At 61.3% G+C, this 57671-nt stretch carries 47 protein-coding genes and 1 pseudogene (2 of these 48 cut by a window edge); 38 read left to right on the top strand and 10 right to left on the bottom strand.

All coding sequences use genetic code 11. The features are described 5' to 3' along the window. The 6 genes from ACQ4MM_RS04755 to ACQ4MM_RS04730 form a co-directional block, all read right to left on the bottom strand. A protein-coding gene (locus tag ACQ4MM_RS04755) for a catalase (protein WP_431476311.1) crosses the window boundary here: on the bottom strand, positions 1–754 show its 5' portion. The gene continues 692 nt to the left of window position 1, outside the view; 754 of the gene's 1446 nt are visible here — the first part of the coding sequence; it begins with the start codon at positions 752–754; the stop codon falls past the left edge of the window. 3 nt (positions 755–757) lie between these two features. After that, entirely contained in the window at positions 758–1723 is a 966-nt protein-coding gene (locus tag ACQ4MM_RS04750; protein ID WP_431476310.1) for an alpha/beta fold hydrolase, read from the bottom strand. A gap of 124 nt (positions 1724–1847) precedes the next feature. Continuing rightward, complete coding sequence (locus ACQ4MM_RS04745; protein WP_431476309.1) at positions 1848–4787, bottom strand: sensor histidine kinase; 2940 nt, start codon at positions 4785–4787, stop codon at positions 1848–1850. Between the two features lie 83 nt (positions 4788–4870). Beyond that, positions 4871–6649 carry a tetratricopeptide repeat protein gene (locus ACQ4MM_RS04740; protein WP_431476308.1) on the bottom strand — a complete coding sequence of 593 codons (1779 nt, stop codon included), beginning with the start codon at positions 6647–6649 and terminating at the stop codon, positions 4871–4873. 14 nt (positions 6650–6663) lie between these two features. Beyond that, positions 6664–7095, bottom strand: a complete 432-nt coding sequence (locus ACQ4MM_RS04735; protein ID WP_431476307.1) for a nuclear transport factor 2 family protein — start codon at positions 7093–7095, stop codon at positions 6664–6666. Between the two features lie 86 nt (positions 7096–7181). Then, positions 7182–8030: a CAP domain-containing protein gene (locus tag ACQ4MM_RS04730; RefSeq protein WP_431476306.1), complete on the bottom strand. Its 849-nt coding sequence runs from the start codon at positions 8028–8030 to the stop codon at positions 7182–7184. A gap of 52 nt (positions 8031–8082) precedes the next feature. Here ACQ4MM_RS04730 and ACQ4MM_RS04725 point away from each other — a divergent pair, with 52 nt between their 5' ends. After that, positions 8083–8622 carry a DUF2058 domain-containing protein gene (locus ACQ4MM_RS04725; protein ID WP_431476305.1) on the top strand — a complete coding sequence of 180 codons (540 nt, stop codon included), beginning with the start codon at positions 8083–8085 and terminating at the stop codon, positions 8620–8622. On the opposite strand, the gene ACQ4MM_RS04720 is transcribed toward ACQ4MM_RS04725, so the two are convergent. Beyond that, positions 8612–9592, bottom strand: a complete 981-nt coding sequence (locus tag ACQ4MM_RS04720; protein ID WP_431476304.1) for a cyanophycinase — start codon at positions 9590–9592, stop codon at positions 8612–8614. The two genes, ACQ4MM_RS04725 and ACQ4MM_RS04720, sit on opposite strands and share 11 nt — an antisense overlap. Before the next feature lie 62 nt (positions 9593–9654). Further along, complete coding sequence (locus tag ACQ4MM_RS04715; RefSeq protein WP_431476303.1) at positions 9655–10359, bottom strand: glutathione S-transferase N-terminal domain-containing protein; 705 nt, start codon at positions 10357–10359, stop codon at positions 9655–9657. A gap of 151 nt (positions 10360–10510) precedes the next feature. Between ACQ4MM_RS04715 and ACQ4MM_RS04710 the strand changes: the two genes are divergently transcribed. Together ACQ4MM_RS04710 and ACQ4MM_RS04705 are read left to right on the top strand one after the other, a co-directional pair. Further along, complete coding sequence (locus tag ACQ4MM_RS04710; RefSeq protein ID WP_431476302.1) at positions 10511–12919, top strand: penicillin acylase family protein; 2409 nt, start codon at positions 10511–10513, stop codon at positions 12917–12919. 68 nt (positions 12920–12987) lie between these two features. Next, positions 12988–14187 carry a diguanylate cyclase domain-containing protein gene (locus ACQ4MM_RS04705; protein WP_431476301.1) on the top strand — a complete coding sequence of 400 codons (1200 nt, stop codon included), beginning with the start codon at positions 12988–12990 and terminating at the stop codon, positions 14185–14187. 16 nt (positions 14188–14203) lie between these two features. On the opposite strand, the gene rnk is transcribed toward ACQ4MM_RS04705, so the two are convergent. Next, positions 14204–14587, bottom strand: a complete 384-nt coding sequence (rnk, locus tag ACQ4MM_RS04700) for a nucleoside diphosphate kinase regulator (protein WP_431476300.1) — start codon at positions 14585–14587, stop codon at positions 14204–14206. A gap of 350 nt (positions 14588–14937) precedes the next feature. Between rnk and ACQ4MM_RS04695 the strand changes: the two genes are divergently transcribed. The 27 genes and pseudogenes from ACQ4MM_RS04695 (at position 14938) to ACQ4MM_RS04565 (ending at position 47459) form a co-directional block, all read left to right on the top strand. After that, the gene (locus ACQ4MM_RS04695; RefSeq protein WP_431476299.1) at positions 14938–15966 is read left to right on the top strand and encodes a polysaccharide biosynthesis protein; all 1029 of its coding nucleotides are present in this window, start codon (positions 14938–14940) and stop codon (positions 15964–15966) included. Between the two features lie 3 nt (positions 15967–15969). After that, positions 15970–17085: a UDP-2-acetamido-2,6-beta-L-arabino-hexul-4-ose reductase gene (gene wbjC, locus ACQ4MM_RS04690; RefSeq protein ID WP_431476298.1), complete on the top strand. Its 1116-nt coding sequence runs from the start codon at positions 15970–15972 to the stop codon at positions 17083–17085. A gap of 10 nt (positions 17086–17095) precedes the next feature. After that, the gene (gene wecB, locus ACQ4MM_RS04685) at positions 17096–18232 is read left to right on the top strand and encodes a non-hydrolyzing UDP-N-acetylglucosamine 2-epimerase (protein ID WP_431476297.1); all 1137 of its coding nucleotides are present in this window, start codon (positions 17096–17098) and stop codon (positions 18230–18232) included. Then, positions 18232–19443, top strand: coding sequence for a glycosyltransferase family 4 protein (locus ACQ4MM_RS04680; RefSeq protein ID WP_431476296.1), 1212 nt, complete (start codon positions 18232–18234; stop codon positions 19441–19443). The genes wecB and ACQ4MM_RS04680 overlap by 1 nt, the downstream gene beginning before the upstream one ends. Then, the gene (locus ACQ4MM_RS04675; RefSeq protein ID WP_431476295.1) at positions 19440–20186 is read left to right on the top strand and encodes a glycosyltransferase; all 747 of its coding nucleotides are present in this window, start codon (positions 19440–19442) and stop codon (positions 20184–20186) included. The genes ACQ4MM_RS04680 and ACQ4MM_RS04675 overlap by 4 nt, the downstream gene beginning before the upstream one ends. Before the next feature lie 71 nt (positions 20187–20257). Continuing rightward, entirely contained in the window at positions 20258–21163 is a 906-nt protein-coding gene (locus ACQ4MM_RS04670) for a glycosyltransferase family 2 protein (RefSeq protein WP_431476294.1), read from the top strand. A gap of 13 nt (positions 21164–21176) precedes the next feature. Next, on the top strand, positions 21177–22184 hold the full coding sequence (gene galE / locus ACQ4MM_RS04665) for a UDP-glucose 4-epimerase GalE (protein WP_431476293.1): 1008 nt from the start codon (positions 21177–21179) through the stop codon (positions 22182–22184). Between the two features lie 131 nt (positions 22185–22315). Next, positions 22316–23374, top strand: a complete 1059-nt coding sequence (gene rfbB / locus ACQ4MM_RS04660) for a dTDP-glucose 4,6-dehydratase (RefSeq protein WP_431476292.1) — start codon at positions 22316–22318, stop codon at positions 23372–23374. Then, positions 23371–24249: a dTDP-4-dehydrorhamnose reductase gene (gene rfbD / locus ACQ4MM_RS04655; protein ID WP_431476291.1), complete on the top strand. Its 879-nt coding sequence runs from the start codon at positions 23371–23373 to the stop codon at positions 24247–24249. The genes rfbB and rfbD overlap by 4 nt, the downstream gene beginning before the upstream one ends. A gap of 12 nt (positions 24250–24261) precedes the next feature. Beyond that, a complete protein-coding gene (gene rfbA, locus ACQ4MM_RS04650) occupies positions 24262–25143 on the top strand; it encodes a glucose-1-phosphate thymidylyltransferase RfbA (protein WP_431476290.1) in 882 nt (293 codons plus the stop codon). After that, positions 25143–25689, top strand: a pseudogene (rfbC, locus tag ACQ4MM_RS04645) (dTDP-4-dehydrorhamnose 3,5-epimerase). Before rfbA ends, rfbC begins: the two are co-directional and overlap by 1 nt. After that, positions 25689–26507: an ABC transporter permease gene (locus tag ACQ4MM_RS04640; RefSeq protein WP_431476289.1), complete on the top strand. Its 819-nt coding sequence runs from the start codon at positions 25689–25691 to the stop codon at positions 26505–26507. Before rfbC ends, ACQ4MM_RS04640 begins: the two are co-directional and overlap by 1 nt. Beyond that, positions 26497–27861, top strand: a complete 1365-nt coding sequence (locus tag ACQ4MM_RS04635; protein ID WP_431476288.1) for an ABC transporter ATP-binding protein — start codon at positions 26497–26499, stop codon at positions 27859–27861. The genes ACQ4MM_RS04640 and ACQ4MM_RS04635 overlap by 11 nt, the downstream gene beginning before the upstream one ends. Then, positions 27854–28753 (top strand): class I SAM-dependent methyltransferase, encoded by a 900-nt coding sequence (locus ACQ4MM_RS04630; RefSeq protein WP_431476287.1) that lies wholly within the window; start codon positions 27854–27856, stop codon positions 28751–28753. Before ACQ4MM_RS04635 ends, ACQ4MM_RS04630 begins: the two co-directional genes overlap by 8 nt. Before the next feature lie 66 nt (positions 28754–28819). Continuing rightward, a complete protein-coding gene (locus ACQ4MM_RS04625) occupies positions 28820–31540 on the top strand; it encodes a glycoside hydrolase family 99-like domain-containing protein (RefSeq protein WP_431476286.1) in 2721 nt (906 codons plus the stop codon). Between the two features lie 9 nt (positions 31541–31549). Beyond that, positions 31550–32683 carry a glycosyltransferase family 4 protein gene (locus ACQ4MM_RS04620; protein WP_431476285.1) on the top strand — a complete coding sequence of 378 codons (1134 nt, stop codon included), beginning with the start codon at positions 31550–31552 and terminating at the stop codon, positions 32681–32683. After that, a complete protein-coding gene (locus ACQ4MM_RS04615; protein WP_431476284.1) occupies positions 32680–34905 on the top strand; it encodes a glycosyltransferase family 39 protein in 2226 nt (741 codons plus the stop codon). The genes ACQ4MM_RS04620 and ACQ4MM_RS04615 overlap by 4 nt, the downstream gene beginning before the upstream one ends. Positions 34906–34924: 19 nt before the next feature. Further along, positions 34925–35926, top strand: a complete 1002-nt coding sequence (locus tag ACQ4MM_RS04610; RefSeq protein WP_431476283.1) for a glycosyltransferase family 2 protein — start codon at positions 34925–34927, stop codon at positions 35924–35926. An 8-nt stretch (positions 35927–35934) separates the two neighbouring features. Beyond that, positions 35935–36303 carry a GtrA family protein gene (locus ACQ4MM_RS04605; RefSeq protein WP_431476282.1) on the top strand — a complete coding sequence of 123 codons (369 nt, stop codon included), beginning with the start codon at positions 35935–35937 and terminating at the stop codon, positions 36301–36303. Beyond that, positions 36300–37154, top strand: coding sequence for a GNAT family N-acetyltransferase (locus tag ACQ4MM_RS04600; RefSeq protein WP_431476281.1), 855 nt, complete (start codon positions 36300–36302; stop codon positions 37152–37154). Before ACQ4MM_RS04605 ends, ACQ4MM_RS04600 begins: the two co-directional genes overlap by 4 nt. Next, on the top strand, positions 37144–37920 hold the full coding sequence (locus ACQ4MM_RS04595; RefSeq protein WP_431476280.1) for a PIG-L deacetylase family protein: 777 nt from the start codon (positions 37144–37146) through the stop codon (positions 37918–37920). Before ACQ4MM_RS04600 ends, ACQ4MM_RS04595 begins: the two co-directional genes overlap by 11 nt. Before the next feature lie 60 nt (positions 37921–37980). Beyond that, positions 37981–38514 (top strand): hypothetical protein, encoded by a 534-nt coding sequence (locus ACQ4MM_RS04590; protein ID WP_431476279.1) that lies wholly within the window; start codon positions 37981–37983, stop codon positions 38512–38514. A gap of 88 nt (positions 38515–38602) precedes the next feature. Beyond that, the gene (locus ACQ4MM_RS04585; protein WP_431476278.1) at positions 38603–40612 is read left to right on the top strand and encodes an acyltransferase family protein; all 2010 of its coding nucleotides are present in this window, start codon (positions 38603–38605) and stop codon (positions 40610–40612) included. A 52-nt stretch (positions 40613–40664) separates the two neighbouring features. Next, positions 40665–41711 carry a GDP-mannose 4,6-dehydratase gene (gene gmd, locus ACQ4MM_RS04580; protein ID WP_431476277.1) on the top strand — a complete coding sequence of 349 codons (1047 nt, stop codon included), beginning with the start codon at positions 40665–40667 and terminating at the stop codon, positions 41709–41711. Between the two features lie 10 nt (positions 41712–41721). Continuing rightward, positions 41722–42612 (top strand): GDP-mannose 4,6-dehydratase, encoded by an 891-nt coding sequence (locus ACQ4MM_RS04575; protein WP_431476276.1) that lies wholly within the window; start codon positions 41722–41724, stop codon positions 42610–42612. 150 nt (positions 42613–42762) lie between these two features. Continuing rightward, positions 42763–44709 carry an acyltransferase family protein gene (locus tag ACQ4MM_RS04570; RefSeq protein ID WP_431476275.1) on the top strand — a complete coding sequence of 649 codons (1947 nt, stop codon included), beginning with the start codon at positions 42763–42765 and terminating at the stop codon, positions 44707–44709. Between the two features lie 404 nt (positions 44710–45113). After that, a complete protein-coding gene (locus tag ACQ4MM_RS04565) occupies positions 45114–47459 on the top strand; it encodes a hypothetical protein (RefSeq protein ID WP_431476274.1) in 2346 nt (781 codons plus the stop codon). 69 nt (positions 47460–47528) lie between these two features. Here ACQ4MM_RS04565 and ACQ4MM_RS04560 read toward each other — a convergent pair whose 3' ends face one another. Beyond that, positions 47529–48944: a mannose-1-phosphate guanylyltransferase/mannose-6-phosphate isomerase gene (locus ACQ4MM_RS04560; RefSeq protein WP_431476273.1), complete on the bottom strand. Its 1416-nt coding sequence runs from the start codon at positions 48942–48944 to the stop codon at positions 47529–47531. Between the two features lie 327 nt (positions 48945–49271). Between ACQ4MM_RS04560 and ACQ4MM_RS04555 the strand changes: the two genes are divergently transcribed. The 8 genes in view from ACQ4MM_RS04555 to ACQ4MM_RS04520 are tightly spaced (at most 3 nt apart) and all read left to right on the top strand, a layout consistent with a single transcriptional unit that may run on beyond the window. Beyond that, positions 49272–50705 carry a UbiA family prenyltransferase gene (locus ACQ4MM_RS04555; RefSeq protein ID WP_431476272.1) on the top strand — a complete coding sequence of 478 codons (1434 nt, stop codon included), beginning with the start codon at positions 49272–49274 and terminating at the stop codon, positions 50703–50705. Then, positions 50699–51994, top strand: a complete 1296-nt coding sequence (locus ACQ4MM_RS04550; RefSeq protein ID WP_431476271.1) for an FAD-binding oxidoreductase — start codon at positions 50699–50701, stop codon at positions 51992–51994. Before ACQ4MM_RS04555 ends, ACQ4MM_RS04550 begins: the two co-directional genes overlap by 7 nt. Then, entirely contained in the window at positions 51995–52744 is a 750-nt protein-coding gene (locus tag ACQ4MM_RS04545; RefSeq protein ID WP_431476270.1) for an SDR family NAD(P)-dependent oxidoreductase, read from the top strand. Next, positions 52741–54483, top strand: coding sequence for a hypothetical protein (locus ACQ4MM_RS04540; protein ID WP_431476269.1), 1743 nt, complete (start codon positions 52741–52743; stop codon positions 54481–54483). Before ACQ4MM_RS04545 ends, ACQ4MM_RS04540 begins: the two co-directional genes overlap by 4 nt. Next, positions 54480–55415, top strand: a complete 936-nt coding sequence (locus ACQ4MM_RS04535) for an NAD-dependent epimerase/dehydratase family protein (protein ID WP_431476268.1) — start codon at positions 54480–54482, stop codon at positions 55413–55415. Before ACQ4MM_RS04540 ends, ACQ4MM_RS04535 begins: the two co-directional genes overlap by 4 nt. A gap of 3 nt (positions 55416–55418) precedes the next feature. Further along, the gene (locus ACQ4MM_RS04530; protein WP_431476267.1) at positions 55419–56717 is read left to right on the top strand and encodes an NAD(P)/FAD-dependent oxidoreductase; all 1299 of its coding nucleotides are present in this window, start codon (positions 55419–55421) and stop codon (positions 56715–56717) included. Continuing rightward, the gene (locus ACQ4MM_RS04525) at positions 56707–57096 is read left to right on the top strand and encodes a GtrA family protein (protein WP_431476266.1); all 390 of its coding nucleotides are present in this window, start codon (positions 56707–56709) and stop codon (positions 57094–57096) included. The genes ACQ4MM_RS04530 and ACQ4MM_RS04525 overlap by 11 nt, the downstream gene beginning before the upstream one ends. Continuing rightward, on the top strand, positions 57093–57671 hold the 5' portion of the coding sequence (locus ACQ4MM_RS04520) for a lysylphosphatidylglycerol synthase transmembrane domain-containing protein (protein ID WP_431476265.1). The gene runs 399 nt beyond the window's last position; only the first 579 of its 978 coding nucleotides appear in the window; it begins with the start codon at positions 57093–57095; the stop codon falls past the right edge of the window. The genes ACQ4MM_RS04525 and ACQ4MM_RS04520 overlap by 4 nt, the downstream gene beginning before the upstream one ends.

Here is a 57671-nt window from a genome sequence, read left to right as displayed (position 1 = left end):
ATTCGCCGCGTTCGATCGCTTCGAACAGGTCGCGCTGCGACGATTCGCGGTCCTTGGCGATCAGCGCCGCCGCTTCTTCGTCGCTCAGGTTGACGATGCCCTGCTGGCTCACGAAGTGGAACTTGACCCAATGCCGTTCGCCCGCGGCGTTGATCAAGCTGAAGGTGTGGCTGCCGAAGCCGTGCATGTGGCGATACGAGGCCGGGATGCCGCGCTCGCTCATCACGATGGTCACCTGGTGCAGCGCTTCCGGCAGCAGGGTCCAGTAGTCCCAGTTGTTTTCCGCGCTGCGCAGGTTGCTGCGCGGGTCGCGCTTGACGGCGTGGTTCAGGTCCGGGAACTTGAGCGGATCGCGCATGAAGAACACCGGCGTATTGTTGCCCACCACGTCCCAGTTGCCTTGCTCGGTGTAGAACTTGACGGCGAAGCCGCGGATATCGCGCTCCGCATCCGCCGCACCGCGCTCGCCGGCCACGGTGGAGAAGCGTGCGAACACCTCGGTCTTCTTGCCGACGGCGCCGAACAGCGCGGCCTTGCTGTAGCGCGTGACGTCGTGCGTCACGGTGAAGCTGCCGAAGGCGCCGGAGCCCTTGGCGTGCATGCGCCGCTCAGGGATCACTTCGCGGTGGAAGTGGGCCAGTTTTTCCAGGTGCCATACGTCCTGCAGCAGCATGGGACCGCGCGGCCCCGCCGTTTCCACGTTCTGGTTATCCGCGACCGGCGCGCCGGCCGCGGTAGTCAGTTTGCGATCCATCGCTTAGCCCTTGATGAAGGCCAACAGGTCGGCGTTCAGCTGGTCCTTATGGGTATCGGTCAGGCCGTGCGGCGCGCCCGGGTACACCACCAGCTTAGCATTTTTCAGCAATTTTGCTGCTGCCTTGGCCGCTGCGTCGATCGGCACGATCTGGTCGTCGTCGCCGTGCAGCACCAGCATCGGGATCTCGATCTTTTTCAGGTCGGCGGTGAAGTCGGTTTCCGAGAAAGCCTTGATGCAGTCGTAAGTATTCTTGTGGCCGGCCATCATGCCCTGCATCCACCAGGCGTTGATCATGCCTTGCGATGGCTTGGCGCCCGGGCGGTTGAAGTTGAAGAATGGACCGGAGGCGATGTCCAGGTAGAGCTGCGAGCGGTCCTTCAGGGAGCCGGCGCGGATGCCGTCGAACACTTCCAGCGGCAGGCCGCCAGGGTTGGCGGCGGTCTTCAGCATCAGCGGCGGCACGGCGGAAATCAGGCCGGCCTTGGCGATGCGCTTGCTGCCGTGGCGGGCCAGGTAGCGCGCCACTTCGCCGCCGCCGGTGGAGAAGCCGAACAGCGCCGCATTTTTCACGTTCAGCAGGTCCAGCAGCTGCGCCAGGTCGTCGGCGTAGTGGTTCATGTCGTTGCCGTCCCACGGCTGGCTGGAACGGCCATGGCCGCGGCGGTCGTGGGCGATGGTGCGGTAGCCGTGTTCGGCCAGGAACAGCATCTGCGATTCCCAGCTATCTGAGTTGAGCGGCCAGCCGTGGCTGAATACCACCACCGGTCCGTTGCGCGGGCCCCAGTCCTTGAAATAGATCTGCACGCCGTCGCGGGTGGTGAAAGTGCCGGAGGTGCGGCCGGCGGCTGCACTGCCTTTGGCGGCTGCGGGCGCGGCGGAAGCGGAGAAGGAAGCGCCGGCGGCGGCGACGGCGGTGGCGGCGCCCAGTAGGACGTTGCGGCGGCGGTTGCTGATAGGGGATGGCATGGTCTGTTTTTCTTTCTTAATGTGGTTAAAACGCACTTGAAAGAATAGCCAGGCCACGCCGCGGCCGAATCGCCCATCCGGGGGCGTATGCACTACCTCTTTTGGGGGATGCGGCGCCGGTGCTTCAGGCGTAGGCCTGCTGCGCCGGGATCACCAGGCGCACCGCCACGCCGCCCTTCGGCCCGGGCCCGATCTCGATTTGCCCGCCCAGGCGCACCATGCGTTCGCGCATGCCGGTGATGCCCCAATGTCCGCTCTTGCCGTGCTGCGCGACGATGGCATCGAGGCCGATGCCATCGTCGCGGGCTTCGGCCAGCAGGGCTTCGTCGCGGAAGCTCAGGCGCACCTCGATGTGCGCCGCCCCGGAGTGGGCCACGCTGTTCAGCACGGCCTCGCGCAGCACGCTGGCCAGTTCGGCGCAAGTGTCGATGCGCAGGTGGCGCGGCTGGCCCACGACAGTGAAGCTCAGGCGCTGTTCGGCTCCCGGCGCCGCTTGCGCGGCGGCGTGGCGCAGCGCCGCGAACATTTCATCGGCGTCTTGCGCGCGGCGCAGTTCCATCACTTCGTCGCGGGTGGTGACGACCAGCGATTCCGCGTAGTCGAGCGCACTGCTGACCATTTTCTGCAACTCCGGCTGCTGCCCCAGCTTTTGCTCCACCAGGTGGAAGCGCAGCAGCAAGGCCTGCACTGCCTGCAGCAGGTTATCGTGCAGCGAGCGCGCAATCCGGCTGCGCTCCTGCAGCGTCGCATCCAGGCGTAGCGCTACATGCTGCTCCGCGCGGCGCTGGATGATCGCCACGCGCCAGCGGTACAGCAGCACGCCTGCCACCAGCAGCGCCAGGGCGCAGGCCAGGCGGAACCAGCTGGTCTGCCAGAAAGCCGGTTCGATCTCGAAGCGGAACTGGGCGCCTTCGTGATTCCATACCCCATCCTCATTGGCGGCGATGACGTGGAAGCGGTAGCCGCCGGGCGCCAGGTTGGTGTACTGGACCCGCCGCTCCAGGCCGGCTTCGCGCCAGCCGGTGTCGACGCCATCGAGCCGGAACTTCAGGCGCACCCGTTCCGGAATCGACAGGGCGGTGGCAGTGAAAGCCAGCTCGATGGCCGTGGTCCGTTGTGGCAGCAGCAGCTGGTCGGCGGGTTGGTACTCGCGTTCAGCCGTGCGCAGCGATTGCAGCAACACCGTCGGCGCGCGCGTATTGCGCGGGATGGTGGCGGGGTCGATCCAACCGCTCTCCGTCATCGTCGCGTAGTACAGCCGGCCGTCGTGCGCCAGCGCCAGCGATGGCAGTGGCCGCGATTGCGCGGCCATGCCGTTGATGCCGTCCTCGAAGTTGAACAGTTCGGACTCCAGCGCCTGTGCCGGCGCGGCCCAGAAGCGTGCCAGCTCTTGCTGCCTGACGCGATGCAGGCCGCTGTTGCTGTGCATCCAAAGGCTGCCTTGCCGGTCCAGCACCATGCCGGTGATGCGCTGCAAGCCGCCGGGTTGCTGCAAGCGCAGCGGGTGCGCCGTGCCGCCTTCGACCCAGGCGACCCCCAGGTCGCCGCCCACCAGCAGCTTGCCGCCGGCGTCCAGCAGGGAAAGCACATTGCCGACCTGCAGCCCGGCGCTGGCGGGCAGCAGCCTGGCCGCGCCAGGCGTCAGCTCGGCCAGCCGGCTATTGGTCAAGCCGAGCCAGGTCCTGCCCTGGCCATCGCTCAGCATGCAGGTTGGCATCGGCTCCTCGATGCCGTGCAGGCGCTGATCCTGGCGCCACTGCCCCTGCTCGAATGTCCACAGGCCGTTGCGCGAAATGGCCACCAGCAGGCGGCCGCCAGCTTCTGCCGCCAGCGCCTGGACTTCGTAGCCGCGCCCCAGGTCCGGCGGCAAGGCCCAGCGCTGCTGGGCCTTGCCGTGGAATTCCCACAGTGCGTCCGCGGAGCCGACCCACACATGGTCGGGCGCCTGGCGCAGCAGGGCGCTCGGGCTCTCGACTTCGGTCGGCACGCGGCTGCCGTCGGCCGCCAGCCTGGCCAGCGGGGCCCTGCTGGCGCCCAGCCACAGCTCCTCGCCGAAGCCGCGCTGCGCCAGCCAGAAGAAGGCATTGGAAGGCGCCTCCAGCCGGTGGAAGCGATGGCGCCGCAAACGCTCGATCCCGCCCGGCGTGACCAGCCACAGGTTGTCTTCGCGATCGATGCTGATTTTGTCGAATTGCGCTTCGCGCCCCATCGCGCTGGCGAACAGTTCGGCCGCCCGCAGGACGCCATCGCCGCCGCGCGCCAGCCGCACCAGTCCGTCCGCACGCGTGGCCCACAGCGTGCCGTGCGGCCCGGGCACCGGTGGCCCCTGGTACAACTGCGGCTGATCGTAGCGCTCCTGGCGCTGCGTAGGCTGCGCGTCCAGCACCTGGACTTGTTTTCCCGGCGCCAGCACATACAGGCCATCCATGCGCCAGGTGACCCGGGCCTTGGGCGGCACCGGCACCGGCACGAAGGCTTGGCTGCCGAGCGGGCGGACATAGTATTCGGCGCCTACTCTGGCCCACAGCCGGCCGGACTGGTCGTGCTTGACCAGGTTCACCGAACCTTTGGGCAGCGAGTCCTGCCCCACCGGGAGCCACTGGCTGTCCTGCCGCATCACCAGGCCACTGCTGGTGGCCACATACATGCGACCGTCGCTGTCGGTGCTGATGCCGAGTACCGAGCCGCGTGGGAAACCCTGGCCGGCCACATAATGCGTGGCGTGTCCGGGTGTGAAGATGCTCAGGCCGCCGAAGTAATAGCCGACTGCCAGGCCGCCCGCCACCTTGCGCGTGCTCATGATGTTGTTCGAGGGGAGCGCATGGCCGTACACCTGGTTCATCTGGCGGAAACGGATGCCGTCAAAGGTGTACAGGCCCACGGCGGAGGCAAACCACAGCAGGCCTTCGTCGGTCTGGGTCACGCTCAGGGCTTGCTGCGGTGCGCCGTCCGCTTGCGTCCAGCGCCGCCGCTCAAAGCTTTGCCCGTCCGGGTACAGTTCCTGGGCCTGGACGGCCAGTGCAATCACGCCGCCCAGCAGCGCCGCCCAACGATGGATCCCCATGTACTTACCCGCCATCCGCAAAAGGCGCATCTTACTCGGAAGCGGGCTTTCCTGCCGGGGGCGGCAGGCAGGTCACAGGTGTATCACAGGCGGGCCAGCTCCGGCCCTTCTTTCGGTCCCAGCCAGGTAGCGGCAAAGCGCTTGCGCGTGGCAGCTGCCGCTGCCTTGTCGCCGCGTTTCTCGTACACTGCGAGCAGGCCGCGCAAGGCCCAGCCGTTGCTTGGCGTCTTGGCGAACGAGGCGCGGAACGCCGTTTCCGCCTCGTCCAGCTGGCCGGCCTTCAGCAGCGCCGCTCCCAGCGACTGGCGCACCGGGTAATACCAGTACGGCGGCTCGGTATAGGGCAGCTTGTCCTGCGCCGCCACTGCTTGCGTGAACAGGCTGATGGCGCTGGGCAGTTCGCCTTTCGCTTCGGCCAGCTTGCCCGCCGCCACCAGGCGCGCGGTGTGCACGATATCGGCGCCCGGCACGCCCCAATCGGTCAGCGGCTTGAAGTCGGCCTTCTGTTCGATGGCGGCAATGCTGTCCACCTCGCGCTGGCTGTCGTCCCACATGCCCTTGCGTGCAAAACCGACCGAACGCGCGTAATGCCACATCGCGCGCAGCAGCACGAATTCTTCGCCCGGAGCCGGCAGCGCCAGCAGTGTTTCGGGATTGCTGAACTGCACATGCGCGAAGTACGGTGCGGCGCGCACCGGCTGCATCGGCGGAATCGCGCGCAGCTGTTCGGCACTGATCGACTGCTCCAGGCGCTGCGTCGCTTGCAGTGTGGCCTTGCCGTCGCCGCCCATCAGTGCCGATACCATCGCGAAGTGGATGTTGTGCGGATAGTAGGCGCCTTTGTAGACCGCATCGCTGGCGGCGCCGCGGAAGTATTTCTCGTCGATGGCAATGGCATCGAGATTCGATTGCAGCGCGTCCTTGTACATGCCTACGCGGTAATAGATATGCGATGGCATGTGCACGATATGGCCGGCGCCGGGAATCTGCCGGGCCAGCTGGCGCGCATAGGGCAGGGCTTTTTCGGGATGGCTCGAGGCTTCCACCGCGTGGATGTAGTAGTGGATTGCGCCCGGGTGGCTGGGATTGCGCTCCAGCACGCGTTCCAGCGCATCGACCATTTCCTGGGTGCGGCCTTTCGGGCTGGCGCCACCGGCTTCCCAATAATTCCACGGCGACAGGTCCATCAGCGATTCGGCAAACAGCACCTGCACCGTGTCGTCGTTGGGGAAGCTGCGCGCGGCATCGGTCATGGCGGCGGCATAGGCCTGGTCCAGCGGTGCGCGGTCGGCCGGCGGCTGCGCGGCGTAGCGCTTGCCGACGGCGCGTACCAGCGCCTGTTCCACCGGGCTGGCGCTGTTGGCCGCTGCCGCCGCGCGCTCGGCTGCAGCGAAGGCCGGCGCCACCATTTCGGGGAACATCGGGGCGTTGATGTTCGGCCCCAGCACCAGGGCTTCGCCCCAGTGGCACATGGCGCATTGCGGGTCGGCCTGCTGCGCGGCATGGAAGGCGCGCGCAGCTTCGGCGTGGTTGAAGGCGAACAGTAGGCGCAAACCCTGGTCGAAGAAAACCTGGGCGCGCGGGCTGCGCGTGCTGATCGAAAAATGCAGCTTGCCCAGGTCCTTGTACAGCGGCGGCGGGCTGGCCTGCTGCGGCGCACGCGCCTGCTGCACTGGCTTGAATGGCGCCGTTTCCGCTTGCGCCAGCATCGCCAGCATGATTGGCCGTCCGCCGGCTGGGTTGGCGCACAGCGCGCCATCCAGCAGCGGGTCAAAGACTGGTTCGCGCAGCGCCTGCGAACCGGTCGGCAGGGCGCCGGCCGCAAGGCACAGCATCAAGGGCAGGGCACGGGCGGTCGGCATCTCAGATCTCCTGGTTAGTGGTGCAACGGTTTGCCGGCAGCCTGGCCGGTGGTGGCAGGATGCAAGGCATGTTCCAGCTTGCTGGTGTCCCAGTAGCTGCGCACGGCGTCAATCTTATTGTCGCGCATTTTGAAGATATGGACGAACGGGTTGTCGTAGGAGATGCCGGTGCTGCGCGCAATCCAGCTTGAATCGCCGGTCACCACCACCGTATCGCCTTCCTGCACCATGGTTTTGGGTTCCAGATAGGTGCACTGGACCGTTTCATTCATCTTCACGAAGTACTCGGCTATTTGCTGTTGGCCGTGATAGTTGCCCCCTATGGGCAGGTAGTCGGACTCTGGACTGTTCAGGTCCGCATCGTTGTTGAAGCGTGCCAGCAGGCCTTTCAGGTCGCCTGCTGCATACAGCTGGTAGCATTCACTGATGAATTTTTTGGTGTCCATGACATCCCCCAATCACCGGCACCTGCAGCGGCATGCCGCAGGCTGCCGATCAGATAAGCCTAGTACGCAAGGGGCGGATGTCAAGCTCAGCGCGGAGCGCCGAAGACCTGGGTCCAGTAGGCTGCCGGACGCTTGCTTTGGCGGATGCTGACACCCGCGCCGAACTCGGTGAAGCGAGGGTTCATCAGGTTGCGGCAATGGCCCGGGCTGTTGATCCAGCCCGTCACGGCTTCCTGCGCGCTGGTCTGGCCGCGCGAGATGTTTTCGCCGACGTGGCGCCAGCGATAGCCACGTGCTTCCACGCGTTGCGGCACCTCGCTGCCTTGCTTGTTCTTGTGGGCGAAGTAGCCATGCTGCGCCATGTCCTCGCTATGCGCCTGCGCCGCCTCGGCCAGTAGCTGGTTCCAGGCCAGCGGCGGCGCGGCTTCCATCCAGGTATCGCCGCATTGGCGCGCCTCGGCACGGGCCGCGTTGGTGGCCTGGAATACCTGCTGCGCCGCTGCGGCGCTGCCGGGCAGCAGCGCCACCGGGTTCGGCGTCGGTGCTGCCAGCACGATGGTCCATTCGTTGCCCGAGCGGTGGGCGCCGATATCGCGGTAGCGCGTGCTGCCCAGCGTGGTGCAATACGCTTCGCGCAAGATGTCGAAGGCGCTGCGCGCATCTCCGGGGCCGTCCACGTTGACCGCGTCCGCCACTTCGGGATCGTAGCCGGCGCTGTCCAAAGCGGCCAGCAGGATGACGCCCGGCCGCAGCGCAATGCGCGACAGCACCGGCTTTGGCGTCAACAGCGGAACGGCGGGGCGCAGCTTGCCCAGGCAGGTGGCCGGCGCCGCGCGCCAGGCATTGACCAGGGCCGCCAGTTGTTCCGCGTCGCCGGCATGGGCGGCCGGAAGTTGCGCCGCGCAGGCGGTTGCGAGAATGATAAATCTCTTCATTTGGGGCACTATACCTGCTCTGGTAAACTGCGGCCAACAAAGGAGTGTAAACATGGTTTCGTTGCAAGAACAATTGATGAAGGCTGGCCTGGTCGACAAGAAGAAAGTCAACAAGGCGCAGCAGGACAAGTCCAAGCAGAACAAGGAACAGCTGCGCAGCGGCACCAAGGCCGTCGACCAGTCGCGCGAAGCCGCGCTGGAGCTGCAGCGCAAGAATGCCGAGCGGGCGCGCGAACTGAACGCGCAGCGCGACGCGGCCGCCAGCCAGAAGGCCATCCTGGCGCAGGTGATCCAGATGGTGCAGCAGCACCGCCAGCCCAAGGGCAACGGCGACCTGGCCTACAACTTCACGGTCGGCAGCAAGATCGAGCGCATCCACGTGTCGGACAAGGTGCAGCAGCACCTGGTCAACGGCCGCCTGGTGATCGTGGTGCTGGACGGCGTGGCCGAACTGGTGCCGAAGGTGGTGGGCGAAAAGATCGCCGAGCGCGCGCCGGAACTGGTGGTGGCGGTCAAGAAGGCCGCCAGCGAACAGCCGCTGGAAGACGATCCTTACGCCGACTACAAGATCCCGGACGACTTTACCTGGTAAGCAGCACCCCGGCTTCGGCGGACACGGTAAACGGCAGCGTCGCCCCGCCATAGCCGGCCCAGTTGCGCAGGTCGAAGCTGCCGCCGCCCGACATGCGCTGGCCTTGCAGGTTGAGGTAGGTCAAAGGCTGTTTCGGCTGGCATACCTGCGGCAGTCCGACCGACTGCAGGAAGGTCACCGAGCCCGCGCCGACGCGCGTGCCTTTGCCGTCTTCCACCAGCAGCGCCGTTTCCACGTCCACCCCGATGCCGCGCGCCATGCCGGCCCAGCCATCGTTGACGATGCGGGCGATGAAGGCCACCAGGCGCCCCAGCCGGTCGCGCGTATCGAAGTGGGCATCGGTGATCACGCTGCCCAGTTCGGGCAGCAGCAGGAAGTCGCGCTCCAGCGTCAGGCGCTTGTCGAAAGGATCGGCCAGCGCTGCTTCCGACGTGATGCTGCCGTTCAGCGCAGCAAAGCCGAAGCGACCCATCAGCGCCAGCCCTGCGCTGGTGCCGCCGATCGGGATCCTGCGCCCTGCCAGTTCCTGGATTGCCGCCTGCACCGGCGTGCCTTGCCAGAAATTGATGTAGTCCGACTGGTCGCCGCCGGCGATGAACAATTCTTCCGCGTTGCGGATCCGCTCGATCACGAAAGGATCGTTGGCGGCTTCGCGGCTGGGGATCACCAGCGTCTCCACCGAGCGCGCGCCGCCCATGGCGTAGATATAAGGGTTGTAGGCGTCGGTGCCGCGGCTGCGGATCACGACGAAGTTGCCGCCGCCGCCTTTCTGGATCATCCAGGCAAAGGCGGCATCGACGTCAGGCCCGCCGCCCATCAGCACCAGGCTGGTTTTCTTCGGCTGAGGCAGGACGACGTCAGTGGGGTCGCCCACCGCGTAATACTGGTAAGGCTTGCCAGCGTGGGCGGGGGCTGCCAGCGCGGCGGCCAGCAGCAGGAAGACGGCAAACAAGCGGTGAAGGCGTAGCATGGCGATGCTCCCGGGCCAGGTGAATCCAGCCCAGCCATTGTACGCCCGTCACTTGCAGGAAATTAGCCTCGGGCCGGAATATTCAGGCCGCGCGCCACAGCCGGGCGGTCAACGAAGGCGCCCAGCACGCGGCGCACATTGGTGAATTGCTCGAAGCCAACCAGCTCGCCGGCACCGTAGTATTCCACCAGGTTGCGCACCCACGGGAAGATCGCGATGTCGGCGATGGTGAACTGCTCGCCCATGATCCACTTGCGGCCTTGCAGGCGCTGGTCCAGCACGCCGAGCAGGCGCGCCGATTCGTTGAGGTAGCGGTCGCGCGGGCGCTTGTCTTCGTATTCCTTGCCGGCGAATTTGTGGAAGAAGCCCACCTGGCCGAACATCGGGCCGATGCCGCCCATCTGGAACATCACCCACTGGATGGTTTCGTAGCGCGCCGCCGCATCCTGCGGGATCAGCTTGCCGGTTTTTTCGGCCAGGTAGAGCAGGATCGCGCCGGATTCGAACAGCGGCAGCGCTTTGCCGCCCGGGCCGTCCGGATCGATGATGGCCGGGATCTTGTTGTTCGGGTTCAGCGACAGGAATTCCGGCGACATCTGGTCGTTGCTCTCGAAGCTGACCAGGTGCGGCTCGTAGGCCAGGCCGATTTCTTCCAGCATGATCGAAACCTTGACGCCGTTCGGCGTAGGCAGGGAGTACAGCTGCAGGCGTTCAGGATGTTGGGCGGGCCATTTGGCGTTGATCGGGAAGTCGGTGATGCCAGGCATGTGCAAGCTCTCTCGGTTGGACAATGAATCGCGATTATGGAGCATTCCGGTGCTTCATGCCCGGAGCAGGGTATTATTGCCAAGCAAATAACTTTGCTCATACCGAAAACTAGGAGACACGATGAGACAGCATGTTTTATCCCGTATTCTGATGTTGATCCCTTTCGCCCTGCTGGCGGCCTGCGGCAGCAGCAGCGACGATCCGCCGGCGCCACCCGCGAGCGCGCCAATCACCGGCACCAATTTCGTCGCCTCGATCCGCTACACCTCCTACGGCGTGCCGCACATCAAGGCGGAAACCTTCAAGGGCGCCGGCTATGGTTACGGCTATGCCTTCGCCAAGGAGAATATCTGCCTGTATGCGGAAGAGCTGGTGACCCTGCACGGCGAGCGCGCCAGGTATTTCGGCGGCGCCGGCGGCTACCTGGGCCAGTTGGGCGACACTTTCGGCAATATCGATTCGGATTTCTTCTACAAGCTGCAGTTCACGCCGGCGCTGGCGGCCAAGATCAAGGCCGCGTCCAGCCCGGACGCGCAAGACCTCACCTCGGGCTTCGTGGCCGGCTACAACCGCTACCTGAAAGAGACTCCGCTGGCCAGCCTGCCGACGGCCTGCAACAACGCTGCCTGGGTGCAGCCGATGACGGAGGACGATGCCTACCTGCGCTTTGCCCAAGCGGCGATGGCCGGCAGCTCGCTGGCTTTCATCAAGCAGATCGGCTCCGCGCAGCCGCCGAAAGCCGCCACGGCCGCGCTGCTCAAGCGCAGCAAGCCGCGCTTGCTGGCAGCATCGGACTACGCCAATTCCTCGATTGCCAAAGGCCTGCAGACGATCCAGGAACACAGCATCGGCTCCAACGGCTTCGGCCTGGGCAAGGACGTGACGCAGTCCGGCAAGGGCATGGTGTTCGGCAATCCGCACTTCCCATGGTGGGGCGCGCTGCGCCTGAACCAGCTGCACCTGACCGTCACCGGCAAGGGCTACGACGTGTATGGCGCGACCTTGCTGGGCGTGCCGCTGCCGCTGATCGGCTTTAACGACAAGGTGGCGTGGACCCACACCTTTTCGACCGACAACCGCTTCACGCTGCGCTACCTGGCGCTCGCCCCGGGCAACCCGACGCGCTACATCAAGGACGGCCAGCCGGTGGCAATGACGGCAGTGCCGCTGACCATCAGCGTGAAGGGCGCCGACGGCGCCATCACCCCGCTGTCGCGCACCCTGTACACCACCGAGTTCGGCCCGATGCTGATGGACAGCTCCTTCGCCTGGGGCACCTCGTCGGCGTTCGCGATCCAGGATGCCAACCTGGCCAACTACAAGCTGATCGACCAGGTGATCCTGAACGGCAAGGCGGCCAGCGTGGACGAGTTGCGCAGCGCGGCCGCCACCCACGTCGCCCTGCCATGGGTGAATACCATGGCGGCCGACCGCGCCGGCGATACGCTGTATGGCAACTTCTCGGTGGCGGCCAATGTGCAGAATGCGCAACTGGCGGGCTGCGTGCCGGGGGCTGCACAGGGCGCGCCGTTCCAGGACATCATGGCCAGCACCGGCGTGGTGGTGATGGCGGGCACCTCGTCGGCCTGCGACTGGACGGGCGCGGTCGGCGCCGCCCAGCGCCCCTGGGTCAAGCGCAGCGACTATATCCTGAACGCGAACGACAGCCACTGGTGGCCGTCGGCCGGCACCTTCCTCACCGGCTATCCGAAGATCATCGCGACCGGCCCGAACCTGGAAGGCGCGCCGCAGAACAACCGCACCCGCACCGGCCACGCCATCGTGCGCGACCGCCTGGCCAGTGCCGACGGACTGGCGGGCAACCGCTTCACCATGGCCAACCTGCAGCAGATCTACCTGCAGGCGCGCTTCTTCAAGGCCCAGAAATGGCTGCCTGAATTTACCGCAGCCTGCCTGGCTTCGGGCACCGCAACGGCGGCGGCCAAGGACGCCTGCGCAGTGCTGCAGTCGTGGGACAAGACCCATGCGCCGGGCAGCGCAGGCGCTATCCTGTTCTACGAGCTGTACGCGGCGCTGGGTGAATTGAATGCGGCTTCCTGGTGGAGCGTGGCTTACAATCCGGCCGATCCGCTGGAAACGCCGCGCGGCGCCGCCGGCATTCCTGCCGCCATGGCCAAGCTGGAAGCCCTGGTCGCCGGCAGCCAGTTCGACACCGCGGCAAAACGCCGGACCCGCCCGGAAGAAGTGCAATCGATTTCGCGTCCCGACGGCAGCCTTGCCGTGCCGGGCGGGCGCTATACCTTCATGAACTGGCGCGGCGTGAAGAACGAGATCTATCCCGGCATCTGGATTTACACGGCTGATTCGAAGACCAACGCAGGCGCCTACGGCAACAGCTATATCCAGTTCGTGACCTGGGACGATAGCGGGCCGGTGGCGGAAGGCATCCTGACCTACAGCCAGTCCTCGAATCCGGAGAGTCCGCACTTCAACGACGAGACCAAGCTATACGTCAAAGGCCAGTGGATCAAGCTGCCCTATACCGAAGCCCAGATCACCTCCGACCCGGGCTACAAGCTGGTCGAGATTTCGGAGTAGGCTGGCTGGCCCGGCGCGCTGCGCGGCGATGGATTTGCGGGGCGCCGGTTTTGCGGTATGCTCGGCTGATGACCGATGCATTAGCGCGCCTGCCGGAGCTGTTACTGGATGCCGTCTTCATGGTGGACGAGGGCGGGCGCATTGTGTTTGTCAATCCGGCCTGCCGGGCGATCTTCGGTTATGCGCCGGAGGAAATGGCCGGCCGCATCATCCTCGACTTCATCCACCCCGACGACCAAGCGCGCACTGTAGCGGAAATGGGACATGTGCTGAACGGCCGTCCCGGCCTCGGTTTCGAAAACCGCTACCTGCGCAAGGACGGCAGCGTGGCCCACATCATGTGGAGCGCACGCTGGTCGCCGGATCACCGCCTGCGCATCGGCGTGGCGCGCGACATCAGCGAGCGCAAACTGGCCGAGCAGCGCCAGGCCGGCATGCTGGCGCTGGCCACCGCCGCCCATGGCGCGGAAACCCTGCCTGAACTGTTTTGCGCATTCGAGCGCATCCTGCAAGGCTTGCTGCCCCTGCGCGGCATGGCCGTGGTGCTGCAGCCCGGCGAACGCCTGGCCTATGCCAGCACGCCGTCAGGCTCGGCGCCGCCGGATGCGGCGGGCTGGCACCACGTCAGCCTGTCGGCTTCCGGTATCGCCTTCGGTGAAATGCGGCTGGACCTGGGACGCCATGGCGCGCTGGCGGCCAGGGATATCGATTTGCTGGAATTTACCGCCGGCCAGGCCGGCGCCGTCATCGAAAGGCTGGCGCTGCACGCCGACCTGGCCCACGCCGCCCGCTACGACGAGCTGACCGGCCTGCCGAACCGGCGCCTGTTCCAGGACCGCATCCTGTCCGCCATCGCGCGCTGCCGGCGCGGCCAGTCGCGCGGCGCCTTGCTGTTCATCGACCTGGACGACTTCAAGCAGGTCAACGACCAGCATGGGCACGTGGTCGGCGACCAGCTGTTGCATGCGATTGCCCGCCGCATCACTTCCTGCGTGCGCGAAGCCGATACGGTGGCGCGCATCGGCGGCGACGAATTTGTCGCCTTGCTGGAAAACGTGGCCGACCACGCGCAGGCCGAGGCCGTGGCCCGCAAGATCCAGCAAGTGATTGCCACCCCGCTGGTGCTGGCCGGTAGCACCCTGCAGCCGCACGCCAGCATCGGCATCGCCCTCTATCCCGAACACGGCGAGGTGATCGACCAGCTGATGCGCCATGCCGACCAGGCCATGTACGCCGCGAAGGCGGCGCGCAAGGCTGCTGCGGCTTGAACGCTGCCGGCTGGCATCAGCGGAAATAGTCGCCGGCCCGCTCGGGCTGGTACAGCACTTCCAGCACGCGTACGCGCGACAACTGGCCGTCGGGCCGCGGCCAACTGATGCTAGCGCCGACGGACATGCCCAGCAGGGCAGCGCCGATCGGTGTCAGGATCGAAATGGCATCCGGCACCTGGGCCGTGTCCTTCGGGTAGGCCAGCGTCAGGCAGCGTATTTCGCCCGAGCCGTCGATGTCGAAGCGGACGGTGGAATTCATCGTGACGACGTCCGGCGGCATCTGTTCCGGTGCGCGGATATCGGCGCGCGCCAGTTCGTCCAGCAGCGCGGCGCCGGCGCCGGCCAGTGCCTCGATGCGCTCGGCATCGAGTGATGAAATGATGATGTGGGGCTGCATAGGGGATTCTCCTGGGGTTCGGTTCTGCGTCGGGATCAGCGGAGCGGCTCGGCGGGGCGGCGGTTGCCGGAGTGATCCGGCCCAGGCCCCACCGAGCCTAGGAAAGCCAGGCGATGACAGGCGTGCGCGCTGCGCTCCCAGGCAGGGAGGCTGCGTTGCAGCGGACGGCAATGGCGGCCAGGTTCATCATGGCCTGCAGTATAGCGCGTAACTGCGGCTGCCTGCCGGACGCCAATTTGTTAGGCAATGTTACCAATTACGGCTGAAATTGAGCTTTTTGGTAAAATTCTCCACTTTTGCAGGGTTTTGACTCGATGAAATCCTTGCTGCCATAAAAATAAGGAATTCACATGTTCAAAGACAAAGTGCTGTTGATTACCGGAGGCACTGGCTCTTTTGGCAACGCTGTCCTGCGCCGTTTTCTCAAATCCGACCTGAAAGAAATCCGCATTTTCAGCCGCGACGAGAAAAAGCAGGATGACATGCGCAAGAAGTACAACGACCCCAAGCTGAAGTTCTATATCGGCGACGTACGCGATTACCAGTCGGTATTGAATGCGGTGCGTGGCGCCGACTTCATCTATCACGCGGCAGCGCTGAAGCAGGTTCCTTCTTGCGAATTCCATCCGATGGAAGCGGTCAAGACCAATGTCATCGGCACCGAGAACGTGCTCGAGGCAGCCATCAATTGCGGCGTCAAGCGTGTGGTATGCCTGAGCACCGACAAGGCCGTCTACCCGATCAATGCGATGGGCATCAGCAAGGCCATGATGGAAAAGGTGATCGTGGCGAAATCCCGCAGCACCTCGGAAACCACGATTTGCGCGGTGCGCTACGGTAACGTGATGGCCTCGCGCGGTTCGGTGATCCCGCTGTTCACCAACCAGATCCAGGCCGGGCAGCCGATCACGATCACCGATCCCAGCATGACGCGCTTCATGATGACCCTGGATGATGCGGTGGACCTGGTGCTGTACGCCTTTGAACATGCAGCGCCGGGCGAGATCTTCGTCCAGAAGGCGCCCGCCGCCACCATCGAGACCTTGGCGAAAGCCATGACCGGCCTGCTCGGCGCGCCGGCCCATCCGATCCATATTATCGGTACCCGCCACGGCGAAAAACTGTTTGAAGTGCTGCTGAGCCGAGAAGAAATGGTAGCTGCCGAGGATCGGGGGAACTACTTCCGGGTACCGCCGGACTTGCGCGACCTGAATTATGGGAAATTCGTCGAGCAGGGTGAAATCAAGATTTCGGAAGCGGTGGAATACAACTCCCACAACACCACCCGCCTCGAAGTGCCCGGCATGCAGGAGTTGCTGATGAAGCTGAGCTTTATCCAGGCGATCGTCAGCGGCCAGCATGTCGAGCCTGAGGATTGAGCCATGAAGGTGTTGATCACTGGTGCCAATGGCTTCGTGGGCAAGAACCTGCAGCTGCACCTGGCTGAACGCAGCGATGTTGAAGTGCTGTGTTTCACCCGCGCGCAGGATGTCTCGCAATTGCCTGCGCTGCTGGATGGCGTCGGCTTCGTGTTTCACCTGGCGGGGGTCAATCGCCCGCAGGATCCGCAGGAATTCGTTACCGGCAACCAGGACCTGACGCAGGCGCTGTGCCGCGCGATCGCCGGCACCGGCCGCCGCATCCCGGTGCTGTTTGCCTCGTCGACCCAGGCCGGCCGCGACAACCCCTATGGCGCCAGCAAGCGCGCTGCGGAAGTGGCGCTGTTCGCACTGCGGGACAGCCACGCCGTGCCGGTCCATGTGTTCCGTTTGCCTAATGTATTCGGCAAATGGTGCAAGCCGGACTATAACTCGGCAGTCGCGACCTTCTGCCATAACATCGCTCGCGGCCTGCCGATCCGGCTCGACGATCCGGCCGCCGCGCTGACCCTGGCCTACGTGGACGACGTGATAAGCCGTTTCATCCAGCTGATGGATGGCGCGGACGCCAGCCTCGATGCGGACGGCTGCGAGCTGGTGGCACCCCAGTACAGCACCACCGTCGGCAAGCTTGCCGCGCAGATCGAGGCATTCAGGGACAGCCGCGCCAGCCTGCTGACGGAGCGCGTCGGCACCGGCCTGGTACGGGCCCTGTACGCCACCTACGTCAGCTACCTGCCGACGCAGGCGTTTGCCTACCCGGTCGCGCAGTACGGCGACGCGCGCGGCGTCTTTGTCGAAATGCTGAAAACGCCCGACAGCGGCCAGTTTTCCTATTTCACCGCCCATCCCGGCATCACGCGCGGCGGCCATTACCACCACAGCAAGACCGAGAAATTCCTGGTGATCAAAGGCCGCGCGCGCTTCAAGTTCCGCCATATGCAAAGCGGCGAACGCTACCAGCTGCTGACCAGTGGCGAGAAGGCCGAGATTGTGGAAACCGTGCCGGGCTGGACGCACGACATCACCAATATCGGCGACGAGGAACTGGTGGTGATGCTGTGGGCCAACGAGATCTTCGACCGCGCCAAGCCGGACACCTTCGCTTGCCCGCTGTGAAAGCCAAAGAATGAAAAAACTCAAAGTCATGTCGGTGGTGGGCACGCGTCCGGAAATCATCCGCCTGTCGCGGGTATTGGCCGCGCTGGACCGTCATTGCGACCACGTGCTGGTGCATACCGGCCAGAATTACGATTATGAACTGAACCAGGTTTTCTTCGATGACCTGGGCGTGCGCAAGCCCGACTTCTTCTTGAGCAGCGCCGAAGGCAGCAAGAGCGCGGCCAACACGATCGGCAACCTGATCACGGCAGTCGACGAGGTGCTGGAGCAGGTGCAGCCGGAAGCCATGCTGGTGCTGGGCGATACCAATAGCTGCCTGTCGGTGATTCCGGCCCGGCGCCGCAAGGTGCCGATCTTCCACATGGAAGCGGGCAACCGCTGCTTCGACCTGCGCGTGCCGGAAGAGACCAACCGCCGCATCGTCGACCACACCTCGGACATCAACCTGACCTATAGCAGCATTGCGCGCGACTACCTGCTGCGCGAAGGCTTGCCGCCCGACCAGGTCATCAAGACCGGCAGCCCGATGTACGAGGTGCTGCAGCATTACTTGCCGCAGATCCAGGCGTCGGACGCGCTGGTGCGCCTGGGACTGTCGGCCGGGCAGTACTTCGTGGTCAGCGCCCATCGTGAAGAGAATATCGAGTCTGAGCGCAGCTTCGGCAAGCTGGTCCAGGTACTGAACGCGGTGGCGGAAGAGCATGGCCTGCCGGTCGTGGTATCGACCCATCCGCGCACGCAAAAGCGGGTGGATGCTACCGGCACCCGGTTCCATCCGCTGGTGCGGTTGATGAAGCCGCTCGGCTTCCACGACTATGTGCAGCTGCAGATGCACGCCAGGGCGGTGCTGTCGGACAGCGGCACCATCAGCGAAGAAGCGTCGATCCTGAATTTTCCTGCCCTCAACCTGCGCGAAGCGCATGAGCGCCCGGAAGCGATGGAAGAGGCGGCCGTCATGATGGTCGGCCTGGAACTGGAACGCGTGCGCCAGGGCCTGGCGATCCTGGAAAGCCAGCCGCGCGGCGCCGACCGCAGCCTGCGCCTGGTGGCCGACTACAGCATGCCGAATGTCAGCGACAAGGTGGTGCGCATCATCCATAGCTATACGGATTACGTAAGGCGCGTGGTCTGGAAACAATACTGATGACGCGGCCGCTTCGCTTTGCACTGATTGCAGACACTTTTCCACCGTTTCGAACCTCTGGTGCCGTGCAGCTGCGCGACCTGTCGCGCGAGTTTGCCCGCCAGGGCCACCAGCTGACCGTCATGCTGCCGGCGGCCGGGCTGGCCGAGCCCTGGACGCTGGAGCAGGTCGACGGCGTGCGCGTGTTGCGCCTGAGGGCGCCCCGCACCAAGGATATCGGCTACGTGCGGCGCACCATTGGCGAATTCCTGATGCCGTTCGCCATGCGCCGCCAGCTGCGCCGCAGCCCTTTGGCCAATGAACAGTGGGATGGCGTGCTGTGGTATGCCCCTTCCATTTTCCACGGGCCGCTCGCCAGCGCCCTCAAGAAAGCCAGCGCGTGCAAGGGTTACCTGATCGTGCGTGACATCTTTCCCGAGTGGGCGGTCGACATGGGCCTGATGGGGCGCGGCTTGCCTTACCGCTGTTTTTCCGCCGTGGCGCGCTACCAGTATTCGGTGGCGGACGTGATCGGCGTCCAGACCCCGGGCAACCTCTCCTACTTCAGTGAATGGCAGCGCGGGCCCGGCCGCCGCCTGGAAGTGCTGCAAAACTGGCTGGACAAGCCGGCCAGCGCGCGCTGCCCGATACGGATCAGCGAGAGCGCGCTGGCCGGGCGCAAGATCCTGGTGTATGCCGGCAATATGGGTGTGGCACAGGGCATGGACATCGTGCTTGAACTGGCCGGCGCGCTGGCCGCGCGCACCGACGTCGGCTTCCTGTTCGTCGGGCGCGGCAGCGATGCCGGTCGCTTGCGCGGCGCGGCGCAGGCGCGCGGGCTGGATAACGTGCTCTTCTTCGACGAGATTCACCCCGACCAGATTCCCGACCTGTACGCGCAGTGCCAGATCGGCATCGTTGCCCTTGATCCCCGCCACAAGTCGCACAATATTCCCGGCAAGTTCCTGACCTATATGCAGAGCGGCCTGCCGGTCTTGGCCAACGTCAATCGCGGCAATGACCTGGCCGGCATCATCCGCAGCGCTCAGGTGGGGCAGATCTGTGAAAGCAACCAGCTTGACGAGCTGGTCGCGCTGGCGCACCAGTTGCTGGAGCAGGTCGGCGCCGACCCGGCGCTGCCGGCACGCTGCCAGGCGCTGTTCGAGCGCGAGTTTTCGGTCGGGCATGCGGTGCAGCAGATTACCGCTGCCTTGGCGCGGGACGCGGGATGAGCAACGGGCCCAACGTCAGCATCTGCATGGCGACCTACAATGGCGCGCGCTACCTGGCGGCGCAGCTGGCTTCCATCCTGGACCAGATGGAGGCCGGCGATGAACTGATTATTGTCGATGATGCCTCGCAGGATGGCACGTTGGACCTGCTGCGTTCCTACCGCGACCGCAGGATCAGGGTGCATGCCAATACGGTCAACCAGGGCCACGTCAGGAGCTTTTCCACGGCCCTGCAACAGGCCCGCCATCCCTGGATGGTGCTGGCCGACCAGGACGATATCTGGGCCGCTGGGCGCCTGGCGACATTGCGCAGCGCGCTCGGCCGCCCCGGGGTCTGGCTGGCGACCGGCAATGCGCGCTTCATCGATGCCGCCGGCAATGCGATCCCGGCGCCGTACCGGGAGCTCGATCCGGCCGATTCCAGCCGGCACTGGCGCAATATCCTGCGCATCTTTACCGGCCAGGCCTTCTACTATGGCTGCAATATGGCCTTCGGCAAGGACCTGGCGCGGCTGGCCTTGCCGATTCCCGGCTATGTCGAGTCGCACGACCTGTGGCTTGCCATGGCGGCCAACCTGGCGGGCGGCAACCTGCACCTGGGCGAAGTGCTGCTGTACCGCCGCATCCATGGCAGCAATGTCACCAGTTCCCGCCGGCCGCTGTGGCGCAAGCTGAAAAGCCGCGTCATCTTCCTGCGCTCGCTGCTCCACCTGGCCTGGCGCCGGCTAAGCGGCCATGCCTGAGCGAGTGCGCCGCGCCGGGGCAACGGCTGCTATACTTTGCGCTTGTAAACGAGGAGGGTGTGTTGCCTAAAGTGGCTATCCTGCTGAGCACATACCATGGCCAGCACTATCTTGCGGAGCAACTCGACTCTTTTTCTGCACAGACACATTCCAACTGGGAAGTATGGGCGTCGGATGACGGCTCAGCCGATGACACGCAGGCGATTCTCGAGGCCTACCGCAAGCGCTGGCCGGACGGCAAGCTGTCGGTCTGTGCGGGACCGGCCAAGGGCTTTGCGGCGAATTTCTTGACGCTCACCTGCAACGACAGCATCCAGGCCGACTATTACGCGTATTCGGACCAGGACGACATTTGGAACCCGGACAAGCTGGAGCGGGCCGTGCAGTGGCTGGAGCGTATCCCGCCGGACTTGCCTGCCCTGTATTGCTCGCGCACCAGGCTGGTCGACGCCGACAACCAGGAGATTGGCTTGTCCCCCTGGTTCGGCAATCCCTGTTTCGCGAATGCGCTGGTGCAGAACATTGCGGGCGGCAATACGATGGTGTTCAATCATGCGGCCCGCGCACTGCTGCGCGCTGGCGCGCGGGTACCGATCGTTTATCACGACTGGTGGGCTTATATGGCAGTCACCGGATGTGGTGGCGAAGTTTTCTGCGATCCGGTGCCGACGCTGCGTTACCGCCAGCATGGCGGCAACCTGATCGGGATGGATGCCAGCTGGAAGGCGCGCTACCAGCGCATGCTCAAGGTATGGCAGGGGCAGCACAGGGACTGGAATACTGCTTACGTCGCTGCGCTGCGCAAGCTGGAAGACCGGCTGACGCCGGACAGCCGGACCATATTCAATCGCTTTGCCCAGGCCAGGGAAATGAGCTTGATCCCGCGCCTGATTGGTTTTTGCCGTAGTGGTGTGTACCGCCAGACCCGGCTTGGAAATATCAGCCTGGTGGTTGCGGCCATTTTCAAAAAAATCTGAGGTAACAGCATCGATGAACATCCTTGTGACAGGTGGTGCCGGTTATATCGGATCGCACACATGCGTTGAGCTGCTGGCGGCAGGGCATGCGATCGTGATATTCGATAATTTCAGCAACAGTCATCCGCAAGCGGTGGCGCGCATCGAACGCATCACGGGACGCAAGCCGATCCTGGTCGAGGGCGATATCCGGGACCAGGATGCCATCGAGGCGGCCTTGCGCAGCTACCGGTGCGAAGCCGTGATCCATTTTGCGGGCCTGAAGGCGGTCGGCGAGTCGGTTGAGAAACCGTTGGCCTACTACGATTGCAATGTGATCGGCACCCATCGGTTATTGGGCGCGATGCAGAACTGCGGCGTGCGCACGCTCGTGTTCAGTTCGTCGGCAACGGTGTACGGCGAGCCCCAGCGCCTGCCGCTGACCGAGGATCATCCGCTGTCCGCCACCAATCCCTATGGCCGCAGCAAGCTGTTCATTGAAGACATGCTGCGCGATGTCCACCGCGCCGATCCGGCCTGGCGCATCGCCATCCTGCGTTACTTCAACCCGGTCGGCGCCCATGAGAGCGGCTTGATCGGCGAAAATCCCCAAGGCATACCCAACAACCTGATGCCCTACGTGGCGCAAGTGGCTGTAGGGCGGCGCGAGTACCTGAACGTGTGGGGCGACGATTACCCGACCCGCGACGGTACCGGGGTGCGCGACTATATCCACGTGGTGGACCTGGCGCTGGGCCACTTGAAGGCACTCGAGCGCCTGGCGGTCCCCCAGTGTGCCGAAATCAACCTGGGGACCGGTACCGGCTACAGCGTGCTGGAGGTGGTGCGGGCGTTTGAAGTGGCTTGCGGGAAAAAGATCTCCTACAGCATTTCGCCGCGGCGGGCCGGCGACGTCGCCGCCTGTTTTGCCGACCCGTCGTATGCGGCCAGCTATCTGGACTGGCAGGCGCAGCGCGATCTCGCCACCATGTGCCGGGATCACTGGAACTGGCAAAAGCTGAACCCGCAAGGCTACGCCTAAGGCACGCGCGTTTGGTGCGGTTTGGAGGTGTGTCCGGCCAAATGTTAAAATATTGGCCAATCTAAAACCGTCGTCCGAAATGCCGGAATTGGTTTAAAAGACGGCAATTTTTAACAAAATCCAACAATATTATGACAATTTTGGTAACTGGCGGAGCCGGGTTCATTGGCAGCAATTTCGTCCTCGATTGGCTGGCCCAGTCCGATGAGCCTGTCGTCAACCTGGATAAGCTGACTTACGCGGGCAACCTGGAGAACCTGCGCGGGCTGGAAGGCGATGCGCGCCATGTCTTCGTGCGCGCCGATATCGGCGACCAGGAGCGCGTGGCGCAGCTGCTGGCGGAATACCGCCCGCGCGCCATCCTGAACTTCGCCGCGGAAAGCCACGTCGACCGCTCGATCCTTGGCCCTGGCGAATTCATCCAGACCAATATTGTCGGCACCTTCAACCTGCTGGAAGCAGCACGCGCCTACTGGGGGGGCCTGGAAGGCGACGCCAGGCAAGCGTTCCGCTTCCTGCACGTGTCGACCGATGAAGTGTACGGTTCGCTGGAAGCGCAGGCGCCGGCTTTCACCGAACAGCACCGTTATGAGCCGAACAGCCCGTACTCGGCCAGCAAGGCCGCCAGCGACCACCTGGTGCGCGCCTACCACCACACTTACGGCATGCCGGTGCTGACCACCAACTGCTCGAACAACTACGGCCCTTACCACTTCCCGGAAAAGCTGATCCCGCTGGTGATCCACAACGCGCTGTCCGGCAAGGCGCTGCCGATCTATGGCGATGGCCAGCAGATCCGCGACTGGCTGTACGTCAAGGACCACTGCAGCGCCATCCGCCGCGTGCTGGAAGCAGGCGTGCTGGGCGAGACCTACAACGTCGGCGGCTGGAATGAAAAAGCCAACCTCGACGTGGTGCATACCCTGTGCGCCATCCTGGATGAACTGCAGCCGCGCGCCGATGCGCAGTCGTATGAGACCCAGATCACCTTCGTCAAGGACCGCCCCGGCCACGACAAGCGCTATGCGATCGATGCCGGCAAGCTGGAACGCGAGCTGGGCTGGAAGCCGGCCGAGACCTTCGATACCGGCATCCGCAAGACCGTGCAGTGGTATCTGGCCAACCCGGGCTGGGTGCAGAACATCACCAGTGGCAACTACCGCAACTGGGTGGAGAAACAGTACGCATGAAGCTCCTGTTGATCGGTAAGAATGGCCAGGTCGGGCAGGAGTTGCAGCGCACGCTGCTCCCGCTGGGCGAGCTGGCGGCGCTCGGGCGTGACGGCCTGGACCTGGGCGACCTCGGTGCGGTACAGCGCGTGCTGGCCGAGCAGGCGCCCGACGTCATCGTCAACGCCTCCGCCTACACGGCGGTCGACCGCGCCGAGTCGGACGAAGCGGGCGCCACGGCCGTCAATGCCGGTGCGGTGGCCGCGCTGGCCGCGTACGCGCGCACGCACGGCGCGCTGCTGGTGCACTATTCTACCGATTACGTGTTTGACGGCGCCAAGGATGGGCCTTACCGGGAAGACGACGCCACCGCGCCGCAAAGCGCCTATGGCCGCAGCAAGCGCGCCGGCGAGGAGGCCATCCTGGCCAGCGGCTGCCGGGCCCTGGTGTTCCGCACCAGCTGGGTGTTCTCGTCCCATGGCGGCAACTTCATCAAGACCATGCTGCGCCTGGCTGGCGAGCGCGACAGCCTGAGCGTGGTGGCCGACCAGTTCGGCGCGCCAACCTCGGCCGAACTGATCGCCGACGTCACCGCTTTGGCCATCGCGGCCTATCGCCGCGGCGCGCTGGAGGGCGGGATTTACCACCTGACCGCTGCCGGCGCCACCAGCTGGCACGGCCTGGCCAGCTACGCCATCGAGCGCGCCATGGCGCGCGGCGCCCAGCTCAAGGCCGGCCCGGCCCAGATCAAGCCGATCGCGACCGAAGCCTATCCGCTGCCGGCCCAGCGGCCCAGGAATTCACGGCTGGACACCAGCAAACTGTGCGGCGCCCTCGACCTGCAAATGCCGGACTGGAAAGTGCATGTCGACCGCCTTATTGATCAACTCTCCTGAACGGAAAACCGCATGAAACGCAAAGGCATTATTCTCGCCGGCGGCTCCGGCACACGGCTGCATCCGGCCACCCTGGCAATCAGCAAGCAATTGCTGCCGGTGTTCGACAAGCCGATGATCTACTACCCGCTCAGCACCCTGATGCTGGCCGGCATCCGCGACATCCTGGTCATCTCGACCCCGCAGGATACCCCGCGCTTCCAGCAACTGCTGGGCAATGGCGAGCAGTGGGGCCTGAACCTGCAATACGCGGTACAGGAATCGCCCGATGGCCTGGCACAGGCCTTCATCATCGGCGAGGATTTCATCGGCGACGCGCCGTCGGCGCTGGTATTGGGCGATAACATCTTCTACGGCCACGAATTCCAGGACCTGCTCGGCAACGCCATGGACCGCAGCGAAGGCGCCAGCGTGTTTGCCTATCACGTGCACGATCCCGAGCGTTATGGCGTCGCCGAGTTCGACGAGCAGCGCCGCGTGCTGTCGCTGGAAGAAAAACCGGCCAAGCCAAAGTCGAACTACGCGGTGACCGGCCTGTACTTCTACGACAACCAGGTGGCGGACCTGGCCAAGAGCCTGAAGCCGTCGCCGCGCGGCGAACTGGAAATTACCGATCTGAACCGCCTGTACCTCGAGCAGGGCAAGCTCAATGTCGAAATCATGGGCCGCGGCTACGCCTGGCTCGATACCGGCACCCACGAGTCCCTGCTGGAAGCCGGCCAGTTCATCGCCACCCTGGAAAACCGCCAGGGCCTGAAAGTCGCCTGTCCGGAAGAAATCGCCTTCCGCCAGCAATGGATCGGCGCCGCGCAGCTGGAACAGCTGGCCCGTCCATTGGCCAAGAACGGCTACGGCCAATACCTGCTGCGCATCCTGGAAGAGAAAGTGTACTGATGAACGCCACCCGATTGCGTATTCCCGACGTCGTCCTGCTCGAACCCAAGGTATTCGGCGACGAGCGCGGATTTTTCTACGAAAGCTTCAACCTGGCCCGCTTTGAAGAAGCGATTGGCCGCAGCGCCAATTTCGTGCAGGACAACCACTCGCGCTCGGCCAAGGGGCGTGCTGCGCGGCGTGCACTACCAGGTCCAGCAGGCGCAGGGCAAGCTGGTGCGCGTGGTGGCCGGCAGCGTGTTCGACGTCGCTGTCGACCTGCGCAAGAGCTCGCCAACTTTCGGCCAATGGGTCGGCGAAATCCTGAGCGGCGACAACAAGCGCCAGCTGTGGGTGCCGGAAGGTTTCGGCCACGGTTTCGTGGTGCTGAGCGACAGCGCCGAGTTCCTGTACAAGACCACCGACTACTATGCGCCGCAGCATGAGCGCAGCATCGCCTGGAATGACCCTGAGCTGGCGATCGATTGGCAGTACCAGGGCACGCCGTCGCTGTCGGCCAAGGATGCCAATGGTACGCCGCTGAGCCAAGCGGAGGTGTTTGCCTGATGCAGCAATTTTCCATTGCGCCGCGGCAGATGCTGGCTAGTTCCTGGCGCAACCGCGGCCTGATCAAAGCCCTGGTTGAGCGCGAAGTGATCGGACGCTACCGCGGATCGGTATTCGGCATCCTGTGGTCGTTCTTCCATCCGCTGTTCATGCTGACGGTGTACACCTTCGTCTTCAGCGTGATCTTCAAGTCGCGCTGGAGCGGCGGCAGCGACTCGAAAACCGAGTTTGCGCTGGTGCTGTTTGCCGGCCTGATCATTTTCAACTTGTTTGCCGAGTGCGTCAATCGTGCGCCGACCCTGATCCTGTTGAATGTGAACTACGTCAAGAAGGTCGTGTTCCCGCTCGAGATCCTGCCGTGGGTGGCGCTGGGTTCGGCGCTGTTCCACGCCTGCATCAGCTTGCTGGTCTGGCTGCTGGCCTACGTGCTGCTGATTGGCGTGCCGCATGCCACCGTGCTGCTGCTGCCGCTGGTGGTCCTGCCGCTGCCGTTCTTCATCCTGGGCCTGAGCTGGGTGCTGGCCGCGCTTGGCGTCTACCTGCGCGACGCCTCGCAATTCATCGGCATCCTGACCACCACGCTGATGTTCCTGTCGCCGATCTTCTATTCGGTCGACACGCTGCCGCCGGAATACCGGCACCTGATCGCCTTCAATCCGCTGGCCCCGGTCATCGAACAGGCGCGCGAAGTCCTGTTCTGGGGCCGCGTGCCAGACCTGGGCCTGCTCGCCGCTTCGCTGTGCGGCTCGCTACTGATCGCCTGGCTCGGCTTCGCCTGGTTCCAGAAAACACGGAAAGGCTTTGCCGATGTCCTCTGAAATCGCGATCAAGGTCAGCAATTTAAGCAAGTGCTACCAGATTTACAGCCAGCCGCACGACCGCCTGAAGCAATCGATCCTGCCGCGCATGCAAAAGCTGCTGGGCGCCGGCAGCAAGCAGTATTTCCGCGAGTTCCAGGCGCTGCACGACGTGTCTTTCGAGATCAAAAAGGGCGAAACGGTCGGCATCATCGGCCGCAACGGCAGCGGCAAGTCGACCCTGTTGCAAATGATTTGCGGCACCTTGAACCCGACCAGCGGCACCATCGAGACCCATGGCCGGATCGCTGCGCTGCTTGAACTCGGTTCCGGCTTCAACCCTGAATTCACCGGGCGCGAGAACGTGTTCATGTACGCCGCCGTGCTGGGCTTGCCGCGCGCCGACACCGAGGCCCGTTTTGCCGAAATCGAAGCGTTCGCCGACATTGGCGACTTCATCGAGCAGCCGGTCAAAACCTATTCCAGCGGCATGCTGGTGCGGCTGGCATTTGCCGTCATCGCCCACGTCGACGCCGATATCCTGGTGGTGGATGAAGCGCTTGCCGTCGGCGACGCGTTCTTTACCCAGAAGTGCATGCGCTTCCTGCGCCAGTTCATGAAGACCGGGACCGTCCTGTTTGTCAGCCATGACACGGCGTCCGTGCGCAGCCTGTGCAGCGACGCAATCTGGATCGAAAAAGGCCATATGCTGGAGCGCGGCACGCCCAAGGAAGTGTGCGAGCATTACCTGGAAGCGTTCTACGAGGCCCAGCAAGGCAAGAGTACCTCAACCCGCATCAAGGCTTCCAGCGTCGAGCGGGTGGCCGCGGCGGCGCAAGACCAGCGGCGCGATTTCATTAACGCCAGCAATTTGCGCAACGACCTCGAACTGTTCGATTTCAATCCCGATGCGCCTTCGTTCGGCAAGGGCGAGGCGCAGATCACGGCAGTGCGCTTCCTGGATGCCGAGAAGCAGCCGCTGGCATGGATTGTCGGCGGCGAGAATGTGACCTTGCGTGTCGAGGCGCAGGCCCACGGCTTGCTCGATTCGCCGATTATCGGCTTCTACATCAAGGATAAAACGGGACAGAACCTGTTTGGCGACAATACCTGGCTCGATTATATGGAGACGCCGGTCGCCTGCGAGGACGGCCAGTTCCTGGTGGCGGATTTCGATTTCCAGATGCCGCGCCTGGCTGCCGGACAGTATTCGATCACCGTGGCCATCGCCAATGGCTCGCAACACAATCACGTGCAACATCATTGGGTGCACGATGCGGTCAGCTTCAAGTCCGAGTCCACCAGCGTGGCTGGTGGTTTGATCGGCATCCCGATGCAAAGTATTAATCTTAAAACCATAGCTTCCCATGAATGACTTCAAAGACGGCTTGCTGCAAGCTGCCAATTTCACGCCCATCTCCCTGCGAGCCCCCAATTCCTGGAGCGGCCACCTGCCGTTTGCGGCGTGGCTGATCAAGCAGCAGCGTCCGGCCTTGCTGGTCGAGTTGGGGACCCACACCGGGAACTCCTATTTCTCCTTCTGCCAGGCGGCACAGGAAGATGGAATCGCCGTCAAATGCTACGCGGTCGATACCTGGCAGGGCGATGAGCACGCCGGGATTTACGGGCAAGAGGTGTTCGAACAGGTGCATATGCACAACCAGGACTTTTACTCTGGTTTTTCGCGGCTGCTGCGCATGACCTTCGATGATGCGGCCAACTACTTCGCCGACGGCTCGATCGACCTGCTGCACATCGATGGCCTGCATACTTACGAGGCGGTCAAGCACGACTTCGACACCTGGCTGCCAAAACTGGCGCCCGGCGCCATTGTCCTGTTCCACGACATCAATGTACGTGAGCGTGGCTTCGGCGTCTGGCAGCTGTGGGAGGAATTGAAGGAACGCTATGCCGAGCATCATGAGTTCGTGCATTCGCACGGACTGGGCGTGTTGCGTATCGGCGGCGCCAGCGAGGCGGCCGCAATGCCGTGGCTGCAGGCCGGCGCCCCAGAGCAGCAATTGCTGCGCAATTACTTTTCTGCCTTGGGCACGCGACAGGTCGAGCGCACCGACCTGATCAAAGCGCGCGCCGACCTGGTGGACATGAAAAACGCGTCGCTCCAGCATGCGCAGGGGTTGATGGAGCAGATCCAGGCCTTGCAAAATGTGGTGTTGCAGCGCGATGCGCATGTCCAGCACCTGGAAGAGGAAATCACGCGCCGGGAGCAGGAAGCACTGCTCACCGCGCCGCCAAAGACGGCGTAGTGACTCAGCAAGGCGATCGGATGGCGGCATGATGGAAGGCAAGGATAGATGTTAGAAGTTCAGAAAATGAAATTGCTGATTGCATTGGATATGCATCAGGGCGATACGGACGCGGTCATGCGCGGCCTTCGCGCTGCTGGCGTTGCTTTGGAAACCGGCGCCAGTTCCGGCGTCAAGGGCGGGCACGGCTTCGAGGAAGATAATGAGCTGGCAGCGTTCAGCGACGAGATTTTTGCCGCGCTGGATCAAAAAGGCGCCGGCTCGGCGCCTGTCGGCGCCGCCGAAATCGCCCAGTTGCAAGAGCAAGGATATTTCCTGCGTGCCGCGGAGCTGATCAAGGGCAAGGCCGGCAATGCTGGCGCGCTTGGCATGCAGGCGCAGCAGATGGTCACCTTGCTGCCATTCTGGCGCGAGGTATTCACCCATTGCGGCCTGGAGGTGTCGTACACCCTGGCCCGCGCCGCCGCAGCCGCACCGACCCCGGTGGCAGCGATCGCTGACCCGGAAACCGCGGACCACGTCAAGGCGCCGCGCCGCTCCTTGCCACGCACAGGACGCAAGTTCGTGGCTGCCGCCGCCTTGGCTTCATATCGCGCCTTGCCGCTGTCCCACGCCAGCAAGCAAAAATTGAAGAGCGGCATTTTCACCTTCTTCGGCTTCGCCCTGAAGGGTAGCGGCGCTTACCAGCGTTGGCGCGAGTACCAGCGATTCACGCTGCCGCCGGCGGTTGCCCAGGCGCCTGCCGTGCGGACCAGCTCGGGCCTCCTCCTGCAGCAAGCGCTGCCGGTTGCCGACGGCATCTGGGAATGGCAAGACCACGCCACGATCAAGGCTGGGATTGCCCAGGTAAAAGCGAAGCGCTTCGAGAATCTCGACGTCAAGCCATATGAGATGGTCAAGATCGATCGCGCTGACCTGCACCGTGCTGCGGCGTCGCTGGCGTTCCCGCCGCTGGTGGCAACGCCGGATGTGTCGATCATCCTGCCAGTGTTCAATAACATCGTCCTGACCCTGGAGTGCCTGGCATCCATCGCCAAGCATGTCGAGCCTGGCCATACGTTTGAAATCATCGTGGCCGATGACGGCTCGACCGACGACACGGAACAAGTGTTGGCCCTGGTGCAGAATATCCGCTACAGCCGTGGCGCGCAGAACCTGGGCTTCCTGCGCAACTGCAACCGCGTGCTGGATGAGGTCAAGGGCCGCTATGTGCTCTATCTCAATAACGATGTTCAAGTGACCGCCGGCTGGCTCGGCGCGCTGCTCAAGACCTTTGACCTGAAGCCGAACGTCGGCGCGGTCGGTCCGCGCTTCGTCTACCCGAATGGCTTCCTGCAGGAGGCCGGTGTCGCCTTCACGCCGGATGGCGCCGCCACCATGGTGGGCCTGAACGACGACCCGCTGAAGCCACGCTATTCCTACCTGCGCCGGGTCGACTACGTCTCGGGCGCTTGCCTGTTGCTGTCGACCGAGATGGTGAAAAAGATCGGCGGCTTCTCGGAAGAATTCTTGCCGTGCTACTGCGAAGATGCCGACCTGTGCCTGAGCATCCGCAATGCCGGCTACGACATTTACTACAATCCGGATGCCACCATCATTCATCACCTGTCCAAAACGACAGCCCAGGGCGATGACTCGTTCAAGATGCGTGCCATCCACAATAACCTGACTACGCTGCAGGAAAAGTGGACGACGGCGCTGGAAAGCAGGATGGATCCGCGCCTGATCTGCTTCTTCCTGCCGCAATTCCACCCGGTCCCTGAAAACGACCAGTGGTGGGGCAAGGGCTTCACCGAATGGACCAACGTCAGCAAGGCGCAACCTAACTTTGTCGGCCACTACCAGCCGCGCGTTCCGGCCGACCTGGGTTATTACGACCTGCGCCTGATGGAAGTGATGCAGCAGCAGGCTGAGCTCGCCCAACGCTATGGCGTGCACGGCTTCTGCTACTACTATTACTGGTTCGATGGCCATCGCCTGCTGGAACGTCCGATTGAGCAGTTGCTGCTGTCCGATGAACCCAAGCAGCCGTTCTGCCTGTGCTGGGCAAACGAGAACTGGAGCCGCCGCTGGGATGGCCAGGAGCACGAAGTACTGATGGCGCAATCGCATTCGATCGAGGACGATATCGCGGTCATCAACGACCTGATCCGGTATTTCAAGGATGAGCGATATATCCGTATCGATGGCAAGCCGCTGCTGGTGGTGTACCGCGTCACGCTGTTCCCGGACTTTGCAGAAACTGCGGCGCGCTGGCGCGCCGTCTGCCGCGAGCAGGGGATTGGCGAGATCTACATTGCCATGGTCGAATCGTTCGAGCTGGTGCATTCGGACTCGCATCCATCGGAGTTTGGCTGTGATGCCAGCGTCGAATTCCCGCCGCAGGGCATGGCTGTGCCTAAACCGCCGAGTGGAGAAATCCTGCGTTCCGACTTTGCCGGCGGCGTTGCCGATTACCGTGAAATCGCGGTGCACTACGCCACGCGCGAAGCGCCCGGCTACACGCGTTTCAAAGGCGTGATGCCAGGCTGGGACAACACCGCCCGCCGCGGCGGCAATAGTTTCTGCTTCGAGCATGCCACGCCTGGCGCCTTCCAGGCCTGGCTCGAAGAGTCGATCGAGGAGACCCGCAAGCAGAACTATGGCGACGAGCGCCTGGTGTTCGTGAACGCCTGGAACGAATGGGCGGAGGGCGCCTACCTGGAGCCGGACCGCCGCTTCGGCCATACCTATCTCGAGGCAGTGCGCAATGCGCTGGATGCCGGCCGTTTGCTGTCGAAAAAATAAGCAATGAGTATGACTACATCCAAACAAAACGAGGTCTGCCTGGTCGGGCACCCTTACACACCGATCGGCATGGGCGAGCATTTGCGCGCCAGTTTCCGCTCCTTCCGCGCAGCGGGGGAAGCACCGCGCCTGCTCGATGTGTACAAGCTGACGCAGCCATCGGCGGCGGACAAGGCGGAGTTCGGGCCGTCGATGCAGGATGCGCTGGCGCCGATCAATGTCTTCCACATCAACGGCGACGAGATCAAGCAGGCCTGGAAACACCTGGGCCATCCCGAGCAATTGCCTGGCTATAACGTCATTTATCCGCTGTGGGAGTTGCCGCGTTATCCGGAAGAATGGGCCAGCCAGCTCGATCGCTTTGACGAAATCTGGGCGCCATCGCGTTTCATCATGGAGAGCCTGGAAAAGGTTTGTACCAAGCCGATCTACCACATGCCATTGTCGTGCCAGGTCTCCCTGAGCGGTTTCATGGGGCGGCGCTACTTCGGCATTCCCGAAGCCGACTACACCTTCCTGTTCTTCTATGACTTGCGCTCCTTCTCGACGCGCAAGAATCCGGCCGGCGTGCTGCGCGCCTTCCGCAGCCTGCTGGCCAAGCGCCCGTACTCCAAGGCGCACCTGGTCATCAAGGTGAACGGCGTCGATACCAATCCGGCCGCGTTTGCCGAGCTGCAGCAGCAAGTGGCCAACCTGCACAACGGCGTCACCCTGATCCAGCACGTGATGACCGGCGATGAAGTGAAGAACCTGGTGCGCTGCTGCGATTGCTTCCTGTCGCTGCATCGCTCCGAAGGTTATGGCTTCGGCTGTGCCGAGGCGATGGCGCTGGGCCGGCCGGTGATTGCTACCGCCTATTCCGGCAATATGGATTTCATGGTGCCGGAAGCATCGCGCGGCGTGGATTACAAGTTGATCCCGGTACTGGAAGGCGAGTATCCGCACCACGAAAACCAGGTCTGGGCCGATCCCGATTACGACCAGGCAGTTGGCTTCATGGTCGAAATGCTGGACGCTCCGGCGAAGGGCCGGGCGCTGGGAGCAGTGGCGCGCAGGCATATGCAGAACCGTTTCGCTTACCGTCCGACCGGATTGAATTACGTTAATCGTTTGGACGCCATTCGCCGCAACCTGGGCAAATGAATGCTTCCGGCGGCCACACCTGGCTGCTGGCCGACATCCCAATAAAAGAAGAAAAGATGACCAGCAATAGTCGATTCACCCTGTCGATACCATCTGTAATATTCGTCGCATTTGCCAGCTTCGTGATATTTGCCGCCGGTGTGGGTGGACCGATTTTTGGGTCGGATGAATATGCTTTTTTCATTAGCGGCAAATTCAACCATCAGCTCGAAGCCCTGTACCAGCTGGACCCGGGTTTGCAGCGGGTATCGAACTTCCTGTACTTCTCGCTGGTACATGCCGGCACCGTCTTATTTGGCGGCCATTTCCTGACAGCCTATCGCATCATCCACGCCATCGAGTTCGTGGCTGCTGTATGGCTGGTGTGCAGCGCCGTGCGTCCGCTGCTGGACCAGCGGCGCATGCTGTTGAGCGTCCTGTGCTGCTTGCTGTTCCCTGCGCACATCTATCTCTACGCGGTCATGCCGGAAGTGGACTTGATGCTGCTGGCCGCCATCCTTGGCTTTACCTTGGTGCGCATCTATCCCGAACAATCGCTGCGTGCCAGCGTGCTGGCAGGAGCTGCGCTCGGCGCGGCGATCCTCATCAAGCCGCATGCTGTGGCGTTATTGCTCGCGGCAGTGGCTGCGTTGGGCCTGATGTGGCTGGCCGGCGTCGGACCGCGCCGGCTGTCGGTGGTGCTGGGCAATTGCCTGCTCATGCTGGCTTCAAGCTATGTCGCACTGATCTTGCTTGCCTTCGCATCCACTGGAAACTGGTCGCTCGACCCGACCGTTGCACTCGGACTGAAATTCTATGGCAAGTACCTGAATACGGCGGTGCAGGTTTCCTTGTTCACCAAAGTGATCAGTGCCTTGCATTATTTGCTGGCGAATCTGGTGGTGGTGGTCCTGATTTTTGCTCCGGCGCTGGCCTGGTCCGCTGCGCATTTGTTTTCGCGCCTGCGCGAGCGGCGCAGCGATACGCCGCGGCAGACGGCATTGGCGATTTTTGCCCTCGCCATGTTGGGTTCCCACCTTGCCATGGCTGCCTGGTTTACGGCCGGCGCGGCCGCAATCACCGATGGCGAGGCGATGCGCCTGCACGGCCGCTACCTCAGTACCGCCCTGATCTGGCTGCCGCCCTTGTATATCTACGCGCTGACACAGTTGTCGCCCCGCCTGAGAAAACTGTGCAGCGCGGTACTGGCTGCTGCAGTAGTGCTGTTCCTGTTGCTGGTGGTGCCGAAGTTCAAGATCTACCCATGGGATCATCCCTTGCTGATGGCCTTCTTCAATCCGAAGAACTGGTATCAATGGTCGCACGGCGGCGCCCTGCCATATCTTGGCATGCTGGTGATTGCCGCGGTGATCGCCGGTTTGCTGTTGACGGTATTTAAGCGTGAGTGGCAGTCCCGGATCCTGATCGCGCAGCTGCTCCTGATCCTGGGCGCGGGATTCGTGCAGAATTACGCCTGGTTGTGTGTCCACCTGCACGGCACCCAGGACGCCAGCCAAAGCGGCCAGGCCCTGGGAATGCTGTTGGGCGACAAGCAAATGGGGCGCGGGGTGCTGGTGACGGAAGAGCGCTATGGCCGTGCCTCCTATCTCTTGTTTGGGCTGGGCAATGCTCCCCAAGTCATTGCGCGCCCAGCAGGGGAGGTCGTGACGCCACAGGACATTGCCGGAGCCGATTGGGTCCTGATCGATGGCAACTACAAACTTCAGTTTGACTACAAGGCGGCAATGTCGTTCAAGCAGCTGCGCCTGATGACGCTGCGCGGTTCGGCGGTGGCGCTGGTTCCCCACGCGACCGAAGCAGCGCGTCCCGCTGTACCCAGGACTGTGTTGGCCGAAGGCGAGTCATTGAGCCTGGCATTGGCCCAGTCGCCTGACAATGGCGTGCTGCCGACCGGCTTTAACGAGCTGGAGGAGTGGGGCGCGTGGACCAGCGAGCCAAAGGCGGAAATTGTCTTGCCGCGCTTGCTTGAAGGTAAACTGCGCATCACCCTGTTCGGCTGGAGCCTGGCAGAAAACCTGGACGCGCCGATGCGGCTGAAGGCTGGCGACAAGACTTACCCCTTGGCCCTGACGGGCGCGCCCCAGGACATCATTCTGGAGATCAACCTGGCCAAGCCAGCCGATCGATTGGTCTTTGAATCCGGCGTGTTCAAGCCGGCCAATTCAGCCCGCACTCTCGGCATTGCCATTGGCAGGATCCATGTCGAACGGCTGAAGAATTGACTCTTTGTCGAAGAAAATTATGAAACGAATGTTTAGCGAGTCCAAACAAATCGCAGTGGTGATCCCTTGCTACAAGGTGACCAACCACGTGTTGGGGGTGATCGCCGCCATTGGCCCCGAGGTATGGCGTATTTACGCGGTTGATGACAAATGTCCCGAAGGCTCGGGCGACTTCATCGAGAAAAACAATGTCGACCCGCGCGTAGTTGTGCTGCGCAATGAAGTCAACCAGGGCGTCGGTGGCGCGGTGATGCACGGCTACCGCCAGGCGATTGCCGATGGCGCAGGCGTGATCGTCAAGATCGACGGCGATGGGCAGATGGATCCATCCCTGGTGCCCGATTTCGTTGGCCCGATCCTGCGTGGCGAAGCCGACTATACCAAAGGCAACCGTTTCTACGATCTCGAGGAGATCCGCTCGATGCCGGCGATCCGCCTGTTCGGCAATGCCGTGCTGTCGTTCATGACCAAGATTTCGTCGGGTTATTGGGATCTGTTCGATCCGACCAACGGCTATACCGCAATCCACGTCGATGTGGCCAGCCACCTGCCGTTCGACAAGATCAGCAAGCGCTATTTCTTTGAGACGGACATCCTGTTCCGCTTGAATACCTTGCGCGCCGTGGTGCAGGACGTGCCGATGGATGCCAGCTATGGCGATGAGGTCAGCAACCTGAAGATCTCCAAGATTGTTGGCGAGTTCCTGGCCAAGCATATCCGCAACTTCAGCAAGCGCATTTTCTACAATTACTACCTGCGCGACCTGTCGATCGCTTCCGTCGAACTGCCGCTGGGCTTGCTGCTCCTGGGCTTTGGCTCGGTGTACGGCCTGAGCCACTGGCTGTCGGCGGCGCGCGAAGGCACGGTCACACCCGCCGGCACCGTCATGCTGTCGGCCTTGCCGGTCCTGATGGGGGTGCAGTTGATCCTGGCCTTCCTGGCCTTTGACATCAGCTCAGTACCGAAGACGCCATGGCACCGCCGTGGCCGCGGCGCGGCTTTGAAACGGGACAAGGCATGACTTTGAGCATGGCCCGGCTGCGCCATTTCTCCGTCTTCGTTGGCGGCGGACTGCTGTCGGCCGTGGTTGACATCGGCACCTTGAAAGCCCTGCTGGTGGCAGGCTGCGCCGCGCCGCTGGCCGTTGCGGGCGGCTTCATGACGGGCTTGATGGTGAACTACCTGTTCCATCAGAACCTGACGTTCAAATCGACGCCGTCGCTGTGGAAGATGTGCCGCTTCCTGATCGTGGTCGGCATCAACTACCTGGTCACGATGGCTTGTATCTATGTTTCGGACAGCCTGATGGGGCTTGGCGTTATTTGGGGTAAGATTTTTTCCTTGCCGCTGGTTGCGGTCAACGGCTTCCTTCTTAGCAAATATTGGGTCTTCAAATGATCACGTACGCACCAGTCCAGCATGATCCTGCCGCCATTGCGAAGTATGTGGCGCTGTTCGCCGCCTGTTTCCCTGGCGCGGACAAGTACAACAACGCCTACCTGACGTGGCTGTACCAGGATAATCCGGATGGCCATGTGATCGGCTTCGACGCCTGGGATGGCGATGTGCTGGCCGCCCATTACGTGACGATTCCAGCCATGGCCAATATCGGCGGCGAAGTAGTGCGCGTGGCCTTGTCGCTCAATACTGCGACGCACCCCAATTACCAGGGCAAGGGCTTGTTCACCAAGCTGGCGGAGATGACCTACGAGGCCGCGCGTGATATGGGCATCGACGCCGTGTATGGCGTGGCCAACGCCAACAGCACGCCAGGCTTTATCCGCAAGCTGGGTTTCCAGCTGGTCGAGCCATTGAAAGCCCAGGTCGGCATTGGCGGCGTGCTGCGTTCGCCTTCGGACCAGGCGGTCGGGCAATTCGAGCGCGTACATTCGGCTGCCAGCCTGAAGTGGCGTTGCGCCAACCCTGAAAACCCGATCTATGCCCGCCGCAACGGGAAGACGCTGGAGTTTTTCGCGCCGTCGGTCAAGCCATGGCTGCCGGCCTATGCTGAAATTCCCACGCTCGATAGCAATAGCCTGGATTTGAAACCGCCGCCGATGATGCAGCCGCTGCGCCTGTTCATGGGACTGGTGCCGCAAAACGTCCCACGGCGCGGCGCTTATATGGAGATTCCCAACCGGCTCAAGCCTTCGCCACTGAATTTCATCTATCGCTCGCTGAGCGGGCGGGTGCCAAAACTGGAGCCAGGCAGCGTCGCTTTCTCCTTCCTGGATTTCGATGCTTACTAATCCTGAAAGCCAGCCGGCAGCGCTGTTTCTGTTTGCCCATCAGGATGACGAATTCGGGGTCTTCCAGCAGATACTGAATGAACAGCAGAGTGGACGCATGGTGCTGTGCGCCTACCTGACCGATGGCGCTAGTCCTGGCGTGACCCCCGCGGTGCGCAATGCCGAGTCCTTGCGCGTCCTGGCCGCGCTGGGTGTGCAGGAACAGAACGTCATTTTTGCTGGTGAACAACTCGGCATCCGTGACGCGACCTTGCCTGAAAATATGTCCGCCGTAGAGCAATGCTTGCGTGGCATACTCAGCAGTTATGCCATCGAGCGCCTCTACGTCACGGCATGGGAGGGCGGGCACCATGATCATGACGCCCTGCATGCCGTGACTGTCCGGCTTTGTTACGCGTTGGGTCGCCAAGCCGAGGTTTCACAATATTCGCTTTACAACGGAAAGAATTGCCCAGGGCCATTCTTTTCCGTTCTTAAGCCGCTGTCCGAGAATGGATGTGTTGAAAAGCTGGCGATATCGTTCAAGAATCGCCTGCGCTTCTTGCGCTATTGCTTGAGTTACCCGTCGCAGCGAAAGACATGGATCGGCCTGTTTCCGTTCGTGACGATGCGCTATGTTTTTACGCCGTATCAGCAATTGCAAGGAGTAAGCCTCGATCGCCTGAGATTTCGGCCGCACGCGGGAGACCTCTATTACGAAAAGCGAAACTTCTTTACCTGGCACCGCATGGATGAACTTGTGAACGGGGCACTGGCGGAAAAATGAAATATTCGGTGCTCGCTTCTTCGTACCTTGGCTCAATGTAATTTTTTACTTAGGATATTCATGAAATATATTTTTATGATTGTAGCAACCGCACTTTCGTTGAGCGCTTGTTCAGATCCCGAAAGTCCAGCGGCAAGCGCAGCAGCAAATGCTGGCACCGCAGCGTCTGCCGTGGTGTTCAGCAAAGCTGAAACCACCCGCCCAGCATCGCTGCCAGTTGAACTGGCTGTGGTGGGCACCTGCGGCTTTGACCGCCTGAATGGCAGCGAGCACGGCGAATCCAGTGCTATTAGCGATAAGGTGCGCGTGGCGTTGAACGGTTGGTCTGCTGATACCAATGCAACTGCCGTACCTGGTCCAGTCATCGTTGAATTTGATGGCCCAGTCAAACTTTACGTGTCCGCCCAGCGCAGCCTGAAGCGCCCTGACGTCGCTGGCGCATTCAACAATCCTGTACTGCAGGATGCGGGCTGGGAAGCGAATGTAGACTTGTCCGCTGCGACGCCAGGTTCCTACAAAATCCACCTGATTGAAATCAATGGCTCGACTGCGACCATTTGTGATCCGCATGGTGCATTGGTGATCGCTGGTTAAGCAAAATTAATGGCCGGCGTCTCTGAATGGCGCCGGTTGAGAGGATATTCGTCATTCGCGATGGCAGATGGTGTTCTAGGCTATAAACATGAAAAACAATTCGCTGATCGCTAGTGATCATTTGGTGTACCGACCATCGATAGATGGATTGCGCGCAATCGCAGTGGTATCGGTACTTATTTCCCATATTTTCCCTAAGGTTTTGCGCGGCGGATTCGTAGGGGTTGATATTTTCTTTGTAATTTCCGGCTTCTTGATTGGCAATATCATTTTCAACAAGCTGGAGGCTGGCAATTTCAGCTTCTTCGATTTCTACTCGCGGCGGGTTCGGCGAATTTATCCGGTATTGATCGTCGTACTGGCGTGCACGTATGCCGCTGGCTGGTACGTGCAACTTCCGGCAGAATTTGCCACGTTGGGTAAGCATATCGCCGGCGGCTCATTATTTGCATCCAATGTCGTTTTGTGGTCTGAAGCGGGCTATTTCAGCACGGCTTCCGAGCTTAAGCCTTTGTTGCATCTGTGGTCGCTGGGGATTGAAGAGCAATTCTATCTGGTATGGCCGTTGTTGCTGTGGTTGTTCTGGCGTAAAAAGAATTTTGTACTCGTTTCCTTGTTGATTCTAATTGGGGTTTCGTTTTCCTATAACGTCCTCCTTGTCAAGAATAACCCGGTTACCGCTTTCTTTTTGCCGCTGCCCCGATTCTGGGAACTGGGCTTGGGAAGTTTTATTGCCTTTGTGTCGTCCGGTAATCGATTTGTCAAATTTAGTGAAAATATCGGCATCGGCGATCTGATAAGGAATCATAAGAAACCGATTCTGCAATTTATTTCGGCAGCTGGCTTTACCTTGATCGTATGTGCCATTTTCTTGATCGATCCAGGGAAAAGATTCCCTGGTTATTGGGCACTGTTGCCGACAGCAGGCGCGGCGTGCCTCATTATTGGTGGCGAGAATTCATTCATCAACAGCAAGATACTTGCCAGCCGACCATTTGTGTTTATCGGCTTGATCAGCTATCCGCTGTACCTTTGGCATTGGCCAATAATTTCATACTACAACATTGTTCGACCGGTGGTATCGCCGACAAGTGACCTCCTGATTCGCATAGCGATCTTAGGTTCCAGCATTGCCTTGGCATGGTTGAGCTACAATTTTATTGAAAAGCAGCTCAAGAATTTCAGGCAGGAAGTCCTGAAGTTTTGGATTTTGCTGAGCGCAATGTTTGTTCTTGGAACGGTTGGCGCGGTCACTTATTACAAAGAAGGTTTCATTTCGCGATTCCCGGCGGAAATTTCCGATTTGCTCCAGATTCGCAATGTATACGAATACTTCCACTTCGCCGATATTATTCGGGACGGAAAGTGCCATAGCAACCCGGTTGGGATGCCGCTCGAATCGAGGATTGAAAACTGTGGTGGAAAGTCCAAACCCCTGGTTTTCATGTGGGGCGATTCTTACGCCGCGGCCTTGTACCCGGGTCTGGCGAAGTTGGCCGAAACGAGGCCCTTTGGCATAGCGCAGTTTACTGCCGGCAATGCGCCACCTTTCTTCGTACACGACAAAATCGCCGCTAACAATAAAAGTTTGGAATCAGCGAACGCTGAAGCACTTGAGGCAGCAAGGGTCCTGCAACCGGACGCAATTGTCATTACCTGGATGATCGGTGGGATGAATGCTTACGATACTCCACAAAAATCGGTGGAAGCATTAGGTGAAACCGTTCGTAAGATCCGTGCAGCCACTCCACAAGCGCGCATTGTCGTCATTGGCCCCCTGCCTGAGTGGAACAAGACTTTGCTAAATAGCATGATCGGCTACTGGCAAACCACACCAATGCATTCGCTTGCGCCGGAATATATGAGCTATGGCTTGCGTACTGAACCCGCAAAATGGGATGAGTATTTCAAGGCTGAGATGCCTAAGATTGGAGTTAGTTATATTTCGGCGCTGGACATCATGTGCAACGCACAAGGGTGCCTGACGCGAGTTGGCCCGGGCGCGAGCGAACTGACCGCTGTCGATTCGGGCCACCTTACAAAACCGGCTTCTGAATACTTTGTGAGCAAGATCGGCACCAAGATATTCTTCGACTGAGACGAGTTAATGCTCATGGTTATTAAGATAGTATTTTTTGGGATATATTGAGATGGAAAACATTGGAAAAAAAGCCTTGATCACTGGCATCACTGGCCAGGATGGCGCCTACCTGGCGCAGTTGTTGTTGGAAAAAGGCTATGAAGTGACCGGTACTTATCGTCGCACCAGCTCGGTCAATTTTTGGCGTATCGCTGAGCTTGGCATCGAGGCCCATCCGAAGCTGAGGCTGGTCGAGTACGACCTGACCGACCTGGGTTCCAGCATCCGCCTGCTGCAAGCCGGCGATTTCGACGAGATCTACAACCTGGCGGCGCAAAGCTTCGTCGGTGTGTCGTTTGACCAGCCTGTAACCACAGCCGGTATCACCGGCATTGGCCCGGTCCACCTGCTGGAAGCGATCCGAATCGTGAATCCGAAGATCCGCTTCTACCAGGCGTCGACTTCGGAAATGTTCGGTAAGGTTCAGGCCATCCCTCAAGTCGAAGACACCCCATTCTACCCGCGCAGCCCATATGGCGTGGCCAAGCTGTACGCGCACTGGATGACCGTGAACTACCGCGAGTCGTACGGCATCTTCGGTTCCAGCGGCATCCTGTTCAACCACGAGTCGCCGCTGCGCGGCCGTGAGTTCGTCACCCGTAAGATCACCGACTCGGTCGCCAAGATCAAGCTGGGCCAGCTGGATGTGCTGGAACTGGGCAATATGGATGCCAAGCGCGACTGGGGCTTCGCCAAGGAATACGTGGAAGGCATGTGGCGCATGCTGCAGGCCAGCCAGCCTGACACCTTTGTACTGGCCACCAACCGCACCGAAACCGTACGCGATTTTGTTTCGCTGGCATTCAAGGCGATCGACGTAGAGATCGACTGGAAAGGCGAAGCCGAGAACGAAGTTGGCCGTTGCGCCACCACCGGCAAAGAGCTGGTGCGCGTCAATCCGCGTTTCTACCGTCCCGCCGAAGTGGAGCTGCTGATCGGTGATCCAGCCAAGGCGACGCGTGAACTGGGCTGGAAGCCGGACACCACGCTGGAAGAGCTGTGCCAGATGATGGTCGAGGCCGACCTGCGCCGTAACGCCGCCGGCTTCTCGTTCTGAGTTGAACGGCATGAAGCGCGCACTGATTACCGGCATTCACGGCTTTACCGGCCACTATCTCGCGCAATCATTGCGCGCTGCAGGCTATCGCGTGTTCGGCACAGCTTTGTCGCCGACTGCTGAAGAGCAGGACGTGATCGCAGTCGACCTGGGCGAGCGCGATGCGGTACTGCGCATGGTCGAAGAAGTACAGCCGGATGTCGTTGTGCACCTGGCTGCAATTGCGTTTGTCGCGCATTCGGATATCGAGGCGATGTACCGTGTCAACTTGATGGGTACCCGCAACTTGCTGGAGGCATTGGCAGCACTGGCCAACAAACCGTCAGCCGTGTTGCTGGCATCGAGCGCGAATATCTATGGCAATGCCGATGTCGAACCTATCAGTGAAGTCGTGGCGCCGGCCCCCGCCAACGATTACGCAGTGAGCAAACTGGCGATGGAATACATGGCACGTCTGTGGATGGATCGTTTGCCAATCACGATCGTGCGGCCATTTAACTATACGGGTGTCGGGCAGCATGAGAATTTCCTGCTGCCGAAAATCGTGTCGCACTTCAAGCGTGGCGCGCGTGACATTGAACTTGGCAACCTGCACGTGTGGCGCGATTTCTCGGATGTGCGCATGGTGGTGGATAGCTATTCCCGCTTGGTAGCGGCGGGGAGCCAGATTGCAGGCCAGACCTTTAACGTCTGTTCCGGCAACGGGCAATCCCTCGGCGAAGCACTCGATATGATGGCTGGGATAGCCGGCTATCGAATCAATGTTACGGTCAATCCTGCCTTTGTTCGCAGCAACGAAGTTACCCGGCTGGTGGGCAGCAACGCCAAACTGCAGGCCGCAATCGGACCACTGAATCAACGGCCGCTGGCGGAGACCCTGCGCTGGATGTACGAAAGCTGAACCCCGCCTGCGGGTCAGGCGCCCTCGCTGCAGTTCCGCTCCTGAAAGCGCGGGGCAAGTTACAGCCTCGAATTCGCCAATAGCGCTTTATTGTCGTGGCCCCATCACAGGAACGAGATGGGGCCGATACGATTCGCAAGAAGACTAAAAATGACAGCACATAATGTTCACCCAAAATATCGACCAGATATTGATGGGCTACGCGCTCTTGCGATTATTTCTGTAGTCATCTTCCATGCCTTCCCCGATTGGGCTCCGGGCGGTTTTGTTGGGGTGGATGTCTTCTTTGTTATTTCAGGATATCTCATATCGGTAATTATCTTGAAGAGCCTGGAGAACAATGAATTTTCGTTCATCGAGTTCTATTCGCACCGGGTAAGGCGGATTTTCCCGGCGCTTGTACTGGTCGTGACTGCAGTCTATGTGGCCGGTTGGTTTATCCTGTTGTCCGACGAATTCAAGCAACTCGGAAAACACATAACCGGAAGCATGGGGTTTACTGAAAATTTCATACTCTGGAAAGAGGCAGGATATTTTGACGTTAAAACTGAACTTAAGCCGCTCATGCATTTGTGGTCGCTGGCGGTTGAGGAACAGTTTTACCTGATTTATCCACTGCTGATCTGGACATTATGGAAAACCAGGCTGAATATCCTGCTTGGTATCGCTTTGCTGGGGGGCGTTTCGTTTGCCCTGAACGCAAAAGGCATTAACAATGATGCCGTAAAGACGTTTTTCGCACCGCAAACGCGCTTCTGGGAATTGCTATTTGGGGCCGTAATTGCTTACGTTAATGTATACAAGTCGCATTGGCGGTTCTGGACGCGCCCGGCATTACCGGCCGGTCAGTCTTTATCGGCCAACACCCTGGCGATTATCGGACTCTTGTTAATTAGTATTGCCATCGCGGCCTATAGCCGTACGGTGCCATATCCCGGCGTGCGGGCCGTTCTTCCGGTATTTGGCGCCGCCTTGCTCGTCCTTGCTGGTCCACACGCTTGGGTCAATAGCAAACTGCTGTCGTGCAAGCCTTTAGTCTGGGTAGGACTAATCAGTTATCCCCTCTATCTTTGGCATTGGGTCCTGCTGTCATTCCTGCGCATTATCCAGGGTGAAGAGACTGATCCATCAACGCGTATGGTTGCGGTCGTGTTGTCGATACTGTTGTCTTGGTTGACCTTTAAGTTGATCGAGCTCCCGCTCAGGTTTGGTGAGCACCGTGGATTCAAGACCGCCGGGCTGCTTTTGCTTGCAGTTGTATTGGGATTAATCGGCTATACGACGTACTTGAAGGATGGCTTAACTTTCAGGAGTGATGCCCGTTTTCAAGACAGTCGAAATGGCGATACCGGCCACCTTGAGTATCACAAGTACATTGCCGAAAAATATTTCCTGTGCACTCCAGAAGTGGTCGCGGCTGAAGCACTTAAATGGGATACATATACGCGGTGCATGCAAAGCAAATCCAGCGATCAGGTTGATGTTGCGTTAATTGGCGACAGCCATGCGGAGCATCTATTTATTGGCGTGGCTGAGGCTCTGCCGGAAAAAAATGTTGCCTTCTACATCAAGGGCAGTCCTCCGTTTCTGGATAACCCGGAGTTCAAGAATATTTACCGTGCCGTCATTGAAAGCCAAAGTATAAAAACCGTCATTTTGACGATGCATTGGGTGGCTCGTTATGGTGAGGTTCCTAAAGAATCGACACTGGACGGGGAGCTCATCAAAGCGGTGGACGCGCTATCTGCTGCCGGGAAAAAGGTATATTTAACGGACGATGTTCCGGTTTTCCCATTTGATCCTGAAAAATGCAAAGGACGTCGTCGTTTTTCAAATAACAGCATTTGCAAGATGCCACGTGTGGTGGCCAAATCCCAGGAAGATACATATCGTGCTGCCTTGATGAAGGTCGTTGAGAGTCGACCCTCGGTGAGGCTTCTGCCGCTAACTGAATATATTTGCGATGAACTTAGCTGCAGCATGACCAAAGGTGACGCTGTTTTGTACCGCGATCATAATCATTTGAATATTATTGGATCCGCCTTGGTTGGTCGAAAGCTGATTGAAGATAATCTCCGTTTATTCGGGGAGCACTAATCGTCCCATGCGGAACGGCTACGGCGGGTATCGCCCGTCCAGCCAATGGAAACCCGCGTGCTGTAAGCGTCATTCGGCTTCAAGCCCGGACCGCAGGCGTTGAAGATTCGGTTCCGCCGTTGTTGCGAAAACGCGAAAGCAGGCGGTAAACGGGCAAAGTAGAAGGACGGCTATTTACCTGCTGTATCATGAACGATACAATAGTTTCATCTTTGATATCAATCAGGATGGTTGTAGTTTTGCGACTGTAGCCTTTTTTTTGGGGAGACATTTGCGCCTCGATAGCGCCCAGGTCAATATTTCATTTGATTGCGTTGATGACAGGCGGGAATAAAATTGTCCAGCCGCGCCGATAAACTTTAATATAGTAAATAATGCCATATCAGAGGGCTGTGATTTGCAAAATGCTTACATTTAAAAGTAAATTAATATTTCTCGTCTTAATTGTTTTCTCCATTTCATTCGCAATTTGCCTCTATCCAGAACCCCCTGCACGACTGCTAACCGATCCAGACCAGACAACGTTGGTGGGCAGCGAAAAAAGCAAAGTTATCGTCACCGATATAGCCCATCAAACCCGGCAGCTCCGACAATCAGTGGCGACCCCCGAAGGTTATTTGTACCGCAACTGGACTCCGGAGGCTGGAATAGGACCGCTGAAGATCCAATCCAATGTCTTCGTTCCATCCAAGTATATGTCGGTTATTGTGACTGGGTCGACACGTTCAATTGATGGTCTAGCAAAAGCGTACATCGAATGTGAAAAGAATGGTGCTCGATTACCATTGTTAAACGGCAACGTAAATGCGAACATCTCGGAAACGGTCGTTTCGACTCCCAAAAGCTGGTGCTCCAAAGGCGCGCGATTAGTATTTGAAACCTCGGAAGAGAATTCGTATGTAGGAGTTGGTGCTGTTTATAAAATTTCTCCTATTTCTTATTGGAAGCTAAGCTTCGTAGGGCAAATGCCGTTTTACTTTACTACGTTGCTGGTCCTTGCGTTCTTCATGTTTGCAGGGGGCGCAGCTGCACTCCGTTACGGCTGGGGCCATGACCCTCTGCCCGTTGCGTTTGCGTCGCTGGGCGTCGCGTCGCTGGGTGTCTTCTATCTTCCAACGATTATCAGTGAGGAGTTGCGCCGCTTTAGTCCGATTCTAGTCATTTCAATATTTGTTTGTTTGTTCTTCGTCGCGGGTGCGCAGGCCAGGAAAATGGCTGCGGTCAAGCTTTTGCCATACTTTAAGGTCTGGACATTAATCAGCCTGGTTTGTTTTGCACTTCTATGCCTGGCCTATAATGGGCTCGGTCATTGGGAGCCAAATTATCGTTTTTGGCCTGCGTCTTGGTCAGCCGATTCGGAACTGCCTTGGCTTTTTGCCGAGGCTGTCCGGAATGAGTGGAATTTGCATGAGATTTTTGGCGGGCAATGGATGCCAACGGACAGGCCGCCATTGATGACCGGGGCGTTATTGCTTTTGGCCGACGTTTTCGAACAGCTTCAGATCAATAATGATGGCAATTACCTCCGCGGCACTGCATTTAATGTAGCCTCAATAGCATTGAACACTTTGTGGGCGCCGGCCATTCTTTGGTTACTGAGCAGGCTGGCGGCGTTCCTCAACAGGAAACAATGCGCGGGCATCTTGTTGTTCATTGCATGTACCCCGTTCGTCTTGTTTAACTCAGTCTACGGTTGGCCAAAAGCATTCGGAGCTGCGTTTGCACTGGTCGCGTTCGGTTTGGTATGGCAATTGCGTGCCGCGCCCGCAGGTACGACGCCAGCAAAGGATTCGGCTCTGATCCTGTTCCCGATCGTTTCGGCCTTATCGATGCTGGCACATATGTCAGGCGCCTTGTTTATCGCGCCGCTGGGCTTTCTGTATTTGTTGTGGTGTTTGCGCCTTGCGAATCTTAAAAAGATCATTATTGGCGGGGGTATTGCGCTGTCACTGCTGGCAAGCTGGAGTATTTACAAATACGTGGTACTACCAAGCTCTGACCCCGTTACAAGGTATGCGTTGACCGGAAGTTTTGGGTTTGGGAGTAAAACATCTACGTGGGAAATGCTCGCTGATTTTTATCGCGGTCTTAATCTGCGGCAATGGCTTGAGATTAAAAAAATCATGTTTGCGCAAGCCTTCTACCCGATCGATCATGGGATAACAAACGTCCATGTGAACTCAGATTACGGTGCGAATTCAATAGAAAAGTTAAGGGCATTGGATTTTATGCTCCTGTCGGCGGGCAATTCTGGGATCTTGGTGGTTTGCGCCGCATCGGTTTGGGCGCTTGTCAGTGGCATCCTGTGGGGCCGAGATAGTGCTGTAGAGCGCGCAAAACCTTTTTTTGCATTGCTTCTGACGTCTGTACTGACCTGGTTGATGATTGTAATTCTCTTTATTGCGCCTACGGTTCTTCACCATTGGCCTTACGCTGCTGTTTTCGGATTGGCAGTGGGCGGCAGTGTCATAACCCAATACCGCTTCCCTCGGTTCTTCAAAGTCCTGTTGTTGGCCTTGGTCACCTACACGGGAGCAGTCTGGATTATTTCTCCGCTGCAGATCGCATTGACTATTGATATGAGCGCAGCCATTTTGCTGATTTTGCTTTTAGGCGCGGCTTTTATTTATAGGGAAAGCTCCCTGTTTTCAAACGAGGAGCAGTTTGATGCAAGCGCGGAAGTCGACGCAGAACGTGGGCGCAAAGTCCAGGGATTGCGCGCGCCGTGGCGGGCCAGGGCGGCCCGGTAGCACCCAGGCCGCGCGGCCTGCAGGGCGCCAGGCTCATTCGCGAGCTTGGCGCATCGTGGAGGGGTTTGTTTACTTGCGGCTGTAGACGTCTTCCAGGCGGACAATATCGTCTTCGCCAAGATAGCTGCCGGACTGGACTTCGATCAGGTGCAATGGCAGCTTGCCCGGATTTTCCAGGCGATGGACCATGCCGATCGGGATATAGGTCGATTCGTTTTCAGTCAGCAGAATCTCTTTATCGCCGCAGGTCACCAGCGCGGTGCCCGATACCACCACCCAGTGCTCGGCACGGTGGTGGTGCATCTGCAGGGACAGCTTGCCGCCAGGGTTGACGGTAATGCGTTTAACCTGGAAGCGCTCGCCAATATCAATGCCTTCGTAGTAGCCCCACGGGCGGTACATCTTGGTATGGTGCAGGTGTTCGGTACGGCCCTTGGTTTTCAGGTGATCGACGACCTGCTTCACGCGCTGGACCTGGTCCTTGTGCGCGACCAGCACGGCGTCGGCAGTTTCCACGATGACGAGATCCTGGACGCCGATCGCCGCCACGATGCGGCCTTCGGCACGCACCAGGGTGTTGCTGACATCGTCGAGGTAGACATCGCCGCGTGTGACGTTGCGATTGGCATCGGACTGCTGCACATCGGCCAGGGCGGTCCATGACCCTACATCGTCCCATCCAATCGAAGCTGGCACCACGACGGCGCGCGTCGTTTGCTCCATGACCGCATAGTCGATCGAATCGGCAGGGCAGGCAGTGAAGGCCGCTTCATCCAGCCGGCAGAAGTCCAGGTCGCGGTAGCCTTTGGTCACCGCTTCTTCGCTGGACTTGGCCATGACGGGCTGGAATTGCGCCAGTTCCTTCAGGTAGGCATCGGCGCGGAACAGGAACATGCCGCTATTCCAGAAGAAATTGCCGGCATCGATAAAGCCCTGCGCGGTTTCGCGGTTCGGCTTTTCAACGAAGCGGGCGACGCTGAAACATCCGTCCGCCTTCAGCGGCTCGCCGCTCTGGATGTAGCCGTAACCGGTTTCAGGCGCGCTTGGCACGATGCCGAACGTGGCCAATGCCCCGCCTTCCACCTGGGTGGCGGCGCGCTGGACCGCGGCATAAAAGGCATCCACATCCTTGATCACGTGGTCGGCCGGCAGCACCAGCATGACAGCCTGCGGGTCGATCGCCGCCAGGTAATGGGCGGCAGCCGCCACGGCGGGCGCCGTATTGCGCCCGACCGGCTCCAGCAGGATGCCCAAGGGATTGACGCCGATTTCGCGCATCTGTTCTGCCACCAGGAAGCGGTGTTCGTTGCCACAGACCACCAGCGGCTGCATCATGCCGTCGCGGCCGGACAGGCGCAGCGCTGTTTCCTGCAACATGGTCCTATCGGTCACCAAGGGCAGCAATTGCTTGGGCAATGCCGCACGCGACAACGGCCACAAGCGGGTCCCGGCGCCGCCGGACAAGATGATCGGATAAATTTTCATGCTAATCGTTTTCGGTTGAAGACTAAGCCGCGAAGTTTACAACATTTCCTCGGCGGAGCGGCCCTGGCTGCACGCCAACGGGCGTGGGGGTGGTTCGGCCGCCCATGTTGTTATGTTAGAATGTTTTTCAGTTCAGGCAAAAGTTCAACTTCCTGATAGCGCGGCCAGCGTTTATAGTTCACGGTCGGCGCCAGCATCCATTTTGCGTGACCCGCCCCCGGGAACTGCCCGGCGACGCGGTTCCGGCTTGCTGTATTCCGCCTTCGCCCAAACCTATCCTTAACTAGCTGGAGAGTGCATGTCCACGCCATATTCGATGCCGCAACCATGAATTCGTTGCCATTGATTATCGACCTTGACGGTACCCTGATCCACACCGATATGCTGCACGAGTCAGCGATCAGGACCTTCCGCGACAAGCCCGCGGAGGTATTGCGCATCCCATTCCTGCTGGCCCGCGGCAAAGCCGTGCTGAAGCGCCGCCTGGCCCAGCACGGTGAATTCGATGCCGCCTCGCTGCCCTACAACATGGCGCTGCTGGACTGGCTGCACCAGCAGCGCAGCGATGGCCGCAAGCTGATCCTGTGTACTGCGTCCGACCAGTCGATCGCCAATGCCATTGCCGAGCACCTCGGCGTTTTCGACGAAGTGATGGCCAGCGACGGCGTGGTCAACCTGGCTGGAAAAAACAAGGCGGCGGCCCTGGTTGAGCGCTTTGGCCAGGCCGGTTACGACTATGCGGGCAATTCGCAGGCAGACCTGCCGGTGTGGCGCAGTGCGCGCCGTGCGGTGGTGGTCAACGCGCCGGCTGACCTGGCCAAGCGCGCAGCCGACTGCTGCGAGGTGGAGCGTTCTTTCGCGGCGCCCGGCGCCGGTTTCACCGCCTGGCGCCGTGTGCTGCGGGTGCACCAGTGGCTGAAGAACCTGCTGCTGTTCGTGCCGTTGTTCGCTGCGCACGAGTTTCCCAATCCGGCACACTGGTTGCCGCTGGTGCTGGCCTTCGTCGCATTCAGCCTGTGCGCTTCCTCGGTCTATATCGCGAATGACTTGCTGGACCTGGAAAGCGACCGCCAGCATCCGCGCAAGCGCCACCGCCCATTCGCCAGCGGCCAGGTGCCGGCCTGGCAGGGCGTGCTCTGTGCGCCGCTGCTGCTGCTGGCCAGTGCCGGCGTCGCCTGGCAGGTGGGCGGCGCTTTCTTCTCCTGGCTGGCGGGCTACTTCCTGGTGACCTGCGCCTATTCCTGGTTCCTGAAGCGCCTGATGCTGGTCGACTGCCTGGCGCTGGCGATGCTGTACACGCTGCGCATTGTGGCCGGCGCGGCAGCGCTGGCCATGCCGCTGTCGTTCTGGCTGCTGGCATTTTCGGTCTTCCTGTTCCTCTCGCTGGCCTTCGTGAAACGCTATGCCGAGTTGCAGGTGCAAATCCTGAACGGCAAGAAAAAGGCGCACGGACGCGGCTACCTCACCACTGACGCACCGCTGATCCAGATGCTGGGCATCAGTTCGGGCTACGCGGCGCTGGTGGTGTTGGCCTTGTACCTGAACAGCGAAACCGTGCTGATGTTGTATCGTTCGCCCGAGTTCGTGTGGGGCGCCGTGCCGGTCATGCTGTTCTGGGTCAGCTGGATGTGGATGCAGGCGCACCGCGGCAATATGCATGACGATCCGCTGGTGTACGCAGTCAAGGACAAAGCCAGCCTGTTTGCCGGCGCCTGCTTTGCGATGGTGCTGGCGGCAGGCTCGGCGGAGTGGCCGTGGTAATGGTGTCTTCCTGGGGACGGCTGGGCCAGTGGGAACACGAGGTGCGGCCCCTGGCTGAGCGCGCCCAGGTGGGGTCCCGGTTGCAGTGCGCTACCCCCGGGCTGGCGCACGGCATGGGGCGCAGCTACGGCGATGTTTGCCTCAATCCAGGCGGCGTGCTGTGGCGCACCACCGGCCTGGACCGCTTTATCAGCTTTGACCAGGAAAGCGGCTTGCTGTGCTGCGAAGCCGGTGTCCTGCTGCGCGATATCCAGCGGCTGGCGATTCCGCGCGGCTGGATGCTGCCGGTCACGCCCGGCACCCAGATGGTGACGGTCGGCGGTGCTATCGCAAACGACGTGCATGGCAAGAATCACCACGCGCTCGGTTCCTTTGGCGACCATGTGCGCCGTATTGAATTGTTGCGCACGGACGGCAGCCGCATCGCGTGCGGGCCGGGCGAGAACCCGGCATGGTTTGCCGCCACGGTCGGCGGCCTGGGCCTGACCGGCGTCATCAGCACTGCCGAGATACAGCTGCGCCGCGTTGCGGGCCCCTGGCTGGAAACAGAAACCCTGCCGTACTCCAACCTCGACGAATTCTTCCAGCTGGCCGATGCTTCCGAAGCGGGCTGGGAGCACACGGTGTCGTGGATTGACTGCCTGTCCGGGAATGGGCGCGGCATCTTCCTGCGCGCCAACCATTGCGCCACCGAGGGCCGCGCAGCGCCGCGCGCGCGCGCGCGCACCATGCCGTTCGTGCCGCCGGTGTCGCTGGTGAACGGGCTGTCGCTGGCGCCTTTCAATTCCGCTTACTACAACTTGCAAAAGAGCCGCGCCGGCAAAGGCGTGGCGCATTACGAGAGCTATTTCTATCCTCTCGATAATTTGCACGAATGGAACCGCATGTACGGTCCCAAGGGCTTTTACCAATACCAGAGCGTGGTGCCGCGCGCCGTCGGGCGCACTGCGGTACAGGCCATGCTGCAAGCGATCAGCGACAGCGGCGAGGGCTCCTTCCTGGCCGTGCTGAAGACCTTTGGCGAACGCGAAGCGCTTGGCATGCTGAGCTTCCCGCAGCCGGGCGTGACGCTGGCGCTGGATTTCCCGAACCGCGGCGAGCGCACGGCGCGCCTGTTCGAACGGCTCGACGTCATCGTTGCCGAAGCCGGCGGCCGCATCTACATGGCCAAAGACGCGCGCATGCCGCGCGCACTGTTCGAGGCCGGCTACCCGCGCCTCGCCGAATTTTTGCAATACCGCGACCCGGGCATCAGCTCGGCCATGTCGCGCCGCTTGATGGGGAACTAAGTGTCTGACAACAGGAAAAACATCGTGATCGTCGGCGCCACGTCGGCCATGGCCGAACACTGCGCCCGCCTGTGGGTGGCCGGCGCCGCGGTCAAACTGACCTTGCTGGGACGCAACCGCGAGAAAACCGAGGCCGTGGCAGCCGACCTGCGCGTGCGCAGCTCGCAGTCGGCCATCCAGGTCATCGAAGCGAACTTCAGTGATCCGCAGCTGATCCGCGCCACGGTGGAGGGCATCGTGGCCGGCGGCCTGCCGGACACCGTGCTGATCGCGCACGGCTCGCTGCCGGAGCAGCAGGCTTGCCAGGACGACCTGGCGTTGGCAGCCGAGGCGATGGAAGTGAACGGCATCTCGCCGGCCCTGTTTGCCGAAGCATTTGCCGGCCACATGCAGCGCGCCAACCGCGGCACCTTGACCATCATCGGCTCGGTGGCAGGCGAACGCGGCCGCAAATCCAACTACGTCTACGGCGCCGCCAAAGGCCTGGTGACGCGCTATGCCGAAGGCTTGCAGCACCGCCTGGCCGGCACAAACGTCAAAGTGGTGCTGGTCAAGCCTGGTCCGACCGCTACGCCGATGACGGCGCATATGCCGCAACGGGGCATGGCCAGCGTTGACGCCGTCGCAGCCCAGATCGTTGCCGCCACGGCCAAGGGCCAGCCGGTGCTGTACACCCCGGGTAAATGGGCGCTGATCATGCTGGTCATCGCCAACCTGCCGCGCGCCATCTTCAACCGGATGGACATATGAGCGGCAGCGCCCCGGCGCTGCGTTCCCCGAGGCTGCGCCAGTTCTTCGCATGCATGGCGGCGCTGCTCGCCGCCCTGGCGCTGGTCGGCGCTTTCCGCAATTATTCGCCCGTGCCGTTCTTTGACATGTGGGGACCTTACCTGCAACTGCTGGACCTGACAGCCAGCGGCGACTGGCACGTCTGGTGGGCGCAGCACAATGAACACCGCATCGTGCTGGCGCGCCTGTTGTTCTGGGCCGACCTGCGCTGGTTCGATGGCGCCGGCTGGTTCCTGATCGCGGCCAACTGCGCGCTGGTGGCGCTTGCCGGCCTGCTGTTCTGCCGTATCCTGGGCCAGGTCGATGCTGCGCCCGGGCGGGCCGCCGACAAGCATGCGCTAGCCTGGTTCATCGCCGGCGCGCTATTCTTCTGGAGCCAGCAAGAGAACCTGACCTGGGGCTTCCAGAGCCAGTTCATCCTGGCCCAGCTGGTTCCGCTGGCAGCCTTGTACGCGCTGTACCGCTCGATCCAGGGTGGGGCGGGGATGTTCGCCCTGGCCTGCCTGCTGGGCATCCTGTGCGCCGGTACGATGGCAAACGGCGTGCTGGCCCTGCCGCTGATGACTGCTTACGCCCTGCTGACGCGCCAGGGCTGGCGGCGCGGCGTGGTGCTTGCGCTGGTCACCACGCTGGTGCTGTTCGCCTATTTCCACGACTATGCGACGCCTGCCGGGCACAGTTCCCCGTTGCAGTCGCTGCGCGAGCAGCCGCTGCAGCTCGTCCGTTATGTGCTGTATTACCTGGGCAGCCCATTCCATTTTGCGTTTGGCAACAAAGGATTGGGCCGCGTTGCGGCCACGCTGGCCGGCCTGTTCCTGTTGGGGAGCGCGATCCGTTTCGCCTGGTGCTTCTGGCGCCAGCCGCGCCAGTTCGCCTTGCCGCTGGCGCTGCTGTTCTTCATCGCCTACATCGTTGGCACGGCATTCGGCACGGCGGGTGGACGCCTGATTTTCGGCCTGAGCCAGGCACTATCGCAGCGCTACACCACACCGGCCCTGATGGCATGGGCGGCGTTGCTGGTATTGTATGCGCCTGCGTTGCTGGCGCTGCAAGAGCGGCCGCGGCGTCGCGCCTGGGGTGGGCTGGTGGTGCTGGCGGTGCTGATGATGGCGTACCAGTGGCGGGCGCTGAAGTCCAATGAGGACGAATTGTTTGGCCGTAGCGTTGCCGCCCTGGCCGTTGAAATGCGCGTCAAGGACCAGGCGGAAATCGGCCGGGTAGCGCCGAATACCGATATCGTCGATTCCTCCGCGCTGGCCGCGGACAGGCAGCGTTCGGTGTTCGGCCTGTATCCCTATCGCGGCGCGCGGGCGAGCATGGGCCAGCAAATGGCGCCTATGGCACTGCCGGCGTGCCGGGGCGCCCTCGAACTGGCCGAGACGATCGCGGGCGATCAGCGTTTCGTGCGCGTGAGCGGCTGGTTGTATGAACCGCTCGGGAATACAGTGCCGCAGGTGGTCCGGATGCTGGATGCCGACGGTACACAGGTCGGCTATGCCTTGGGCGGCTGGGCCTGGAACGACGCGGCGGCCGCGCTGCACAAGGCGGCACGCCAGTCCGGGTATCGCGGTTACCTGTCGTCCGGCCAGGCGCAAAGCCTGATGCTGCGCGGCGAGGGCCCGGCCGGACCGGCCTGTGAATTGCGTGTCAGGGTACCGGCGGCGCAGCCGGACAAGATCAATGAGGAAGAAAAGAAATGAGCAAAAAAATTCTGCTCCCGGGTGGCGCCGGGCTGGTTGGCCAGAACCTGGTAGCGCGCCTGAAGGCGAAGGGCTACACGGATATCGTGGTGCTCGACAAGCATCGTCCCAACCTGGAAGTACTGAAACGGGTGCAGCCCGACATCACGGTGGAATATGCCGACCTGGCCAAGCCGGGCGAGTGGCAGCGCCACTTCGCTGGCGCCGAGGTGGTGGTCATGCTGCAGGCCCAGATCGGCGGCATCGATTACCAGGAATTCGTCGACAATAACGTGACCTCCACCCGCCTGATCCTGGATGCCGTCAAGGCCAACCATGTGCCGCAGCTGGTGCATATCAGCTCCTCGGTGGTGATGTCGGTGGCCGATGACTTTTACACCCGCTCCAAGAAAGAGCAGGAGCAGATGGTGCTCGCGAGCGGCATCCCTTGCCCGATCCTGCGCCCGACCCTGATGTTCGGCTGGTTCGACCGCAAGCACCTGGGCTGGCTGTCGCGCTTCATGAAGAAAGTGCCGGTGTTCCCGATTCCCGGCCATGGCCGCTACATGCGCCAGCCGCTGTATGTGGGCGACTTCTGCAACGTGATCATCAGCTGCATCGAAAACCGGGTCGATCACGGCATCTACAATATTTCCGGCCATGAGGAAGTCGATTACATCGATATCATCCGCCAGATCAAACGCACCACCGGCGCGCGCGCGGTCATCGCCAAGATCCCGTACAGGCTGTTCTATGCCCTGATCTGGACCTGGAGCCTGTTCGACAAGAACCCGCCATTCACTACCCAGCAGCTGGCCGCCCTGAGCGCCAAGGATTCGTTCGAAGTCATCGACTGGCCGGGCCAGTTCGGTGTGCCGTGCACGCCGTTTGCGAAGGCGATCGACGAGACCTTCAACCACCCGCAGTACAGCAAAGTCATTCTGGAGTTCTAAGTCATGGGTCAACGCATTGCGGTGCTTGGCGCCGGACCGATGGGGCTGGCGGTTGCCTACCAGCTGGCACGCGACGGCCACCAGCCAGTCGTGTTCGAGGCGGACGACCGGGTTGGCGGCATGGCGGCCGCCTTCGATTTTTCCGGCCTGTCGATCGAGCGCTACTACCATTTCCACTGCATCTCCGATACCGCCTTCCTGCGAGTGCTGGACGAGCTGGGGCTGCAGTCGAAGATGCACTGGGTCGCCACCAAGATGGGCTACTGGTACCAGAACCGCCTGCAGCCATGGGGCAACCCGGTGGCGCTGCTGAAGTTCCGCGGCCTGGGCTTGGTGGCCAAATTCCGCTACGGCCTGCACGCCTTCCTGTCCACCAAGCGCAAACGCGAAGACTGGCGTCCGCTCGACCACGTCGAAGCGACCGGCTGGATTCGCCGCTGGGTTGGTGAAGAGGCCTGGGAAGTGCTGTGGCGCCGCCTGTTCGACTACAAGTTCTACGATTACAGCAGCAACCTGTCGGCGGCCTGGATCTGGAGCCGCATCCGCCGCATCGGCACCTCGCGCGCCAGCCTGTTCGAGGAAAAGCTCGGCTATCTCGATGGCGGTTCCGAGACCCTGCTCAATGCCATGCGCGACGATATCGTCAAGCACGGTGGCCAAGTGCGCCTGGGCAGCCCGGCCAGCAAGGTGGTCATGCAGCATGGCCAGGTGCGCGGCATTGAAGCTGGCGGCCAGTTCGAGGCCTTCGACAAGGTGATCAGCACGATTCCGTTGCCCTATGTGCCGCGCGTGATGCCGGACTTGCCGCCAGCGGTGCTGGAAAAGTTCAAGGCCGTCAAGAACATCGCTGTCGTCTGCGTGATTGCCAAGCTGCGCAAGGCGGTCACGGAGAACTTCTGGCTCAATACCAATGATCCGGACATGGATATCCCCGGCCTGGTCGAATACTCCAACCTGCGCCCGCTGGGCGAGCACATCACCTATGTGCCGTTTTACATGCCGGGCGAGCATCCGAAGTTCGCCGACCCGGACCAGGTATTCCTCGACAAGGTGCGCAGCTACCTGAAAAAGATCAATCCGGCGCTGCGGGACGAAGACTTCCTCGACATGCGCGCCAGCCGCTACCGTTACGCACAGCCGATCTGCGAGCCGGGCTATCTGGACAAGTTGCCGCCCGTGGCGCTGCCGGTGAAGGGCCTGTGGGTGGCTGACACCTCGTATTACTACCCTGAGGATCGCGGCATCTCCGAGAGCATCGACTTTGGCCGCAGCATGGCGAAAATGGCGGCCCATGCTGAATAGGGAATTCCTGCGGTTTCTCGTGGCCGGCGGCATTGCTGCCGCGGCCAATTTCGGCTCGCGCTTCGTCTTCAGCACCTTCCTGGATTACGCGCCAGCGGTGTTCTTTGCCTACCTGGTCGGGATGCTGGTCGCGTTTACCCTGATGCGTGGACATGTATTCAATGCGCAGGACGGGGCGCTCGCCGCCCAGGCCGGCAAGTTCGTCGGCGTGAACGTGCTGGCAGTGCTGCAGACTCTGGCGATCAGCTTGCTGCTGGCGCGCTGGCTGCTGCCAAAGCTTGGCATCGTCGAGCACGCGGAAGCGCTGGCGCACCTGGCTGGCGTGCTGGTGCCGGTGGTGACCAGCTATTTTGGCCATAAGTTCCTGACTTTCCGATGAGCCGGGCCGTCGCGCGCATTCAGTCCGCACTGGGTGATCCGCGCGTCGTGCGGACGGTGGTGCTGTTTGTCAGCGCCGGGGTACTGCTCTACCTGCTCGCGATATTCTGGTTCGGCTGGAAAGATACTGCCGCGGCATTGGCATCGTTGGGCCTGAAAGCCTTGCTATTGGGCGCCGTGCTGTCGTCGTCTTCTTACCTGTGGCGTTTTGGGCGCTGGGAGTCTTCGCTGCGTTGCGTCGGGTACCAGGTTCCCAAATGGCGGCACTTCGCCATCTATATGTCGGGACTCGGGTTGACTGCAACGCCTGGCAAGTCCGGGGAGACTTTCCGTTCCGCGCTGTTGCTGTCGCACGGGGTGAGGATTTCACACAGCCTTGCCGCCTTTATCGTCGACCGCGCCAGCGATGTCCTGGGGATGTGCCTGCTGGGCTTTGTCGCCGCCTGGGTGCTGGGGCATGCGCTGGCCTGGGCCTGGCTGCTGGCGTTTGCCGTGCTGCTGTCGGGCAGTTGCGTTTTTGCCTGTGTCCTGCAGCATCCGCGTGCCGCTGCTTGGTGGGGCTGGCTGGGCAGCACC

This window comes from Massilia eburnea (assembly GCF_050709955.1).
In the GTDB taxonomy this organism is placed as follows: domain Bacteria; phylum Pseudomonadota; class Gammaproteobacteria; order Burkholderiales; family Burkholderiaceae_D; genus Rugamonas; species Rugamonas eburnea_A.
This window is presented reverse-complemented; position numbering and strand designations above follow the sequence as displayed.

Excerpts from the sequence above, each read along its gene's own strand:
- ACQ4MM_RS04730 (WP_431476306.1), bottom strand. The coding sequence starts at position 8,030 with ATGAAGAGATTTATCATTCTCGCAACCGCCTGCGCGGCGCAACTTCCG.
- ACQ4MM_RS04565 (WP_431476274.1), top strand. The coding sequence starts at position 45,114 with ATGCTTACATTTAAAAGTAAATTAATATTTCTCGTCTTAATTGTTTTC.
- ACQ4MM_RS04575 (WP_431476276.1), top strand. The coding sequence starts at position 41,722 with ATGAAGCGCGCACTGATTACCGGCATTCACGGCTTTACCGGCCACTAT.
- ACQ4MM_RS04695 (WP_431476299.1), top strand. The coding sequence starts at position 14,938 with ATGTTCAAAGACAAAGTGCTGTTGATTACCGGAGGCACTGGCTCTTTT.
- ACQ4MM_RS04590 (WP_431476279.1), top strand. The coding sequence starts at position 37,981 with ATGAAATATATTTTTATGATTGTAGCAACCGCACTTTCGTTGAGCGCT.
- ACQ4MM_RS04675 (WP_431476295.1), top strand. The coding sequence starts at position 19,440 with ATGAGCAACGGGCCCAACGTCAGCATCTGCATGGCGACCTACAATGGC.
- ACQ4MM_RS04705 (WP_431476301.1), top strand. The coding sequence starts at position 12,988 with ATGACCGATGCATTAGCGCGCCTGCCGGAGCTGTTACTGGATGCCGTC.
- ACQ4MM_RS04740 (WP_431476308.1), bottom strand. The coding sequence starts at position 6,649 with ATGCCGACCGCCCGTGCCCTGCCCTTGATGCTGTGCCTTGCGGCCGGC.
- ACQ4MM_RS04525 (WP_431476266.1), top strand. The coding sequence starts at position 56,707 with ATGCTGAATAGGGAATTCCTGCGGTTTCTCGTGGCCGGCGGCATTGCT.
- wbjC (WP_431476298.1), top strand. The coding sequence starts at position 15,970 with ATGAAGGTGTTGATCACTGGTGCCAATGGCTTCGTGGGCAAGAACCTG.
- ACQ4MM_RS04725 (WP_431476305.1), top strand. The coding sequence starts at position 8,083 with ATGGTTTCGTTGCAAGAACAATTGATGAAGGCTGGCCTGGTCGACAAG.
- ACQ4MM_RS04605 (WP_431476282.1), top strand. The coding sequence starts at position 35,935 with ATGGCCCGGCTGCGCCATTTCTCCGTCTTCGTTGGCGGCGGACTGCTG.
- ACQ4MM_RS04530 (WP_431476267.1), top strand. The coding sequence starts at position 55,419 with ATGGGTCAACGCATTGCGGTGCTTGGCGCCGGACCGATGGGGCTGGCG.
- galE (WP_431476293.1), top strand. The coding sequence starts at position 21,177 with ATGAACATCCTTGTGACAGGTGGTGCCGGTTATATCGGATCGCACACA.
- ACQ4MM_RS04535 (WP_431476268.1), top strand. The coding sequence starts at position 54,480 with ATGAGCAAAAAAATTCTGCTCCCGGGTGGCGCCGGGCTGGTTGGCCAG.
- ACQ4MM_RS04595 (WP_431476280.1), top strand. The coding sequence starts at position 37,144 with ATGCTTACTAATCCTGAAAGCCAGCCGGCAGCGCTGTTTCTGTTTGCC.
- ACQ4MM_RS04555 (WP_431476272.1), top strand. The coding sequence starts at position 49,272 with ATGAATTCGTTGCCATTGATTATCGACCTTGACGGTACCCTGATCCAC.
- rfbA (WP_431476290.1), top strand. The coding sequence starts at position 24,262 with ATGAAACGCAAAGGCATTATTCTCGCCGGCGGCTCCGGCACACGGCTG.
- ACQ4MM_RS04735 (WP_431476307.1), bottom strand. The coding sequence starts at position 7,095 with ATGGACACCAAAAAATTCATCAGTGAATGCTACCAGCTGTATGCAGCA.
- ACQ4MM_RS04750 (WP_431476310.1), bottom strand. The coding sequence starts at position 1,723 with ATGCCATCCCCTATCAGCAACCGCCGCCGCAACGTCCTACTGGGCGCC.
- ACQ4MM_RS04560 (WP_431476273.1), bottom strand. The coding sequence starts at position 48,944 with ATGAAAATTTATCCGATCATCTTGTCCGGCGGCGCCGGGACCCGCTTG.
- ACQ4MM_RS04715 (WP_431476303.1), bottom strand. The coding sequence starts at position 10,359 with ATGCCTGGCATCACCGACTTCCCGATCAACGCCAAATGGCCCGCCCAA.
- ACQ4MM_RS04710 (WP_431476302.1), top strand. The coding sequence starts at position 10,511 with ATGTTGATCCCTTTCGCCCTGCTGGCGGCCTGCGGCAGCAGCAGCGAC.
- ACQ4MM_RS04615 (WP_431476284.1), top strand. The coding sequence starts at position 32,680 with ATGAATGCTTCCGGCGGCCACACCTGGCTGCTGGCCGACATCCCAATA.
- ACQ4MM_RS04540 (WP_431476269.1), top strand. The coding sequence starts at position 52,741 with ATGAGCGGCAGCGCCCCGGCGCTGCGTTCCCCGAGGCTGCGCCAGTTC.
- ACQ4MM_RS04625 (WP_431476286.1), top strand. The coding sequence starts at position 28,820 with ATGAAATTGCTGATTGCATTGGATATGCATCAGGGCGATACGGACGCG.
- ACQ4MM_RS04635 (WP_431476288.1), top strand. The coding sequence starts at position 26,497 with ATGTCCTCTGAAATCGCGATCAAGGTCAGCAATTTAAGCAAGTGCTAC.
- wecB (WP_431476297.1), top strand. The coding sequence starts at position 17,096 with ATGAAAAAACTCAAAGTCATGTCGGTGGTGGGCACGCGTCCGGAAATC.
- ACQ4MM_RS04600 (WP_431476281.1), top strand. The coding sequence starts at position 36,300 with ATGATCACGTACGCACCAGTCCAGCATGATCCTGCCGCCATTGCGAAG.
- ACQ4MM_RS04620 (WP_431476285.1), top strand. The coding sequence starts at position 31,550 with ATGACTACATCCAAACAAAACGAGGTCTGCCTGGTCGGGCACCCTTAC.
- ACQ4MM_RS04585 (WP_431476278.1), top strand. The coding sequence starts at position 38,603 with ATGAAAAACAATTCGCTGATCGCTAGTGATCATTTGGTGTACCGACCA.
- ACQ4MM_RS04630 (WP_431476287.1), top strand. The coding sequence starts at position 27,854 with ATGAATGACTTCAAAGACGGCTTGCTGCAAGCTGCCAATTTCACGCCC.
- ACQ4MM_RS04610 (WP_431476283.1), top strand. The coding sequence starts at position 34,925 with ATGAAACGAATGTTTAGCGAGTCCAAACAAATCGCAGTGGTGATCCCT.
- gmd (WP_431476277.1), top strand. The coding sequence starts at position 40,665 with ATGGAAAACATTGGAAAAAAAGCCTTGATCACTGGCATCACTGGCCAG.
- rfbD (WP_431476291.1), top strand. The coding sequence starts at position 23,371 with ATGAAGCTCCTGTTGATCGGTAAGAATGGCCAGGTCGGGCAGGAGTTG.
- ACQ4MM_RS04720 (WP_431476304.1), bottom strand. The coding sequence starts at position 9,592 with ATGCTACGCCTTCACCGCTTGTTTGCCGTCTTCCTGCTGCTGGCCGCC.
- ACQ4MM_RS04640 (WP_431476289.1), top strand. The coding sequence starts at position 25,689 with ATGCAGCAATTTTCCATTGCGCCGCGGCAGATGCTGGCTAGTTCCTGG.
- rfbB (WP_431476292.1), top strand. The coding sequence starts at position 22,316 with ATGACAATTTTGGTAACTGGCGGAGCCGGGTTCATTGGCAGCAATTTC.
- ACQ4MM_RS04570 (WP_431476275.1), top strand. The coding sequence starts at position 42,763 with ATGACAGCACATAATGTTCACCCAAAATATCGACCAGATATTGATGGG.
- ACQ4MM_RS04680 (WP_431476296.1), top strand. The coding sequence starts at position 18,232 with ATGACGCGGCCGCTTCGCTTTGCACTGATTGCAGACACTTTTCCACCG.
- ACQ4MM_RS04745 (WP_431476309.1), bottom strand. The coding sequence starts at position 4,787 with ATGGGGATCCATCGTTGGGCGGCGCTGCTGGGCGGCGTGATTGCACTG.
- rnk (WP_431476300.1), bottom strand. The coding sequence starts at position 14,587 with ATGCAGCCCCACATCATCATTTCATCACTCGATGCCGAGCGCATCGAG.